Source organism: Chitinophaga costaii (assembly GCF_900094705.1).
Lineage (GTDB): Bacteria > Bacteroidota > Bacteroidia > Chitinophagales > Chitinophagaceae > Chitinophaga > Chitinophaga costaii.
The window spans coordinates 345,720-403,390 of record NZ_FMAR01000002.1 but is presented as its reverse complement, the minus strand read 5'-3'; the positions used below and the strand labels follow the sequence as shown (position 1 = coordinate 403,390).

Annotated in this window: 34 protein-coding genes (2 of these 34 cut by a window edge); 13 read left to right on the top strand and 21 right to left on the bottom strand. The window is 49.7% G+C overall.

Translation table 11 applies throughout. From position 1 onward, the window contains the following. Positions 1 to 8,169, bottom strand: partial view of a gliding motility-associated C-terminal domain-containing protein gene (locus tag GA0116948_RS04780; protein WP_089709464.1) — the 5' portion only. The gene continues 1,965 nt to the left of window position 1, outside the view; the window shows 8,169 of its 10,134 coding nt (coding positions 1-8,169); it begins with the start codon at positions 8,167 to 8,169; its stop codon lies beyond the left edge, outside the window. Positions 8,170 to 9,075: 906 nt separating this feature from the next. Between GA0116948_RS04780 and GA0116948_RS04775 the strand changes: the two genes are divergently transcribed. From GA0116948_RS04775 to GA0116948_RS04755, 5 genes are all read left to right on the top strand, one after another. Then, positions 9,076 to 11,643, top strand: a complete 2,568-nt coding sequence (locus GA0116948_RS04775; protein WP_089709463.1) for an NACHT domain-containing protein — start codon at positions 9,076 to 9,078, stop codon at positions 11,641 to 11,643. A gap of 64 nt (positions 11,644 to 11,707) precedes the next feature. Then, on the top strand, positions 11,708 to 12,628 hold the full coding sequence (locus GA0116948_RS04770; RefSeq protein WP_089709462.1) for a transglutaminase domain-containing protein: 921 nt from the start codon (positions 11,708 to 11,710) through the stop codon (positions 12,626 to 12,628). 455 nt (positions 12,629 to 13,083) lie between these two features. Further along, entirely contained in the window at positions 13,084 to 13,770 is a 687-nt protein-coding gene (locus GA0116948_RS04765) for a hypothetical protein (RefSeq protein ID WP_089709461.1), read from the top strand. 87 nt (positions 13,771 to 13,857) lie between these two features. Beyond that, positions 13,858 to 15,678 carry a chloride channel protein gene (locus GA0116948_RS04760; RefSeq protein ID WP_240619176.1) on the top strand — a complete coding sequence of 607 codons (1,821 nt, stop codon included), beginning with the start codon at positions 13,858 to 13,860 and terminating at the stop codon, positions 15,676 to 15,678. A 128-nt stretch (positions 15,679 to 15,806) separates the two neighbouring features. Further along, positions 15,807 to 16,280: a GAF domain-containing protein gene (locus GA0116948_RS04755; RefSeq protein WP_089709459.1), complete on the top strand. Its 474-nt coding sequence runs from the start codon at positions 15,807 to 15,809 to the stop codon at positions 16,278 to 16,280. Positions 16,281 to 16,290: 10 nt separating this feature from the next. Here the strand turns inward: GA0116948_RS04755 and GA0116948_RS04750 are convergent, their stop codons facing one another. After that, positions 16,291 to 17,241 (bottom strand): NADP-dependent oxidoreductase, encoded by a 951-nt coding sequence (locus tag GA0116948_RS04750; protein ID WP_089709458.1) that lies wholly within the window; start codon positions 17,239 to 17,241, stop codon positions 16,291 to 16,293. A gap of 59 nt (positions 17,242 to 17,300) precedes the next feature. Next, positions 17,301 to 17,981, bottom strand: coding sequence for a ribose-5-phosphate isomerase RpiA (rpiA, locus tag GA0116948_RS04745; RefSeq protein WP_089709457.1), 681 nt, complete (start codon positions 17,979 to 17,981; stop codon positions 17,301 to 17,303). A 117-nt stretch (positions 17,982 to 18,098) separates the two neighbouring features. Between rpiA and GA0116948_RS04740 the strand changes: the two genes are divergently transcribed. Together GA0116948_RS04740 and GA0116948_RS04730 are read left to right on the top strand one after the other, a co-directional pair. Next, the gene (locus GA0116948_RS04740) at positions 18,099 to 19,364 is read left to right on the top strand and encodes an alkaline phosphatase family protein (protein ID WP_089709456.1); all 1,266 of its coding nucleotides are present in this window, start codon (positions 18,099 to 18,101) and stop codon (positions 19,362 to 19,364) included. A gap of 465 nt (positions 19,365 to 19,829) precedes the next feature. After that, on the top strand, positions 19,830 to 21,758 hold the full coding sequence (locus GA0116948_RS04730) for an SPFH domain-containing protein (protein ID WP_089709454.1): 1,929 nt from the start codon (positions 19,830 to 19,832) through the stop codon (positions 21,756 to 21,758). Between the two features lie 149 nt (positions 21,759 to 21,907). On the opposite strand, the gene GA0116948_RS04725 is transcribed toward GA0116948_RS04730, so the two are convergent. The 11 genes from GA0116948_RS04725 to GA0116948_RS04675 form a co-directional block, all read right to left on the bottom strand. Then, a complete protein-coding gene (locus GA0116948_RS04725; RefSeq protein WP_089709453.1) occupies positions 21,908 to 23,044 on the bottom strand; it encodes a TlpA disulfide reductase family protein in 1,137 nt (378 codons plus the stop codon). A 24-nt stretch (positions 23,045 to 23,068) separates the two neighbouring features. Further along, positions 23,069 to 24,484 carry a PKD-like family lipoprotein gene (locus GA0116948_RS04720; protein WP_089709452.1) on the bottom strand — a complete coding sequence of 472 codons (1,416 nt, stop codon included), beginning with the start codon at positions 24,482 to 24,484 and terminating at the stop codon, positions 23,069 to 23,071. A gap of 19 nt (positions 24,485 to 24,503) precedes the next feature. Then, positions 24,504 to 25,340, bottom strand: a complete 837-nt coding sequence (locus tag GA0116948_RS04715) for a DUF4843 domain-containing protein (RefSeq protein ID WP_165798407.1) — start codon at positions 25,338 to 25,340, stop codon at positions 24,504 to 24,506. Positions 25,341 to 25,350: 10 nt separating this feature from the next. Beyond that, positions 25,351 to 26,817: a RagB/SusD family nutrient uptake outer membrane protein gene (locus GA0116948_RS04710; RefSeq protein ID WP_089709450.1), complete on the bottom strand. Its 1,467-nt coding sequence runs from the start codon at positions 26,815 to 26,817 to the stop codon at positions 25,351 to 25,353. A 12-nt stretch (positions 26,818 to 26,829) separates the two neighbouring features. Beyond that, positions 26,830 to 30,387, bottom strand: a complete 3,558-nt coding sequence (locus GA0116948_RS04705; RefSeq protein ID WP_089709449.1) for a SusC/RagA family TonB-linked outer membrane protein — start codon at positions 30,385 to 30,387, stop codon at positions 26,830 to 26,832. Positions 30,388 to 30,525: 138 nt separating this feature from the next. Further along, entirely contained in the window at positions 30,526 to 31,563 is a 1,038-nt protein-coding gene (locus GA0116948_RS04700; protein ID WP_089709448.1) for a FecR family protein, read from the bottom strand. A gap of 83 nt (positions 31,564 to 31,646) precedes the next feature. Then, positions 31,647 to 32,231, bottom strand: a complete 585-nt coding sequence (locus GA0116948_RS04695) for an RNA polymerase sigma factor (RefSeq protein ID WP_089709447.1) — start codon at positions 32,229 to 32,231, stop codon at positions 31,647 to 31,649. 183 nt (positions 32,232 to 32,414) lie between these two features. After that, positions 32,415 to 34,673: a peptidase domain-containing ABC transporter gene (locus GA0116948_RS04690; RefSeq protein WP_205686093.1), complete on the bottom strand. Its 2,259-nt coding sequence runs from the start codon at positions 34,671 to 34,673 to the stop codon at positions 32,415 to 32,417. Then, positions 34,651 to 35,817, bottom strand: a complete 1,167-nt coding sequence (locus GA0116948_RS04685; RefSeq protein ID WP_089709445.1) for an HlyD family secretion protein — start codon at positions 35,815 to 35,817, stop codon at positions 34,651 to 34,653. The genes GA0116948_RS04690 and GA0116948_RS04685 overlap by 23 nt, the downstream gene beginning before the upstream one ends. 75 nt (positions 35,818 to 35,892) lie before the next feature. Further along, complete coding sequence (locus GA0116948_RS04680) at positions 35,893 to 36,198, bottom strand: hypothetical protein (RefSeq protein WP_089709444.1); 306 nt, start codon at positions 36,196 to 36,198, stop codon at positions 35,893 to 35,895. A 102-nt stretch (positions 36,199 to 36,300) separates the two neighbouring features. Next, on the bottom strand, positions 36,301 to 36,543 hold the full coding sequence (locus GA0116948_RS04675; RefSeq protein ID WP_089709443.1) for a hypothetical protein: 243 nt from the start codon (positions 36,541 to 36,543) through the stop codon (positions 36,301 to 36,303). 447 nt (positions 36,544 to 36,990) lie between these two features. Between GA0116948_RS04675 and GA0116948_RS04670 the strand changes: the two genes are divergently transcribed. Genes GA0116948_RS04670 through GA0116948_RS04660 form a run of 3 tightly spaced genes read left to right on the top strand, consistent with a single transcriptional unit; the run spans position 36,991 to position 39,618 of the window. Continuing rightward, entirely contained in the window at positions 36,991 to 38,232 is a 1,242-nt protein-coding gene (locus GA0116948_RS04670) for a carbohydrate-binding family 9-like protein (protein WP_089709442.1), read from the top strand. Between the two features lie 35 nt (positions 38,233 to 38,267). Further along, positions 38,268 to 39,356 (top strand): family 10 glycosylhydrolase, encoded by a 1,089-nt coding sequence (locus GA0116948_RS04665; RefSeq protein WP_089709441.1) that lies wholly within the window; start codon positions 38,268 to 38,270, stop codon positions 39,354 to 39,356. Between the two features lie 34 nt (positions 39,357 to 39,390). Then, complete coding sequence (locus tag GA0116948_RS04660) at positions 39,391 to 39,618, top strand: DUF3820 family protein (RefSeq protein WP_089709440.1); 228 nt, start codon at positions 39,391 to 39,393, stop codon at positions 39,616 to 39,618. A 284-nt stretch (positions 39,619 to 39,902) separates the two neighbouring features. On the opposite strand, the gene GA0116948_RS04655 is transcribed toward GA0116948_RS04660, so the two are convergent. Beyond that, positions 39,903 to 41,366 carry a M28 family metallopeptidase gene (locus GA0116948_RS04655; RefSeq protein ID WP_089709439.1) on the bottom strand — a complete coding sequence of 488 codons (1,464 nt, stop codon included), beginning with the start codon at positions 41,364 to 41,366 and terminating at the stop codon, positions 39,903 to 39,905. Between the two features lie 54 nt (positions 41,367 to 41,420). Between GA0116948_RS04655 and GA0116948_RS21660 the strand changes: the two genes are divergently transcribed. From GA0116948_RS21660 to GA0116948_RS04640, 3 genes are all read left to right on the top strand, one after another. After that, positions 41,421 to 41,546, top strand: a complete 126-nt coding sequence (locus tag GA0116948_RS21660; protein WP_262487008.1) for a hypothetical protein — start codon at positions 41,421 to 41,423, stop codon at positions 41,544 to 41,546. Next, positions 41,547 to 41,768 carry a DUF4974 domain-containing protein gene (locus GA0116948_RS04645; RefSeq protein ID WP_089709437.1) on the top strand — a complete coding sequence of 74 codons (222 nt, stop codon included), beginning with the start codon at positions 41,547 to 41,549 and terminating at the stop codon, positions 41,766 to 41,768. It begins immediately after the preceding gene. Between the two features lie 565 nt (positions 41,769 to 42,333). Next, positions 42,334 to 43,953 carry a carboxylesterase/lipase family protein gene (locus GA0116948_RS04640; protein WP_089709436.1) on the top strand — a complete coding sequence of 540 codons (1,620 nt, stop codon included), beginning with the start codon at positions 42,334 to 42,336 and terminating at the stop codon, positions 43,951 to 43,953. Positions 43,954 to 44,435: 482 nt separating this feature from the next. Here the strand turns inward: GA0116948_RS04640 and GA0116948_RS04635 are convergent, their stop codons facing one another. The 6 genes in view from GA0116948_RS04635 to GA0116948_RS04610 are tightly spaced (at most 38 nt apart) and all read right to left on the bottom strand, a layout consistent with a single transcriptional unit that may run on beyond the window. Further along, positions 44,436 to 47,348, bottom strand: coding sequence for a galactose-binding domain-containing protein (locus GA0116948_RS04635; protein ID WP_089709435.1), 2,913 nt, complete (start codon positions 47,346 to 47,348; stop codon positions 44,436 to 44,438). Between the two features lie 11 nt (positions 47,349 to 47,359). Beyond that, positions 47,360 to 48,766 carry a DUF5005 domain-containing protein gene (locus tag GA0116948_RS04630; RefSeq protein WP_089709434.1) on the bottom strand — a complete coding sequence of 469 codons (1,407 nt, stop codon included), beginning with the start codon at positions 48,764 to 48,766 and terminating at the stop codon, positions 47,360 to 47,362. A gap of 6 nt (positions 48,767 to 48,772) precedes the next feature. Continuing rightward, a complete protein-coding gene (locus GA0116948_RS04625) occupies positions 48,773 to 51,835 on the bottom strand; it encodes a SusC/RagA family TonB-linked outer membrane protein (protein WP_089709433.1) in 3,063 nt (1,020 codons plus the stop codon). 38 nt (positions 51,836 to 51,873) lie between these two features. Continuing rightward, on the bottom strand, positions 51,874 to 53,580 hold the full coding sequence (locus GA0116948_RS04620) for a RagB/SusD family nutrient uptake outer membrane protein (RefSeq protein WP_089709432.1): 1,707 nt from the start codon (positions 53,578 to 53,580) through the stop codon (positions 51,874 to 51,876). Between the two features lie 19 nt (positions 53,581 to 53,599). Beyond that, positions 53,600 to 56,686, bottom strand: coding sequence for a SusC/RagA family TonB-linked outer membrane protein (locus GA0116948_RS04615; RefSeq protein WP_240619175.1), 3,087 nt, complete (start codon positions 56,684 to 56,686; stop codon positions 53,600 to 53,602). Between the two features lie 23 nt (positions 56,687 to 56,709). Then, positions 56,710 to 57,671, bottom strand: partial view of a DUF4961 domain-containing protein gene (locus tag GA0116948_RS04610; RefSeq protein ID WP_089709431.1) — the 3' portion only. Its footprint extends 4 nt past the window's final position; only the last 962 of its 966 coding nucleotides appear in the window; its start codon lies off the right edge, out of view; the stop codon is at positions 56,710 to 56,712.

Below are 57,671 nucleotides of genomic sequence, written 5' to 3'. Positions count from 1 at the left end.
AGTGAATACCGGTGTGCCGCCGGTAGCCGTGGTGTACCAGTTATACACCTGTCCTTTGATGGGCGATGCGATCGTGAAGGAGGCTTGCTGACCGCGACAGATGGTTACGTTATTGCTTACCAGCGTTGGTACAACCGGAGTTCCTACCGTTACCGTAGCTGCGGTACGGGCGGCGCTGGTGCAATTATCATTGTAAGCGGCTACATAATAAGTAGCAGCACTGGTAAGTGCCGGTGTAGTAAAGCTGGTGCCGGTGCCTAACTGATTACCACCGGTGGCTGCGTCGAACCAACGGTAGGTTACGCCGTCTGCCGGGTTGGTAATCGTGAAGGTAGCTGTTTGACCGGTACAGACATTAACGCTGGCTACCTGCAAGGTTGGTGCGGCCGGTGCAGTACGCAGCCTAACAGTTACGGATGCGCGGGTGGCACTGGTGCAACCTGTACCGTTGCCTGCCTGTACATAATACACAGCCGCGGAATCTACGGCAGCAATATTAAATTCAGGGCCGGTGAAAAGCAAAGTGCCTGCGGTGGCGCTGTTATACCATTGGTACGTAATTCCCGTTTGCGGGTTGGATACTGCCAGGGTAACGCCCTGACCTACACACACCGTATCAACGGTAACGGATGGTACTGGTACAGATGGCTGTGCACTAACCTGTACATTCGCTACAGTGCGTGCGCTCGGGTTGTTGCAGGTACCGTTAGTGCTTACTGCTTCTACATAATAGATCGCATTGGCCGTAAGGGCACCGGTATTGTAAGTGGACCCCGTGAAAACCGGCGTACCACCAATAGCAGTGGTGTACCAGCGCAGTGTAAGGCCGGCTGTATCGCCGCTCACCTGTAGGGTAGCAGACTGTCCACTGCAAATGCTCAGGTTATTACTTTTTAGTACGGGCGCATTAATAACGCTGCCTACAGTAACATGCACCGCAGTGCGTACGGTTGACCCACAGGTACCATTATACCCTTCTACATAGAACGTAGTGTCTTTGCTCAAGTTGGTAGTTACCAGCGGGTTGCCGGTGTATAACAACGTTCCGCCAGTGGCTGCGTTGTACCAGCGTACGGTAGCAGTGGCAGGATTTACCGTTGCACTGATCGATACCGGCTGACCGGCGCATATAGAAAGATCGCCGCCATCGATGGTTACCGCCGGTACGGGCAGCACGCTAACGGTTACGGGTACACGATTCGGATTTGCACATTCACTGGGTATTCTTACAGTCTGTACATAGAAAGTGGTGGCCGCAGTCAATGCCGGCGTAGTAAAATCTCCGCCGGTGTGCAGAAGGGTGCCACCTACAGGTGCGTCGTACCATTCTAGGCGAACCGTAGCCGGTGCGGTAGCATGCAGGGCGGCGGTACTGCCGGAGCAGATGGTCAGATTGGTAATATCTACACCAGGCGTTACCGGTTTGAGGCCGCCGTAGTACACGCGCAAATTTTGTGCTGCTGACAGGAAACCTGCATTCAGCCTTATTTCCACGCGATCAAACGAATTATTGGGTACTACATTCAGGTAGAATTTATTATCACTTGAAAGCAGGTTCAGGGTAATGGTTTGAAGATTTACATTATGCAGGTCATTATTGGAAGTAGCTCCGTTATAAGTAGCTACTTGCAGGCCTGCAATCAAACCAGCGCTTACCAGTTCTCCTGGGATTTCAAGGGTAAAGCGCGCGGTATCGCCGGCGGCTCCTCCCTGTGGCAGCGTGAGTATTTGCGATACGTACGCATTAGCCACGCCAACGGTCAGGTTAAGGGTGGAGTAAGAAGTAGTATCAGCATCCACGGCATTCCCGGGATCAGATACCGAGCAGCCTACGCAAAGACCATTGACTGTAGTGGTTTCTGCGATTGCCATATCGCAGGCAGGTGTCACATTATTTACCGTCACATTCACTGCAGTGCGGGCGCTCACACAGCCTGTTGAGGCTACGGATTCCACATAGTAAGTAGTGTTGGCAGTTAATGGAGGCGTGATATATTTATTGCCTATGAAAACAGGGCTACCACCAGTGGCTACGGTGTACCAGCGGTTCGTGATGCCGGTACGGCTGGAGTCTGCGGAGAAGGTTTCCGAAACGCCCACATTCACAACGGCAGATGCAGGTGTGATAACCGGCGCGGTTGGGATGGGGTTTATGACAACCTTTACTGCAACACGGGTGCTGCTGGCACAGGTGCCTGCTACCGTTTCCACATAATAGGTGGTGGTGGTATCGAGCAAAGGTGTGGTGAAGTTAGGGCCTGTAGAGATGGGGCTGCCACCAGTGGCGCTGCTGTACCAGTTAAAAATAACACCTGGTGTATTGGAAGTAGCGAGCAGCGTGGTATTGCTGTGTGCGCACAGGGTATCGGCGTCTGGTGTAACAACCGGTACAGGTGGGGTAGCCACCACATTGGCCAATACGGCCTTACGGGACACGTTAGCGCAACCGCCTGCGCTACTTGCTTCGAGGTAGTAAACTTTGGAAGCAGTAAGCGCCGGAGTGGTGAAGGTGGTGCCAGAATCCAGCGGGGTACCACCGGTTAAGGAAGCATACCATTTATAGGCAACACTGGTAGCGGCATTGGCCTTGAAGGTAGCTGTGCTGCCATTGCAGATGGTAACGGTGTCTGTTAATACCTGCGGTATATCCGGTACCGGTGATACGATAACGGTCATGGGTACACGTACATCAGCCGCACACCCGGTACTGGTTTTCACTGCTTCTAACCAGTAGATCGTATTATTGGTCAAAGCGGGCGTCACATAATTATTGCCTGTGAATATCGGTGTACCGCCTAGTCTTTGGGTATACCAGCGCACCGTATTGGTACTTACTGGTACCACAGAAAGACTGGCCTGCTGGCCTGCACAAATAACAGTGGTATCATTACCATTCACCACTGGTGCCGCCACCTTGCGGTAGGCATCGCGAATGGTTATCGCGTTCAGCGCTTGTGCCAAACCGGAATTCAGCCTTATTTCAATACGATCAAAGCTTGCAGAAGGTTTGAAAACGAAAGATGCCTGGGTATTGCTAAGCAGTCGCAGAGTAATTAAACCACCATTCACCGCTTGCAGGTCGTTATTAGAGGTAGTTCCATTATAAGTGCCTACCTGTAGATTGCTGAGCAGGCCTACATCCAGCAAACCGGAAGCAACGGTTAGGTCTACATATACACTGTCGCCTGGTTCGCTCACGCTGGGGAAGATCAATGTTTGTGACACATAACCGCCCAACAGTCCAAGGATGGTATGCAGAGTAGAACCAGTAGCAGCGCTGCTGTCTACAGAGAAGCCAGGACTATCGATATAGCAGCCTACGCAGATCCCGTTGGCAGTATTGGTCTGTGAAGTGGCTGCATCGCAGGGTACAATGCCATTGCTAGTGTCTGGCAGTACGGTTACGGCAAGCGGTATGCGGAAATTGGTTACACAACCGGCTGCGGTAGTGGCTTCTGCGTAATAGGTGGTATTATCCGTCAGTGATGGCGTAGTGAAGGTTTTACCCGTGAAGAGCGGTGTACCACCACTGGCCTGGCTATAGAAATTAAAGATAGCGGCCGTATCAGCAGCGGAGGCCGTGAAGGCTACGGAACTGCCATAAGCTACGGTGGCACTGGAAGGCGTTACCGTGAACGAGGCGGGTACGCGGCTCACGCTCACCTTAACAGGTACACGGTTACTAAGGCAACCGTTACTGTTAGACGCCACATAGAAGGTGGTATCGGCATTCAGCACACCTGTGGAGAAGCTATTGCCAGTGAAAATTACTGTAGTATCGGTGGCGTTGGCAAACCATTGGAAGTTTACATTGGCTGGGGCAGAAGCGGTAAGCGTAGCAGTGGTACCGGCGCAAATCTGTACATCGGCAACGGTAGGCGCTGCGGCAAGATTGCCCACGTTTACAGTGACAGCGGTACGTGCCGGGGAGTTACAGCCATAACGGCCAGCGGCTACATAATAAGTAGTGGTGGTGGTCAATGCGGGTGTAGTAAACGCATAACCTGTGCCCGCTGCCGTACCATCAACTGCCTGGGTATACCATGTAATCGTTGCATTGGCCGGTGCGGTTGCGGTAAGTGTGGCGGTAGATCCGCTGCAAATACCACTTACCGGTGTTACTACCGGGCTGGGGGTTACTGCTGCAGCATCATACACCAGCACACTGGTGATGGCGCTAACAGCACCACCTATACTGATGTTTACACCATTAAACGCCTTATTAACGGGAACGGTTACACGGAACCTGTTACCTGTAGATAACAGTGATATACGAATCAGGGAATCGGTGAGCAGTCGGTTATCGCCATTGGCAGTAGCGCCATTGTAGGTTTCTATCCGCACACCGCCCAGCACTTGCACATCGGCTATGCCGCCCGGTATTTCCAATTCTATGGACACGCTGTCGCCAGCGGGATAAGTGTTGGCGAAATGTAAAGTTTGACCATAATAGCCTAACAGGCCCACCGCAGCGGTGATCTTGCTGGCAGTGTTACGGTCACTGTCTACCGCCAGGAGTGAATCTGAAACACTGCACAGCGCGCAGATACCGCCAATATTTACCGGGCTGGTTTGGGTGGTGGCGTAGCTACATGGAGCCGGATCTACCGGGATATTAATATTTACAGTTGCCTGCGTGCGCGCAGTGCTGGTGCATCCACTGCCATTGCTCACCACCACGTAGTAGCTGGTGCTAGCCGTGAGGGCCGGGGTGGTGAAGGTAGTGCCGGTGTGCAGCGCGGTGCCACCGGACGATACATCGTACCAGGTATAAATATAAGCAGGATTGGGATCAACTATTGAGAAGGTGGTGGTTTCACCACTGTTTAAAGTTACGCTGGAAGGCGTAATAACAGCGGCGGGTAAGCCTGTAAACACGCTTACAGCGGCACGTGCCGGACTGGTACAACCATCAGCAGAAACGGCTTCCAGGTAATAAACGGTATTAGCCGTTACCGCTGGTGTTACAAAGTCGACACCGGTGAACAGTGGCACACCTCCCGTGGGCTGGCTGTACCAGCGGAAGGTAGCATTAGCCGGAGTGGTAGCATGCAGGGTAACTGGCTGGCCACCGCAGGCATACACACTATCCTCCTGCGGAGTAGGCGTACTCACAAAACGTTGTGCGTAAGCTATGTTTACAGCGGTCAGTGCTCCCACTGCGCCAGAGTTTAACCTCACCACAATACGATCGTAAGGGCCAGCGGGCAGGAAGTTCACCGTAGCCTGGCTGCCATTCAGCAAGCGCAAGGTGAGTAACTGGGGACTTAGGGTGGTTGCATCGTTATTGGCAGTGGCACCATTGTAAGATTGCACTTGTATACCACTGAGCAGGCCCACATCGGCCAGGCCGGTGGGGAAGCTCAACCCTATATGCACACTGTCGCCCTGGCTCACTCCACTAAACTGAAGTGTTTGTTGTACATAACCTCCCAGCAAGCCAAGTATTACGTGCAGCGTAGATACCGTAGTGCTGCTATTATCTACGGAGAGCGCAGGGTTTTCTACATAACATCCCACACATAGGCCGCTAGTAGCATTGGTTTGGCTGACTGCAGCGCCACAGGAAATATCTGGTACATCAGGATTGCTTACCGCTATGGCTACGGCTACACGCGAAGTGCTAACACAACCACTGGTTGCGTTGCTGGCTTCTACGTAATAAGTAGTATTAGCAAAAAGTAGTGGCGTTGTAAATGTAGCGCCGCTGGCAATACTGGCCCCGCCAGTAGCAGCAGTGAACCAGTTAAAATTAACAGTGCCGGAGCTGGCCGATGCAGTAAATGACACTGCCTGGCCCGCCTGAATGGAAGCGCCGGCTGGTGTAACGGTGATACCGGAAGGTGCAGTAGCTACCGTAACCTTTGCAGCAGTGCGGGTGTCGCTGGTACATCCACCATTGGTGGCGCTCACATAATAAGTAGTAGTAGCGCTCAATGCCGGTGTGGTAAAATTAGTGCCGGTGGCCAATGGTGTGCTAGCAGTATCGCTTGCATACCAGTTAAAGGTAACCCCTGTTACCGGCGTTACGGCCAGGGTTGTTGTCTGGCCTTCGCAAATACTATCGGTTGCCGTAGCCAGTACTGGTGAAGCTGGTTTTGCATTTACCTGCACAGTTACCGGGGTGCGTACAGGGTTGGCGCAATTATAACGGCTGGATTCTACATAATACGTAGTATTGGCAGTTAGTGCCGGCGTGGTGAAAGTAGTGCCGGTACCAAGGGCCGTACCGCCTACAGGGGCGGCAAACCAGGCAATGTCTGTAGTGGGCGAGGTTACTGCAAATGATGCAGTGCTGCCCGAGCAAATATTTTCGGAAGCAGGCGTTATCACCGGCCTTGGTACAATTACGGACGCCCCGTATATATTAAGGGTAGTAAGCACGGTGCTTAAGCCGCCAATACTAACCAATACAGCATTGAAAGGCTTAGTGGCCGCTACTGTGGCATTAAAGCGCTCACCACCAAGGATGTTCAGGGTAAGGAGGGGATTATTCAGGAACACTGCATCGCCATTAGCCACACCATTATTATAGGTTTCCACACGAACGCTTCCCAATACCTGGAGATCGGCCAGGCCGCCGGGAAGGCTCAGGAGCAGCCGCACACTGTCGCCCACTGCATAACTTTGAGGATAGGTGAGCAGCTGGCCGGTGTAACCTGCCAAGGATAAGGGAATATGGATACTGGAAGCAGTGGTGGTATCTGTATCAATGGCATTGCCAGGATTGCTCACAGAACACAATGCGCAGACGCCGCCTGTATACACCGGACTTTGTTGGGTGGTGGCAAAACTACAGGATACATTGTTATTGATTGTCACCGTAACGGTGGCCAGTGTACGGCTGCTATTTACACAGCCTGCAGCTGAGGTGATCTCCGCGTAATAATTTTCATTGGTGTATAATGCTGGCGAAGTAAAAGAAGTACCTGTGCCTACCGGCGTACCACCGCTGGGAGAGGTATACCAGTTGTAGGTGGCACCGGCTACCGGGTTGCTAATACTTACCGTAGCAGTGGAGCCGCCTGCAATGGCTTGGGTAGCAGGCGTTACTACTGGGGCGGCAGGTAATGCATTGACCTTTGACGTTACGGGTGTGCGGGCGGGACTTATACAACCGGTGGCCAATGAAGCTTCTGCATAATAAGTGGTGGTGGCAGACAATGTGGGCGTTATAAATACAGTACCTGTGCCCACTGCAGTACCCCCTGCATTGGCATCGTACCAGGTGTAGGTGACCCCGGCTTGTGGTGAACTAATGCTGAAGGTGGCCGTTTGCCCGCTACAAATAGTATCAGAGTTGGCTGCCACCGTAGGGGTGGATGGGGTGGCATTTACATTTACGGTAATGGCCTTGCGCGTAGTGCTGGTACAATTACCTAACACTGCGCCGGCATAGAGTGTAGTCGTAGCCGTTGGCGTGAATGTATAATTATTGGTAGCTGCTACCGGAGCACCACCACTAGGGTCGGTAAACCATTGTATGGTAGCGCCGTCTGCTGGCACAGAAGCCGACAGGGTAACGGGTTGTCCACTGCAAACAGTAGTGGATGCCCCGTTATCAATACTAATATTATTGAGGTTTACAGGTGCGTAATAGGCGTAATACAGACGCAGAGAAGACAGTGCTGCAATGAAAGCAGACTCCCGGATTTCCACGCGGTCGAAAGTGGCGGTGGGGCGTAATACAACGACTGCAGAAGTAGAGTCGGACAATAGCCGAAGCAGATCGGGCGTTATCGTGGTAGCATCATCATTGGATGTACTACCATTGTAAGTGGTGATGGTGATGTTACTGATAAGATTTGCTGAAAGCAGGGATTGAGACGTACCTATCTTGATAACCAGGGAATCGCATCCGGGATTGGGGTTTGTCGTTGGGAACTTCAGGTTCTCATATACCGAAACGCCTACTGCCACCCCATTCATATTAAAGGTGGCATAGTCGGTGAGACTGGTATTGTTTACTGCATTCTCGGGGTTAGTTACCGGGTCCCATGAACATAACAAGCACAAACCAGAACGACCATTGGTCTGAGAAGTAGCATACACCTGCTGGGCATAAGTTTGGGAGAAGGGACAACCTATTAACCATAACATGGACAACAGGAAAGTAATAGCAGTCACCTTGCGCTGGAGCGTAGCATTCACCTGCATAGTGGTTTTCATTTGGGTCTATAATTTTTTAGTCCATCATTGAGGACTGCACGGAGGATTGCGTACAGTAAGCGGCAAGGGTTATGACGCGCAGAAAGATCGCTGTCAAATATTCCAGGATATTAAGTAGGATACTAATAAGAGGATTTTGATAGTAAAATTTCTCCGGTAGTTTTTTATTTAATTAAAAAAATAAGGAATTCGAATATTGTTTTTGAAGGGAACCATTCACTAATTATTCACTCAATATGACGTATGCGTGCTTATTCTCATGCTCGTGTTAAACCAAAAGTAAACGACTCAATTCGTTTAGTTGCATCCCTTTTCATTCATTCAGCAAGTAACTTATTCATAATTGTTCAGTGCGTTTTTAAATTATTCATTCTTGTTCATTCAATGGCAAAACAAGCAGCATCAAGGGCAGCAATATAGGGGAGGAATAGATGGTTGACATATAACCGAAATTATTAACAAACTGTTTTTCAAGTAGTTATAAATTTATCTTGTGCAGCCCAATAGCGTACCGAACCGCTTCCGCAAATAATCTGCTACGTTTGTCTTAATTGTTGGGATATGTTACTACTTGGTTTATAAAGGATCTTGAAGCCTATTACCGCGACCATACAGCATTTTAGTTAGTCTTTTGCCCTCAAAAAAATTTATTATAAAATAAAAACTTGTCGTAGTTTTATTACATCCTGTAAGTGCTCCCGAAAACCCAGCTTACAAAAGAGATTGTTACAAATATATTATAATCAACATATGTATTGTTGGTGCTAAAGTGCATGCCTATATCCTGGGGTGTATTTAGCTATAAAAAACCCTTGTTCATTTCATTCATTCCGAACAATAAAAAATCCAGATTGTCAAGCATACACGTAACTAACTCAATCACTAAAACTCCTTGCACTGTACCCTATGATAGATCTATCCTATGACTTTATCATAACGCTCCAGAAGGAGGTGTTGCGCAAATTTGGTTCGGAAGTGATCCTTCCGGCAGATTGTAAACACCTATCTCAATCGATCTTGGATGCGACGACTAAATTAGTCAGTGAAACCACGTTAAAGCGCGTTTTCGGATTTGCCGTAGCCCAACACAGCTTCTCCCGTTATACGCTCAACACCCTTTCCCAATATTGTTGCTACAAAGACTGGGAAGATTTTCAACATCAACATATCCAGCAAGTGCATGGGGCACCTATAGCGGAAAGTACCAAATGGGCCACCCTGAAAGCCAAGGCAGATGCAGTATCCCACTACACCCTGCTTACGCTGAAGAACCGCTCAGGTGTGCCATTCCAGCAAACAGCAGCCCGGCAATATTGTTTTGCACATGTAGAGCGTTTCCTGGAAAGTGACTACACCGCTACGGCCCTTATTGCCCCCTCCGGTTGGGGCAAATCCATTGCGCTGGTGCATGTAGCGGAACATTTCTGGTTTGGCCGCGACGCCCGCTATAAACAAGACATCTGCTGGTTCATCCACGCCCATGCAGCGGGCAGTCTTTTACTTAAGGGCTTTTCTCTTTCTACCTGGCTGGACAACCAACTTAACCTGGGGGCCGGCGAAAACCTCCGCGAATATTTTTCCGAGCATTTTAAAGATAAAGGTGGCCGCCTATTATTGATCATCGATGGTTTCGACGAGATCTCGGTGGCTGGCGATAAACTTCGCGTATTATATTCCAAACTGGAAGACTTTGTATACTCAAACGATTGCTATCCCTGGGTGAAAGTGATTCTTTCCATCCGTTCCAGCACCTGGTCCGACATTTTCCAACATTCTCAACAATATCCCGCCTTTCGGCGCTATTGGTATCTCGGACAGGAAATGGAGGAAGAGACCAGCATCAACTTACCGCCCCTTACCGAACAGGAAGTGAAGACAGTATTATATAATTACCAGTTTGATCCCGCTACGGTACGTACTTTCAGTGAGCAGTTCCTGCAACGTTTACGCCATCCTTATTATCTACAGATATTTTGCCAACTGAATGTCGATGCCGAAAAGAATTTTGTGGACGAAAATCTCAGCTTGTTTGAGATCATTTCTAAATTTGTGCAACAAAGGCTGTTCAATAGTCCCAGTAATAATTTCAAGATCCGTATTATCGATAAAATGTTGTCACTGCTAGACATGGGCCGCCATGGATTGTATACCGACAAAAGTCTTTTGCTGAACCAACACCTGGACCTTTTCCCTGCTTACAAAGAATTATTGGCCGATAATATCCTGGTGGAAGAAAATCTTAGCCAGGAGGTTATGTTTAATGTAAAGGTGCGGTTTGCCCACAATTTTTTACTGGAGTATTTCACGGCCATGAAATACCTGCAGGACAATAACCAACAAATTACGGAAGCGCTGGTAATAGAGGTATTGCAGCATTTCCCCCACTCTACTTTCCGCGTAGAGGTGTTTAAATGGCTGCTACGCTTTGCCATTAACCAGCAGCAGATCCAGAGCATTCAATACATTTTTCAGGTGCCGCTAATGCCGGTAGAAAAATCGTTGTTGCTGGAATACCTGGCCCTGCATTATCAGCACGAAAGCAAGGGCCATCACGAATTGAAAGCCATTTTTCCAACCGGCTATTTCAAAAAACACCCAATCAGCGATTATATCAGTGAAGATATTTTCCAGTTTCGCAAACGCAAGGTGCTGAATGCCCTGCTTACCCTGGTAGAATCGCCGGAAGATAAACTGCGCATCCGTTTCATCCTGTTCATAACTTCCCTGGTGCAACTGGATGCAGAGCAGTGTGAATTAGAATTGAGCCAGCTCAAAAAGATTTGCAATCAGGAAATTACACTGGAGCATCTCTGGATTAATCCGTATGAAATTGCGTTATTTATATATGAATACATGAAATTTGGCATTTCCGATGAAACGGTTTTGACCAAAATATACCAGTTCCCTTACTACTGGGAAGACCTGCAACGGCCTATGACCTGTAGCCAGGAAATTGTGTACCGCTGTCTGAGTACTGTATTCCTTATACTGGGTGATAACGAAACCCAGCAGCAATTTGGGCAACAGTTATTCCAGCACGTGCCTCACCTGCTTTTAAAAAAAACCGATCCTTTCCGGCTGTCAGTCATCTGCCGGCTGGCGGAGGCTTACCTTAACATGGGTGATGTCTTAAAAGCCGAACGGCTTAGCCGGCATGTGGGCCTGGTGTTAAAGCAATACCAAAGCCAGTATTTCATTGGCCGTTATACGGAGGTATTGCAAAAGGTAATACAGGCCTCTATTTTCTTTCATAAAAAAGAATACAACAAAGCCGTAAGACTGGCCGAACATGCCATGGAATGCCTGCATAAACTGGACTTTAAAATACTATCGCTGCTAAATTATCAGTTGCTCAGCAAATTGTATAAACAACTGCAAATGGAAAAGCAGTATAAAGAAATACAGCAGCAAATAGAACTGGTGCGGAAAAGCACTTCTTTTAAACAAGACCACATAAAGCTCCTGAATTATTAAGCCGTTTTTTTTTAACGTTTCCGCCAAAAAACATTGGCATACTTTTATAGCTGTATGAGGCAGCATGGGATTAGATCAAAGTAAATACACCTGGGCGCAGCAGTTCCTGCTCAATTTGTTGAGCCTTCTCACGATATTGCCGCTGGCACCCTACCTGAACCGCTTTCTGCCCCCACTTACTGCCGGCGGGTTCCACTGGGACCTCCTGCTGTCTGTTTTCATTGCCTTTTTATTTACCCGCCTGTTATTATGGATTTTTAAGCCGCTCATTATCCCGGCATTTGTACTGATGTGCGGGGTGCTGGTGTTTAATTCCTTCACCCACAATTATTCTTTCACCAACGTGGTAAACGACTACCAGGGCATGGTGCAGGGCAATTGGGGTACCAACGACAAAAAACAGTACGACATTCTCAGTTACTACCCCCGCCGGGTGTTAAATTACCGCGACCTCACCGTGGTGGGCATCCGGGAGAAGATCAATTTTAAAGATTCCCTGGTACGTAATTTCTCCGTGCAGCACTCCCTGGAAAATTTCGATGCGTATTTCGGCAAATATGGCAATATAGTGCGCTACCTCTCCCTCTTTAAATACATTAACGGTCATTTTAAATATGTAAAAGATACTTACCGGGACGATTACTTTGCCACCCCGATGGAAACCATCCACAATGGGCTGGGGGGCGACTGCGACGATCATTCCATCCTCATGGCCAGTTGCTTGCAAAGCATTGGGGCACGCTGCCGCATTGTGCTTATCAAGGGACATGCTTATCCTGAAATGTATTGTGGTAATAAAGAAAACTTTGAAGTGCTGAAACAGGCCATTGTACTGCTTTTTAACCACCCACCGGTAAAAGAGCTGACCTACCACGAAATGAAAGGGGAATATTGGATTAACCTGGATTATACCGCCAATCATCCCGGCGGGCGATACCTGAACGATCAGGTATATGCATTCATTCCACTTGTAGAAGAAGAATAAAAAAGCAGCATACAGGACAAGCAATACCCTGCTGCTGCCGATAGCAATGCATATATTAAGCAAAAAGAAAAGCTGTAGGAATCACTATAAAGAATGGTTGGTCCTTGATGTATAAAATACGTTTGGGAGATTGTGCCAGGAGCGTGCGGGGTGATACAGGACTAAAAAATTTACCACCAATAAATTAATACCGTGCACCAACACCCACAGCCTGGCTATTCTTGGCGTAAGTGCTGCCTGGATAGGCGGCAGCAGCATACGAACATAATAGTGATGAAAGAACTTGATAACTACCGTTTGCCGATAGTCTATCGAATTGGTAGACAAATATACGAGCAAAAATATTCTTTCCAAATAAATTTTTAAGCGGGCCGGAAATTGTTATTATCTTAACGATCACTCCGCAGCTCAACCTGCTTTTTCCCGCATTTTACGACCCATTCTTTATAGTGCATATGAATGAAAGAAGATCTTTGGTGATTTACCTGATCCTGCTGGGGTGGTGTCTGGTGGCCTTTGTGGCTGGCAGGCTGCTGCCCACCGGCCACCAGGCCCTGCGCCTGTTTGAAGGGGAGGCGTTGGCTGTGGTTTTCCTAGGCTTTTTTGCCGTGCCCTACCAGCACCTGGCCGGGCTGCCCACGCTACTGGACATACGGGTGAGCCAGCAACATCGTTTCCTGGCGCCCTTTGTAGTGGGAATAGCATTTGCCCTGGCAGACCTTTTGGCGCTCCATTTCATACGGCTGCCTGCAACGGGCCAGCTCCTGCCTTCGTTTTTACAACCCTTTCCATATTCCTTCCTTTATTTTGTAGCAGATGCTATTTACCTGGAGGTAATTTACCGGCTACTGCCATTTACCATCCTGCTATCACTCCTGGGACACCGGCAACTTACGGCAGGCCGTACCCCACTCGCCTTTTGGATAGTGGCGGCGCTATGTGCTGTGGCGGCCCCCTACCAGCTGATAGTAAAGGCCCCGCCCGCCCTGATGGTAACTATGTATGTGCTGCACTTTGTTTTTAATATGATACAGGCCCTGTTTTATAAAAATGCCGGCTTGCTGGCCTCTCTTTCCATGCGCCTGGGAAATTATTTGTTGTGGTATATCCTACTGGGCATGTGGTTACAATGGCACCTATAGCTATAGACATCCCTGCTTCTTTTTTTTCATTGTCTTATCTTTGCCCGCATGAGCCATTTTAGCCGCCTTCGGAAATTCCATGCTTTTTTGAAGTACAAACGCGACTTTCAACGATACAGCCTGCGCAAAGTAAAAGGCTATGAGATCGTTATGCACTGGCTGCATAATAAACTAACCCGTACCCAATTCCTTATTTTTTCAGGTATTCTGGTAGGTTGCACCGCAGGAATGGCGGGGGTAGTGCTTAAAATGCTCGTGCATTATATCCACTATTTTATTACCTACAAGGTACATTTTAGCACACAGGTGGTCTTTTATCTGGTATTTCCATTTCTGGGTATTGTACTAACCACGTTAATTGTGAAATGGTTTTTCCAGGGGCAGGCGCGCAAAGGGATACCAGCTATTTTGTACGAGATTGCGCAGAACAGCAGTTTTATTCCTCCGGTAAAAATGTATTCGCAGATCATCCAGAGCGCCGTAACGGTGGGCCTGGGCGGATCGGCGGGGTTGGAAAGCCCGATTGCGGTGACGGGGGCTGCCATTGGGTCTAACTACGCGCGCACGTATCACCTGGGTTATAAAGAACGCACTTTGTTGCTGGCGGCGGGCGCTACGGCCGGCATTGCATCGGCCTTTAATGCACCCATTGCGGGCATGATGTTCGCTTTCGAGATCCTGCTGACCGGGGTGGTATTTTCCGACTTTATCCCCCTCATTGTGTCGGCGGTGTGCGGAAGCCTGTTGTCGAAGGTGATCTTGCAGGAAGAAGTGCTTTTTCACTTTGAATCGCGGCAGCCGTTCAATTATCACAACATTATTTTTTACCTGGGGCTGGGCATCCTGTGTGGGTTATATGCGCGTTATTACGTGCTGATGGCCGGGATGACAGAGCGGTTTTTCCATAAATTGAAACTCACGCCGGTGCGAAAAGCGGCCCTGGGAGGCATTTTTTTATCGGTAGCCTGCGTGCTGATGCCACCGCTCTTTGGCGAAGGTTATACCACCGTAAAAGAACTGGCTGCTGGCAATGCGCAGAATATGATTGAACATAGTTTTCTCCGCTACCTGCCCCTGGAAAGCTGGATGGTATTGCTTTTTACCGGCTGTGTATGTTTGTTGAAAGCCTTCTCTGCAGCGGTTACCATACAGAGTGGAGGCAATGGGGGCAACTTTGCACCTTCGCTGTTTTCGGGTGCTTTTCTCGGCTACTTTTTTGCGGTGATCTGCCACACGCTAGGCGTACAAACCATCCCGGTAACTAACCTGGTATTGGTGGGCATGGCGGGTGTGATGAGCGGCGTAATGTATGCCCCGCTCACGGCAATATTCCTGATTGCGGAAGCCAGTTCCGGTTATGATCTTTTTATCCCGCTGATGATGGTAACGGTGATCGCTTTCCTGGTGGTAAAATGGTTTTCGCCTATTTCCCCGGAAATGCAGGACCTGGCCATGCAGGGCAAAATCTTCACCCGCGAGCATGATAAAAATATTTTGTCGCTGCTGAAACTGGAATCGATGATAGAAACCGATGTGCAGACGATCACTTCTTCTGCCCGCCTGCGGGAAGTGATAGAATTGCTGAAAAAGGGACACCGCAATATCATTGCAGTAGTAACACCTGGCGGCCAACTGGAAGGCCTGGTAACCCTGGACGAGCTGCGCCCCATCATGTTTAACCCCGACCTGTATGATAAACTTATTGTAAAGCAGATCATGAAACCCACACAGGCCGTTGTGCTGGCAGACGACAGCATAGTAACGGCGGTAGATAAATTAGAGAAAGCCCAGGTATGGGACCTTCCGGTGATAAAAGACCGGCAACTAGTAGGGTTTATATCGAAATCTGCGATCTTAAATCAATACCGCAGCATGTTGCAGGAACATTCCGATTCGGCGGAAGCGTGATCAGCGGGGAACTTGCTATACGTTACTAGAAGCACTATATCTTTACTTTACCTCCAACTCCGGGAGATAGGGAGAGAAATTTTGAACCCATTATTAATCTTATTTTTGCCAAGCAATATTACTATAACATGGCGGAAGACTTACAGATTGCCACCGGCAGTAAGGTGGCGCAATACGAAGCGCTATTGCCCCAGATTAAGGCCTTGATCACGGGTGAGCCAGACCTGGTGGCCAATCTGGCCAATATAGCAGGGGCGCTCCGGGAGCAGTTTGGATGGTTCTGGGTGGGTTTTTATCTTGTAAAATCTGAAGAGCTGGTGTTGGGACCTTTCCAGGGACCGGTGGCCTGCACCCGCATTCGCAAGGGCCGGGGCGTATGTGGCAGTAGCTGGGCCGAGCAGCATACATTGATTGTACCGGATGTGGAAAAATTTCCAGGGCACATTGCCTGCAGCAGCCTTTCCCGCTCCGAGATCGTAGTACCCATTATCCGCCATGGGGAAGTGCGTGGCGTACTGGATGTAGACAGTGCTGCGCTGGATGCATTTGATACAACTGACCAACGCTTTTTAGAAGAAGTAGTAAGCTGGATTGAAATATAGTATCCCGTATTTATTCCCCTATTGTTATGACCAATTTCCCCTTCGTTTTCCCGGAGCGGCTCTGTGCCAGGGCTTCCGGGGCTTTTTCCAATGGTACTTTCTGAATGGGTGGCAGTTTGAGGGCACCGGATTCCACCAATTGGGTAATCACCTGCAAGGCATTGGCATTGGCCTGTAGTTCAAAATTTTCACCGGTAATACCTTGTTTCTCTAACGCTTTTTCATCGGCCACAAATACAGTGGTGAGGGCATAACCGCCGGGTTTCACCTGGGTGGCTAGTGCTGCAAAGGTTTCTTTATCGCTTACCATATCGATCAGGGCATCTATGCCTTGCGGATACTTTTCTTTTAGCTGGTCTACAATATTGCCCTGGGTATGGTCTATGATCACGGTGGCGCCCAGCTGCTTTATATTTTCTGCCGCTGCAGGGCTGGCGGTGGCAATCACCTGCAAGCCCTTACCGGCGGCTATCTGTACAGCAAAGCTGCCTACCCCGCCTGTAGCGCCTACTATAAATACGATGGGGCCATCTTCCAGGCCGGTGCGTACCACCAGGGCGTTGGCCGTCATGGCAGCGGTGGGCAGTGCAGCAGCATCTTCCAGGGAAATATTCTGGGGCACCGTATCCAAGGCGCCCTCCTGTGGCACCACCACATATTCGGCATAACTGCCGTGGCCCAGGGGGGTGGTAAAGAATTGTCCATAAATCTTATCGCCAACCTGGTGGCCGCTTACGCATTCGCCCAGGGCTTCTATAGTACCTGCGCCATCGGAGCCGGGAATGAAGGGGAAGTCGTGCTGGACATGCCCTTTTAAAAGGCCGTCTATCACTTTCCAATCGTAGGGGTTTACGCTGGCAGCGGCTAGTTTTACTAGCAGTTGTCCCTGGCCTGCGGTGGGTTTAGGCATGTCCGACAATATGGGCTGCATGCCGAAATCGGCTACGGTAATTGCTTTCATTGCACCTAGTATTTTGAGTAAAACGTTTGCACGATACGTGCCACGATTGGAGGCTGGTTTTATTTAGACAATATTTTCGTGGTTCCATCCTCAAAACCCAGCACCAGGATATTGGTACGATCTACGAACAAGCCATTTTCTACCACGCCGGGAATGGCATTCAGCAGGGTTTCCAGCGATTTTGGATTTTTAATGATGCCAAAATTACAATCGGCAATGTAGTTTCCGTTGTCGGTGATGAATGTTTTGCCATCTTTCTGGCGCAGTTTAGGCCGGCCACTCATGGCGGTTAGCTGGCGAAAAGTGTACTCCCAGCCGAAAGGCGTAACCTCAACCGGGAGGGGAAAGGCACCCAGGTGTGGCACAAATTTATGTTCGTCTGCCACCACGATAAGTTTGCGGCTGGCGCTGGCAATAATTTTCTCCCGCAGCAAGGCCCCACCCCCGCCTTTGGTAAGCTGGAGGTTTTCATCCACCTCGTCGGCCCCATCGATGTCTATATCCAGGTAGTCAAATGCTGTGAAAGTAAGAAGGGGTATCTGCTGCTCCCGGGCCAGTTCTTCCGACTGCACGGAGGTGGCAATGGCGCTGATCTGGAGGCCCTGCCGCACCCGGTTGCCAATTTCCATAATGGCCCAGTAGGCCGTAGAGCCAGTACCCAAGCCTACTTTCATCCCGTTCTCAATAAAATCCACCGCCCTGATACCGGCGGCTTTCTTAGCTGCGTCTGCGTTAGCCATAAGGGGAATTTTTGTGGTGCAAAGTAAATAAAAAGTAGGCTACCGGTATTAACCTACTTATAATATGACGGAAAGATCAATGCATGTACCTTTACGACTGGAAAATATTACTGCTTTATGTGGAAGAAACATTGCATAACGTTGCTGCTAACTAACCTTATTGCCATTTCCACCGTATACGCCCAGGACACCACCCAACACATAGTGGCGGGCAGGCACAATAGTCCTGCGCAACAACGGAAGCCTTATGTGATCATGATATCGATCGATGGCTGGCGTTATGATTACTTCCAAAAATATGGGGCCGTGAATCTGCAACGCCTCTCCGCTACAGGGGTGCGCGCCGCCAGCATGCAACCCAGCTTTCCATCGCTTACCTTTTCTAACCATTATACCCTGGTAACTGGCCTATACCCGGCACATCATGGGTTGGTAGACAACAATTTCTATGACCGCCAGCGCAACCAGGTGTACAAAATGAACGACTACAACACGGTGAACGATAGCAGTTGGTACCACGGTAACCCGCTGTGGGTACTGGCCGAAAAGCAACATATGGTGAGCGCCAGCTATTTCTGGGTAGGCTCCGAAAGTAATATTCAACATACGCCACCCACCTACTTTTTTAAGTACAACGAAAAAGTGTCTACAGAACGGCGTATACAGCAGGTAGTGGAGTGGCTGCGCCTTCCGGAAGCAGTGCGTCCCCACCTCATTACTTTTTATTTCCCGCAAGTGGATCATGCCGGCCATTACGCCGGCCCGGATGCAGACAGTACCCGGGAGATGGTACAGTATGTAGACGAAAGCATTGGTAAAATGGTGGCTGCGGTAGCACAGCTGCACCTGCCGGTAAATTACCTGGTGGTATCTGACCACGGCATGAAGACCGTAGACACGCTGCACAAGATAGCAGTAAATTTTTACCAGGGCGACAGCATTCAGTTACAGTCCGGCAATGAAAAGCTGCTGTTTTACAGCCAAAGCAAGTCACAACTGGATAGCCTGTATGCATCGCTGAAAAAACAGGCTACTCACTACACTGTGTACCGCAAAAAAGAAACGCCCCTTCGCTGGCACTATGGCCAGGAAGACCGCTATCACCGTATTGGCGACGTGATTGCCCTGGCAGATCCCGGTTATATTTTTGATGACCACCGCACCCATATCCATACTTCCATTGGCCATCATGGCTACGATAATAACACACCGGAAATGCAGGCCATTTTCCTGGCCTGGGGGCCTGCCTTTAAACAGGGCCTGCGCATTGCCAGCTTCGCCAACGTGCATGTGTATCCGCTGGTGGCGTATATGTTAGGACTGAAAATACCCGAACCGATAGATGGCAGGCTGCCAGTGCTGCGCGGCATTTTAAAAAAATAATAAGGGTAGCCTTTTGCGCAACCATGGTAACCGTTTTATTGCAGGTGTGGAAATCCTGCTTGTAACTACGTTGCAAAAATATTTTCGGCGGTTTTCACACCGGTTTTGCACCCCTGGAATTAATTGATTGATAAGCCATTGATGACCCGAAACACCCACCCATAAAGCGTTTCAAACAAACGTTTGCATTACAGAATTATTTGCGTGGAATAAAAAAAGATATAAACTTTGTGTGGTAATTTTATTACGATGAAATCTGACAGTAAGCGTGCTACTTTTTCCCTCGCTTTGGTAGCAACATCATTTGAAAAAGCACCGCCCCGTTTTCCCTGCACAACGTAAAAGTCCCGACAAAACTTTCTACCGTTCCTTTTGCAATGCACTGGCATAATCTGCCATGGCAATATAATGGCTGTGGCCAACTTTATATACCTATTTCCTTTCATCATCAATTAAAAACACACTATGCATACATCCGCTGTTTTGCAGTGGAGCCTTATGGGCTGCGCACTGCTTTTATGCCTGGTACTTTACAAATTAATTCTTCGTATATGCTTTGGCGTTATCATTGTACCGGAAGACCAGATCGGCCTGGTGAAGAAAAAGTTTAAGCTGGTTGGTAAGCAGGCATTGCCCGAAGGGCGTATCATTGCTACTGGCGGTGAGGCTGGTTTCCAGGCCCAGACGCTGGCTCCCGGCGTGTATTTCAAGAAATGGATATGGCAGTACACCGTTACTTTCCAGCCCTTTACCGTAATTCCTACCGGCATGATTGGCCTGGTGCTGGCTAAAGACGGTGCCGAGTTGGAAACGGGGGCTATCCTGGCCCGCAAAGTACCTTGCGACTCCTTCCAGGACGCCCTGGCCTTCCTGCAAAACGGTGGCCGCAAAGGCCGGCAAACGGCCATTATGACGCCCGGCTCTTATCGTATCAACACCTACCTGTTTGACGTGGAGATTGTAGGCATGACCTCCATTCCAGACAATGCGGTGGGTATTGTAACCACCCTGGAAGGGCAATCGCTGGACCAGGGCATGATAGCTGGTAAGATCGTAGCGCAGCACACCAACTACCAGGATGTGGACGCCTTCCTGGACAATGGTGGCTATAAGGGCCTACAGGAGCAGGTGATCCTCTCCGGCTCTTACTTCCTAAACCCCTGGTTTGCCACCGTGGAAATGGTGCGGATGACGGAGATCGTTATTGGTCATGCAGGCGTGGTAATTTCTTTCGTGGGTGATGAAGGTGTAGACCTGAGCGGCAAGGAATTTAAACATGGTAACATTGTGGCCAAGAGTTTCAAAGGCGTATGGGCCGAACCGCTGGGGCCAGGTAAGTACCCCATTAATCCATACATCATGAAAGTGGAAATGGTGCCTACTACTAACCTGGTGCTGAACTGGGCCTCTGCCCGCAGTGAAGCGCACCAACTGGACAAAAACCTGTCTACCATTACGGTGCGTTCTAAAGACGGGTTTACGTTTACGCTGGATGTGTCGCAGATCATTCACATTCCCAGCCCGGAAGCGCCGAAAGTAATTGCCCGCTTCGGGAACATGAGCAACCTGGTAACGCAGGTGCTGGAGCCTACTATTGGCAACTACTTCCGTAACTCGGCGCAGGATGCAGACGCCATCGACTTCCTGAAAAGCCGTAAGGAACGCCAGGAGTCTGCCCGCCTCCACATAGGCCGCGTACTGGAACAATATAACGTACATGGGGTAGACACTCTGATCGGCGACATTGTACCACCGGAAAGCCTGATGAAAACCCTCACAGACCGTAAGCTAGCCGAAGAACAAAAGGTAACCTACGACACGCAGAAAATGGCGCAGGAAACTCGCCAGTTGTTGGAAAAAGAAACGGCCATTGCCGAAATACAGAAAGAGATTGTGAAGGCAGACCAGGGTGTATTAATTGCAGAAAGAATAGCTGATGCCTCTGTTAAAAAGGCCACAGGTGATGCCAACTCTGTGCGTTTACAGGCCACGGCGGAAGCAGACCGCCTGCGTTTACTGGCCAGCGGCGAGGCCGAAAAAGTAAGGTTGCTGGCCCGCGCGGAAGCCGACCGTACCGAATGGCAGGCCAAGGCGGAAGCAGAACGTATATCCGCCACCGGTAATGCGGAAGCAGAGAAGATACTGGCCATCGGTAAGAGCAGTGCTACCTCTTATAAACTGGCTGTGGATGCCATGGGTGGGCAAAACTTCACACAACTGAAAGTAATGGAAGCCATCGGCGCCCAGCAGATCAAAATTATGCCGGATGTACTGATTGGCGGTGGAGGCGATGGGGCCAATGGCCCGATCAGCGGTTTGCTGGGGCTACGTTTGCTGGAGGAAGTGCAGGCCAGAAGCGGCGCGCAGGAAACACCACCGGCTACACAAGCGTAGAATTTTAAAGCACGCTTACCATTGCAAAAGGCCCGGCATTGCGCCGGGCCTTTGCTGTATTAACACAGGTGATGATACCAAACAAAAACGGCTGCCCGATCTTTTATCGAAGCCACCGCCGTTTTTCTTAGCAAACAATGGATAATCTTCTATTTGATCAGCGTAGTAAGTTGTTTTTCCAAATTTTCACCCCGCAGGTTGCGGGCAATGATTTTGCCTTCCGGGTTAATCAGAAAATTGGAGGGCACCGCACTAATACCGTATTGACGGGCGGCTGCATTGTCCCAGTACTTAAGATCAGACACATGGGTGAAAGCCTGAACACCATCTTTTTGGATAGCATCCAGCCACGCATCTTTCTGGCCCTGCTTGTCTAGCGAAACACTTAACACGCTAAAGTTTTTTTGTTTAAAATGCTCATAAGCCGCCAGCACATAGGGGCTTTCTGCGCGGCAGGGACCACACCAGGAGGCCCAGAAATCCAGCAGCACATATTTGCCCCGGAAGTCGGAAAGTTTTACCGGCTTGCCATTCACGTCGTTCTGTGTAAAGTCTGGTGCAGGAGAACCGATGGCCAAGCGTTTTTCGTTATCCATCGTCGCTTTAAATTCTTTACCGAATGAGCTGTTGCGCACTTTTTCGGATAAGGCATTGTACATGGGTTCCAGTACGGGAAGGTTCATGTTATTGCGTACAGATAGCTCTTTCAGCGCAATCACACTGAAGTAGGAATCGGGGTTGCCGGTGATAAAAGTTTTCTGCAATACTTCCCTTACCATCACGGCTTGGCGGAAACGGGCATCTAACGTTTTCATGAAGAAGGTATCTTTTAACTGCTCCTGGGTGGCGGCGCCATAGTCGCGGTTAATATACTTCATGCAGGAATCGTAGGCAGAGATATACAAGTTATAACGGTCGTACTCCTTATTGAGCGTTGAGCCGGAAATGCTGGCCGTGGCCACACTGTCTGCACCGGTAATGGTAATAACGCCAGGCTCCAGGTACAGTAGCCGGTGATCGTTGTCGCCGCCGGGTACCAGGTCACCCTTTCCCTCGTGGTCCATCATCAGCATGGCCAGGTAAGGCACGTCTATCGGTGCAGTCAGGGTAAATTCACCGTTTTTCACCTCCGCAGCATCCAGCCAGTTTTCGCCGTTATGACGGCGATCCAGGTATACCTTTGCCGGTGCATTGGCCGTACCGATCTTTCCTTTTAACACAAATTTCTGTTGGGCCAAAGCGGCCAACGGCATAACCATGCAGGCCAGCAAAATCCTTTTTCTCATTGTAGTTTTTACTTATCTGTTTAATCAATTGTTTAACACCAAAATATCTGTAGGCGAGCCTACAATATTGGTAATGGTTTTGGATACATCTCCATTATGGCCGGTAGATAGGTTCAGGTAACTGAGCTTGCCCGGGGTGCCTACTACCAGGGTAGCACCACTGTCCATTATTTTCAGCAGGGAGATGGGCTGACCATCAAAGTCGGTAGCCAGTTTGGTGAGAAATTTATTGTCCAGGTTAAAGCTGTACACCGCACCGTTAGAGGAAAAGTACACGATGTTTAGTGGAGAAGATGTCCACAGCGTGGTGGTAGTTACCAGGCTATCTCCTTTAAACCTGGTGGAAGATTCCGGTGCCAGGTTAGGGTTAGCGTCATTAAAACCTATACCGAAACGCAGCTCTTTTTTCTTGCCGGCGCTATCTACGATGGCATAACACTTATCATCGCTGAAGCGGGTGAGGTACACCATGTCCATTTTCAAGTTTTTAGGATTAAAGGAGGTATCGCCTATGGGAATGGTGTAAGTGGTATCCAGGTAGGTAATGCCGCCGGCAAAGCGTACAAAACGTTTTTTATCTACATCGAAACCAAGCTGGTAACTGTCTGTTTGGATAAAATGTGCAGATATATTGTACCCTGCACCCACCGGTGTGCCCCAGGTACCGTATGCCGGGAACTGCGGTGCAGTGTACAAATAGGCCCAGTAAACCTTACCACTGAAAATGCCGGTTACGGTGCCGGAATTGGTTTCATACAGGCCTTGTACATTAAGTGCAGGCGGAGGCCCAAAGAAGTTTTGGGCAAAGGTGCGGATTAGCCCCATGGTGGAGGAGCTGATTTGCAATGCGCCGGAACCATCTCCAGTGTAACGTATATAAAATTTATCAACGGTGGCGTTGAGATAATTGTGGTTGAGCGGCCCGGCCAGTTGTGCACCGCCTGCTGGCAGCGGTGTAGGATTGAACTTCGTATAGATGTCCGACTCCAGCGAATCTTTGGGTGTGAGGAAGGATAATACAGAGTGGTCTGTAACAGTACTCAGGATTAAAGTGCCTTTGCTGAATTGCGTGACGCCCTTAATAGAGAAGGTTTGAAAATATTCCTGGCCATTGTTATTATCGGTAATGGTAAGCCGGGCATTATACGTACTGGCACCCAGTCCAAACAGCATCCGCAATGCGTTGCCATCGAAGTTCAGGCTTTTCAATTGTTCCGGCACATCTATTCGCCAGTGCAGGGAATAGTTATTGGGGCCGGTATTGACAGTAATTGAAGGATTTATAATCAGGCTATCTCCTAGCACCACGGTATAGGTAGTATCCAGCCCGGTAACTGTGGGCGAGGGAATGTCCTTGTAATTATAATTGCTTTTGTCTTTTGCGCAGGCGGCCAGCAGTAGCAGTCCGCTTACTAAAATATATAATGGCTTTTTTTTCATGTTCGCTGATTAGGGATGACTAAATCGGGTTGCCATTCTCATCGTGGAAGTGATACCCAATTCCACTGGCATCTGGCGAGAGCAGGTATTTCTTTTCCGGTGAATATGTTTTATAGAAATTGTAAGCGCCCCCGTCTGTAACTTCCAGTGTAAAGTCCAGTGCCGGATGATCTCTTACAAAAGAGAATGGATCTTGCAGGAAGGAAGTGAAGGTGCTGAGTGCATACATCATAGCGGGTTGGTTATTGAAATCCGCCGGTGGTGTCATCACCGTAACCCCCGTGGTGAGGATAAACAGTTCATACTTTACGCGGGAATACTCGCCCAATTGCCCCCACATATCCCACCATGTGGGTTTGGTGAGCATATTGGAGAAGATAATTTTGGCCACGTTATAGGAAGAATCTGTTACGGTGAAATCGCTGGTGGGTACCAACTGAATTCTTATGCGTACCTGTTTGCTATGTAGTGCCGTATCATTGGCATAGAGATATACAGGAACATGTACCATGCCGGAATCTGCGGGCATGGTGTACTGGGTTTCCAGGGCCTTGAAATGCAGCCCGGATATGGCGGTGGTAGCGGTATCTACCAGCGCTAGTTTAAAGTAGCGGTCCTTGCTCATACGATCGCCGGAAATGCGCACCGGCAATAAGGCTGTATCCGTGAGTCTATCAGGGGTAAGGGCAAAGGAAAACACCAGGCTATCTACCCTCGAAGCATCTGTGCCGGTAGAGTCACTCCAATCGAAATACACGCCAGGGGTAGACGTATAAAGCGATTTGATCGTATCTTTTTTGCAAGCGCTCATAACAGCCGCTGCACAGATCATTCCGCATATTAATAGTTTCTTCATCAGGTGAGTTTTATCTGTTAGCGTAAGTGAGTTCATCATCCGGGAAAGGCCATGTCATGATAGCAGGGGTAGCCGCAATGGGCGTACCTGCCACGCTGATGATGGGCATATTTAACCGCTTGTACATGTAAAATATCTGACCTTCACCGATAAATTCCTTACGGGCTTCTTTAGTGAGTGCCTGGAGAAATTCGTCTTTGTTGGTAGTTTGCAGCGAGTCGCCGATATTACGGTTAAAGCGAACTGTATTGTAATAGTTGCAGGCGTCTGAAGGGCTTTGATCGAAAGTAGCTTCTGCGGCGATGTAGTACATTTCGCTGAGGCGGATGGCCGGTACCATCTGGTCGTACAAGTTGGACGTTCCATCCCGGTAGTACTTCATGAGTTTATAGAAAGGGGTAGCACCTGCCTGCACCTGCACCCAGGTTTTGTAACGCAGGTCATTACCTCCCGCCGACGTGCTGGCTTCGAAGAGATTATCGCCACCCGCTATCGGCAGGTAAAGGCCTGTTGTATTCTGTCCCAGCAATTGGTCCAGCGAGTAGCTGGCATTGGGCGCATAGATGCCGAAGATAATTTCCTTGTACATGATCCAGTCGCGCAGTTGGGTATTGGCGTTTACCACATCGCTTTGTGCGGACCAGGGGAATTTATTTGCATTGATTACTTCCAGTGCGTTGCTCAAAGCATTGGCATAGTCGCCGGCATAGAGGTATACACGGGCCAGCTCACCGCATACTGCGTAATAATTGATGTGGGTGCGGCGAAACTGGTGAAAAAGTTCCGGATCGGTATTTTCCGTGGCGGTATCCACTTTGCCATACCCTACCTTATAAGATTTGTCCACGATGGGGTCTATGCCTGCCAGCAGGTTTTTGGCATCTGTAAGGTCTTTGGTGACCATGGTCAGTACTTCACTGATCTTGTACAGGGGTGAGGCATCGCGGGTAAATTTGGTGGAGTAAGGAACACCCTGCCCGTCTGTTTTGTTGTAATAAGTATTGGCAAATAGCCGAAGCACATCGAAATGGCAGAAGCCGCGCAAGGCCAGTGCCTCGCCTTTGATCAGGTTATAGTTAACCCCCTTAAACAAATTCTTCTGCACATCTATATGTTCCAGCAGGTTATTGGCATTGGCGATTACAGCATAGTAACCTTTCCATATGCTATCTTTCCGGTTGATGAATGATTGGTTCTTGTAATTATACAACTGGCTTTGACGGTATCCGTTATTGTCTGTCAGCGGGTCGGCGTAGAGGCTTTGTCCTACAGCTTCCAACTGGCCGGCGGATAATTCGCGGCCAAACATATCTGTGGTGGCCATTTTGCTGTACATACCGTTGATCGCTTCCTTAAAACCATCTTCGGTATTAAAGAGTTCGTCTGCGGATATCTGTGTCTGGGGTTTTACATCCAGCCATTTTTTGCAAGAGGCCAGTGACCCGATCAGGAGTATTGCTATGAATATTTTCTTCATCACATTTGCTATTTAAAACCGGGTGGATAATGAGCATGTAAAGCTGCGTGCAAATGGGTATTCTATACCTCTCATTTGCTGAACATTAGACCAGTAAGACAAGTCGTTCATGTTAAAGGAAAAGCGCAGGGACTTCATTTTCAGGCGGCTATATACTTTGGTCGGGGCGTCCCAGGAAGCATAGAGGGAGGACCACTGTATTTTGTTTTCCCGCTGTACAAAGCGCGAGGTAGTCTGTGTCTGCGACAGGTCGGCGATGTCTTTGAAGAAAGTGTGATCGCCGGGTTGTTTCCAGCGGCTGGTCAATGCGCGAATGTCTACGTTCTGCCGGGGATCGGCATTTTCCACCATGCGTTCCAGGGTTTCATTGTACACGTCTGCACCAAAGCTGGCGGAGAAACGGGCTTCCACCATGAAGTTTTTGTACACCGCACTGATGCCGAAGTTACCACTCACTTTAGGCAGGTTATCGCCTACGGGTACGGTTTGAGTTACGTCGTACACATACGTGGTGGTTTTACCGTCCTTATTGAGGTAAATTTCTTTACCCATTTCCGGATCAATCCCTAAAGATTTCACTGCATAAATGGTACTCATAGAGCGGCCTTCCTGGTAGCGCTGCAACGGCACGGAGCGCAGGGCAGAGTCACTGGAATGTTTGTTCACCAGGTCGTTGTAGCTTTTCAGGGAATTGGAAAGCTTAGTGAGGACGTTGGTGTTATGAGCCAGGTTGGCAGACAGGTTCACCGACCAGGTGCGGGCCCGTAGAATATTGGCGCGCAGGTACAGTTCATAGCCTTTATTTACCACGTTACCAATGTTCTCTTTATAACTTGTAAAGCCGGTAGAAGGGGCCACATTCATATCATTAATCAGGTCTTTAGTGAGCTTGTAGTAGTAGTGTGGCGATACATACAAGCGGTCGTGAAAGGCGCTCAGTTCCACGGTACCTTCGTAGTTGGTTGTACGGGACCATTTCAGATTTTGATTGCCATAGGTGGTAAATACGGCCCCTACACCGGTAGCATACCAGTCATTCACATAATAGTCGTACGTGGTGTTAGACAGGTAAGCGGGAAATTCATCGGAGCCGGTAACCCCCATGGTGCCTTTGATCCGGAGTTGGTTAATGGCGGAATTGCGCAGGAACTTTTCATTATGCAGATTCCAGCCCAGGCCTACTGCACCGAAGGGCGCAAAGCGGGCGTTGGCTCCAAACTTAGAAGAGCCGTCTACCCGCATCGTTGCGTCCATCAGGAAGCGGTTTTGGTAGGAATAGTTACTAGAAGCGAGGAAGCCAATAAGGCGGGTTTCTTCCACATATCCTGCGGGCGCTTTTTCCCCATCGTCTGTGCTATATTCCCGTGCAAAGGTAAGGCCGGTGAAACGGTCGTTGGAGAAGCCCTGTGCTACGATATTACGCTGGTCGTATTTAGTAGTCTGTATATTGGTACCGAGCGAGAAGTTCAGGGCATGTGAGCCATTTATCAGCTTGTTGTACATGGCGGTCAGCGACCCGTCTACATTTGTTTCTCCTGTTGTGGTATAGTAATATTTACCCCGGTCTTTAATCCTGTCCGAACCGTAGTAGTAAAACTCATTTGCCAGCGGAGACACAAACTTGTCGTTCGAGGAATTGCGTTTGGTTACGGAGATATTGCCAGATATTTTCAGGTTGGGGGATGGATTGTATTCACCGCCAAAGTTCTCGATAAATTCCAGGTACTGGCTTTTGTTAAAGCTGCTGGTGTGTGCATCCCACAGTGGGTTCAGGATGGTACTGGAATTGGGTGCGTTGCCAATATTGGGGTCGCGGAAATTCCATTTGTCCACGTTCTGCAGTAAGCGGCCCAGGCTATCTGTTTTAGGATAGTAAGGGTTCATCAATACATAGTCGCTAAAGCGTACATAAGGCCCAAAGCTGCTGCCATACGCATCGGCGCTGGAGCCATAGGGCGATTCCTGACTCTTCATCTGGGTGAGCATGAAGTTATTGCGAAACAGGATTTTGTTGTTCTTAATGCTATAAGAAAGGGTATTGCCAATGTTGGCCCGGTTGCGGCCAGAGTTTTTCATTACGCCGGCATCTGTTTGGTAGCGGCCATCCATGCTGTAGCGCAGGTCATGGGTACCACCGGATAGGCTTAGGGAGTTGTTATGACTGTAAGCGGTGGCTACCGGTTGGGCTATCCAGTCGGTATACACGCCTGCCAGCACGTTACGGCGTTTGTTGTAATAGTCCTGTTCAAGGGCATCCGGATCATCAACGTTGTTGGATTTATAAAGGCCGGCCTCTTTTTCATATTCCAGCTTCTGGGCAGCATTCAGCAGGTGATAAGCCGTAAGGTCTGGAGTAGTAACGCCCAGCATATAATTATAAGTAACTTCCAATTGCCCTTCTTTAGGTACGCGGGTTCGGATCACCACCACCCCATTTGACGCGCGGGAACCGTAGATAGCCGTTGCCGCTGCATCTTTCAGCAGGGTAATGGTTTCGATACGGCTAATGTCGAGATCAAAAATAGTTTCGATGCCTACCTGGTAGTTGTCCAGGATAAACAAAGGCAGGTTCGTAACATTATTAAGTTGTGCGCGGGAAAGCGCGCTGGCAGTACCGGAAGATACAGCCGAAGTGGTACCCCGCACGTTTACGGAAGGCAGAGCATTGGGGTTAGACCCGCCTACATTATTATCCACGAGCTTAAAAGAAGGATCGTAGGAGGCAATGCTGCTTAGCAGGTTAGTTGGATTAAAACGTTTTATTTCTTCTGCGGAAATTACGATGGCAGAACCAGTATAACTGTCTTTATTGAGCTTCTGATAGCCATTCACCACTACATCTTTTAAAGATTGGGCGTCGGTAAGTAGTTTAACGTCTATTTCGCTATGGCTGCCTGCTTTAATTTCCTGGGATTTATAGCCGATGTAGCTAAACACCAGTACCGCATTGACGGGTACATTGTTAAGGATAAATTTACCCTTTTCATTACTCTTCGCGCCATTAAAGGTGCCTCTCACCACCACGGTTACGCCGGGCAGGGGAAGGCCGGATTCCTCTGTAACCTGGCCGGTAATGGTTCGCCCATCTTGCTGGATTTTTTCCAGTTGTATAGGCACCGTATTACCAGCTACAGTTGCGGTGGGTACTTCCTCCGTAGTGCTATTAATGGTTGGTTTTTGGGTAGGTTTCTGTTTATCCCTGATTTTATAAATAATGAAGTCGCCCGCATTAGCTTCTTCTGCTTCCAGGCCCAGTGGGAACAGGAAGCTGTTCAAATAATCCACGAGCCGCTGGCCATGGTGTATTCCTGCGGGTGCCCGCAACTTCACGCCATGAATGGTATTACCGGTGTAATTGATACGCACTTTATACTGTTGCTCCAGGGCAGCCAGCACTTTTTTCAACGGTAATTGCTGCCCATTTTCCTGCGTATTATTCCGCATGCCCCAGGTTGCGTTGGGATTTTGTAGAAGCCGGCTGCTGGCCGACACCCGCGTTGGTCCGGATAATTGGATCAACAATGCCAGCGCCAGGCTACTGCCTAATCTTCTGGCGTAGAAATCTACCATAGCTATTGATTTTGGTTGGTGGTGTTATAAGAATAATTCAAACGATGATTATTAGGCATAGTAAGCCAGCCCCCGTTGGAGGAATGTTTTTTGGTTGACATGACAAAACCGACTTTGCTTTAGTTGTTCCTGGTGATGTTAATTACTACTGATCCTGTAAGTGTTTGTTGAAGTTTGCGCTATCTTAACATCGAAAGAGCGGGAAAGCGTTTTAAAAAATACGTCTACATTATCCAGAGGAATACTTCCCGTGAATGTTTGATTGATAAGACCTGTGTCTGATGATTCTATGGTAATGCCTATATTTTCCTGTAGCACACGGATTACTTCTGGTATAGGTGTATCATTGAAATGCAACACCCTGCTTTGCCAGGAAGAATAATCGCCCGGGTTTACTTTTTTACTGGCCAGTTCCGCGGTGGCGGCAGAATACGTTACCATATCACCTGGCTTCATAGTAATAGGCGCTTCGTGCGTGGCTGCTTCTCCATTTAATAATAATTGAACAATCCCTTTATTTAACACTACCTGGGTCTTTATCCGGCGGGTGTTTACATTGAATTCGGTACCTACTACACGAATATCTACATCATTGGTATGTACAATGAATGACTGATTATTTTCCTGGTGGGTAACGGAGAAATAAGCTTCCCCGTTTACCCACACTTCGCGTGCTTTGCTGCTGCGCCAGCGGCTGGCATAGCGCACGGATGAATTTACGTTGAGGCGTACCATGGAGTGGTCTGGTAGTTCAATGGTTTTGAGTTCGCCCATGGCAGTGTGGTATTCTTTTTCGCGCACGCCCAACAGTTGCCAACCAATCATTACAGCAATGGCTACACCGGCAACTACGGCGGCATAAGACAACCAGCGGCGGCTTAACCCGGGGCTACGCATGGTTACCACACGAGCCGGAAAACGGCCCGTAAGTTCGGCCTCCTGAATAGTATCGGTAATCCGTGCCCAGGTTTCTGATTCGGCATGGTCTGGCACCTGGCTGTGGGCATGGATGGCGCGCAGCACTTCCGCTGCTTCCAGCAATTCTGCTTCCTGTTCCGGGTGCTGCTGCCGCCAGCTGGCCCAGAAGGCTTCAGCGGATGCGTCATTTTCCAGCACCCACTTGCGGAAAGCGGGAAGTTGTAAGAATTGGTTGGTTGCGTTTTTGTTGGATGCCATTATAGATACTTAACAGATAAAGCAAAAAGTGATCAAAATCTTAGCGTCTTTTCCCTCATTTTTTCAGAAAAGATTGATTTTTCTTATATAAGCCCTATTAGCAGTAGGAAAAAGCTGATAATGAGCAATTGATCGCTATGTTTTTTTAGATAATTCAGTGCTTTGGAGAGTAAAACATAGGTAGAATTTAAACTGAGGCCCATAATATTAGCCGTTTGCTGGGGGTCCAAGCCTTCGTAAAAGCGCAGGTAAAGGATCTCCTGTTGGCGACGGGGTAGTTGGTCCAACACACGGTTTAGTTTTTGGCGTAGTTCCTGGTTAGCCTCCTCTCCAATGAGTACCTCTTCGGGGGAGTGTGCTTGCAACAGATCGGTATTGGCGTTCCGCAACCGGTCCGACAGCCGTTGTTGCTCGCCAGTAATCTTTCTTTTCAGGCTAGCTAGCAGGTAGTATTTAATATTGTCTGTGGGGGAAAGGCGCTCCCGGCTTAGCCAGAGCGTAACGAAGATATCGTGAATGCAGTCTTGCACCAGGTTTTCATCTGGTGAGATCTTCATTCCAAAGCGGAAAAGGGAACCGAAACAGGTTTTATAAATGAAAGCCAATGCATCCCGATCGCCTTCCATCAACTTGCTCCAAAGTACTTTATCAGGCAGGCTGGCGTACAAATTCTCCGGATTTTAGTGTGGCCAATGTGTCTATTATCGTTAAAGATAATTACCGGGAAGATAGTAAACAAGGGAATCTGTTGCACAAAAGGGTGTAAATACTGCCCCTATTATGACGCGCCCATAAAGCACCAGGATACGTCACAAAATCGTTATAGCTGGCCTTTCCGCATATTATCATTCCTACACCTTATCTATGTTTTCCTCACTTTCAGGTAGTTCCCGTTTTATCCTGGGTTTTTTCAGCATTTTACTGATCATGGGAAACTGGGCTTCCCACATTTGGTAGTAGGCACCCTGCCGTTGCAACAACGCATCGTGGCCGCCTTCCTCCAGCACTTTGCCCTGCGACATCACCACAATTTTGTCTGCATGAATAACCGTGCTAAGGCGGTGAGCAATGAGTACAATGGTTTTGTCGGCAGCCCTCAACTGCTGTATGGCGTGTTGGATATGCAGCTCGGATTGAGAGTCCAGGGCTGCTGTGGCTTCATCCAGGATCAGCACCTCTGGTTCCTTATACAGGGCGCGGGCAATGGCAATGCGCTGGCGCTGGCCGCCAGAAAGGGTGGCCCCGTGCTCACCAAGGGGTGTATTAAATCCCTGGGGCAGGCGCTCAATAAAATCCAATATCTGGATATCGTGGCAAATGCGTACAATCTTTTTTACGTCTGGCTCAAAATCGCCCAGGGCAATATTTTCTATCACATTGCCGGCAAAGAGGTCTACCTGCTGGGGTACCACGCTTACATAACGGCGTAGAGAATCGGTGGTGAGGTAGCGGATGTCGAACTCACCGATCATTACGTTACCAGCCTGTAAAGGATAAATATTTTGTAGCAGGGAAAGCAGGGTAGTTTTGCCGGAGCCGCTTTCGCCCACCAGCGCGGTAATGCGGCCCCGGGGTATGTGAAGGTTAAAGCCTTCAAACACGTTAACCCGGCTGCCATAACGGAAAAACACATCTTTAAAACGGATATCGCCGATCATATCCGGTGTAAGGGCAGTTTTATTTTCCATAGATTCGCGCTCCAGATCCATGATCTCAAACAGGCGGTCTGCGGCAATGAGGGCGTCCTGCATGGTTTTATTCATGCCGATAAGGCCCGCCACCGGCCCGGTAAAGTAACCGATGAGGGAATAAAACGACAGCAGTTCACCCGGTGTAAGCAGATTTTGAATAACGAAGCCTGCGCCTACCCAGAGTAATAAAATGGTGAAGGCACCGGTTACAAAACTGCTGGAATTGCCGATCCACAGACCATTCTGGCTGGTGCGGTAAATGGTTTTGAGTACCCGGATAAAACGGGTTTCTGTTTTCAGGTTGGCATATTCTTCCACGCCAAAACGCTTGATAGTACCTACCGATTGCACCGATTCTACAAATTGCGCCTGCAGGTCGGCGCTTTCTTCCATGAGCTTGCGCTGGGTGTGTTTATTCACCTTGTTAGAAAAATAGTAGATCAGCCCATATAACGGTACAATGGCAATGAGCATCAGCGCCAGCTTCCAGTAGTAGGTAAACATCAGCGCAAAGGAGAAAAACAGGATGAAAATATTCACCGCAAAACTCACCATCACTTCGTTCAGGAACACGCGAATTTTCACCGCATCATTCATCCGCGAGATGATCTCACCCACCCGCATGTTGTCGAAAAACTGCTGGGGCAATCGCAACAGGTGTTTGTAATAACCGAGGATAAGGCGAGCGTCTATTTGCTGGCCAGTTTTAATGGTGAGTACCGTACGCATATGGTTAATGCAAAGTCCCACCACCAGCAGGGCAACCATGATAATGCCCATCAGGTTTAGCAGGTTGCCGTTGCGATCGGGCAGTACATGGTCGATGATCTTCTGTAAAAAAATTGAGGTGGACAAGCCCAGCGCGGTGTATACAATGGCGCCAAACATTACCTGTAGCAAGGTACTGCCATGTGGGCGCAGGAGGTACCAGAAGCGGGCGGCTACCGGTACTTTTTCATTTCCTTCGGTGAAGGCCTCGCCGGGGGTGAGCAGCAGCAGTACGCCCGTCCATATTTTCTGGAAGGCTTCTGGTGTGTAGGTATGCATTTGTCCGTCTGCCGGGTCCATCACCTGTACCCCGTTAACCTTTACGGCATACAGCACTACGTAGTGATGCAGGGTTTGGTTTATAATGACATGGGCTACGGCGGGCAGGGGAATTTCCTTTAAACATTCATAGGGTCCGCGAATGGCCTTTCCCTTAAACCCCAGCCGGTTAGCAGCGTCCAGGAGGCCCAGCAGGCTGGTACCCTTCTTGTCTGTACCTGCATACTGGCGGATGCGGGCCAGTGGCATTTGCAGGTGGTAATAGGCCGCTATAGAAGACAGGCAGGCGGCCCCGCAATCGGTAAGGTCATGCTGGCGGGCCAGCAGGCGGCGGGAAGATTTCCAACGGCTAGTTAAGGGCAGTTTCATCATGTTGCAGGTTAGGATTCAGCCAATCATCGGTTTTATCGTAGAGCAGTTGATAGAGGGTACGTTTGGTAACATGAAAGCGCACCTGTGCCGTCATGCCTTTTTTCACCACGCCTTTGTAACCACTGTGTAGTTGCAGGAAATCGTGTTCCAGGGCGCAGCGTACTTTAAAATAGGGCTGGCGGTTGTCCATAAACACATCGTTGGAAATGGCCACCACCCTGCCGCCCAGCAGGCCCCATTCGTTATAGTTATAGGCGTCTATCTGCACATTCACCGGCGTGCCTTTGCGCAGCAGGCCAATGTCTTTGGGCATTACATATACTTCGGCAATAAGGCCGGAATCTGGCGATATTTCGCCCAGTTCTTCATTTACGGCTACATAACTGCCGGCCTGTATGCCCTTGAGTTGCTGCACCGATCCGCTGGTCACAGCGCGTACGGTGTAGTACTCTTTCTCATGGGTATACATACTTTGTTTGGCCTCAATTTGCTGGTATTGCTGACGGATGCTGGCCAGTTCGCCCTGCCATTCGCTGAACTGCTGTTCGCGCGATAGTTGCAATTCGCCGGCGGTATTCTGTAGATCGGCCTCGTACTTTTCATATTCGGCGGCAGCTACTACCTTCTGGTCGAAGAGGGTTTTATAGCGGGTATAGCTGCGCTTTACTTGTGCATACCGCTGCTGCAGCTCCGCCATTTTTTGCTGGTAGGTTTGGTATTGCTGTCGGTACAGGGTACTTTGCAAGGCGCCGCCATGGCCATTTACCAGCTGCTCCAGGTCGTGGAGCTGGGCTTGCAGATCCTGGCTTTGGGCGTTTACCAGCATGGTTTGTTCATCTACGGCGTGAGAGCGGATCTTAAAAAGTACCTGCCCTTCCTGCACGTGCATATTTTCTGTTACAAACAACGAATCGATGCGGCCTTCCACGGGTACGCGGATCACGCTGCGCTCGTTGCCGGCGCGCAAAATGCCGCTACTATGTACACTTACCTCCACGCGGATAATACACATGGCGATAAAAGCTGCTACCAGTAAGGCTAAGATTGTTAAGTACACGGCACGAGACCGGGTGTGGTATTGTTTAAAATGATGTTCAGCGGTGAAGCGCACAATTTCATGCGGAAAGATCTGGCGGGTAGACATATGGCATCGATATGGGAAAGACCAAAAGGGATAACCGTAGCAGTTATCCCTTTTACTTGAGTAAGCACCGTGTTATTAAGCTTGTGTGCCGGAGGTACTGATAGAAAGCGACAGACCTAGGGTACCCAGGAGGCCGCCCAGCAGGCCACTGCTAGTGCTAGTACCGCCGGTGCCCAGCGTGAGGGAAATGGTAGTAGCTCCACCTGAAGTGCCGCCGCCCAGCAAGCCACCGAGCAAACCGCCCAGCAGGCCATTGGAGCTGGTAAGGCCGCCCAGCAGGTTACCACCCAGCAAACCGCCCAGCAAGTCGCTGCCGCCCAGCAGGCTAATACCGCCATTAATGTCTTGTAATTCTTCTCCGGTAAGTTCCAGGATTTCCATGAGGATCAATTTTAAATGGTTTAAAAAAAATGAGGTTGCCTACTCTTTTTAGGGTTTTCAGCTCATCCCTGCCAATCACAGGGTGATTTAAGGCCAATACGCTTAGAGGGAAGGGGTACTAAGCACCAGGTTCAACCCCAGGCCACCTTTACTTACAGCAGCAGACAGGCCAACACCAATGCCCAACAGGGTGAGGATGCCAGTAAGACCTAAATTGGATGACGCCGGGTTGCTCGTATTGAGGCTTCCGGTTAGGTTAAGTAGCAGGTTTGCACCGAGGCTGCTCAACAGGCCGCCGCCATTAATGTCTTGCATTTCTGCCAGAGAGAGTTCTTGTGTTTTCATAAGGATACTGTGATTAAGGATGAAGACAAATAAGGCTTAATTGATAAATGGTTTTTTACATTGCATTTGAAATGTACGACACAATACTAATATTTATACCACTTTAACAAATGCAGTACTGGCAAGGCTTTCCGGGGACCAGGGCGCTACAAAAAGAAAAACTTTTTATTTGAAAATAATATTATATATGTTAATATTTATATGCAACCAGTTGCAACAAACCATGCGCATAACCGGTGGAGCAATACTGCTAGGATAGTTTATGGGCGCGGGTGGGTAAATAGGGTACCGAACAATGGAAGGAAAATTTTTTAATAAATTTTTTGTTAATGAAGTTGTCGAATGGGGTTTAATGATCATATAGCGAAAAAATTTACTATATATAGCCGCTTATTTGCATGAAGTCCCCTGTAAGGCCAAGAAATAGGATGTTAAGCATAGCCTACCATGCGCCTGGGTAAAAGCGTACCAACGACTACCTTCGCTTACCATTTATTCACAAATGCCCGGGATAATTTCCCTGTATTTGCCTACATCAGCCTGCCCTATTATCTTTATTATATGTTTAGAGAAACCAGCTTCACGCTCCGCTCCGGGCTTTTTGCCTTGCTGCTACTGCTCCGTGGCACAGGTGCCGCCGCCCAATCCCTGTTCGACGCTTACGCTCCCTTATTCACTACGCCGCGTCATTATGTATGTCAGCATACCACCGTACCCATTAACATAGACGGGCAGGCCATGGAGTCCGACTGGCAGAAAGTTGCCTGGACACAGGACTTCACTGATATCGAGGGCGACAAACAACCCACACCCGCCCTGCGCACCCGCGTGAAAATGTTGTGGGATGCCAACACCCTCTATATTTATGCTGAATTGCAGGAACCGCACATCTGGGCCAACCTGCAAAAACGCGATACCATTGTGTACTACGATAACGATTTTGAAGTGTTTATAGACCCAGATGGGGATGCCCAACAGTATTTCGAATATGAGGTAAATGCCCGCAATACCCTGTTCGATCTATTTTTGCCCATTGCCTACCGTAATGGCGGCAAGGCCCTTATTAGTTGGGACGCCAAAGGCATTCGCACGGCGGTACACCACCAGGGTACCCTCAACAATGCCCGCGACAAAGACGTGCAATGGAGCGTGGAAATGGCCATTCCTTTTGAAGCCATGCGCTTCTATTCGCAGGCCCTCCCGCACGACAGCACCTGGTGGCGCATTAATTTCTCGCGGGTAGAATGGGATACGGAGGTGAAGGACGGTAAGTACGTGAAGAAAATAAATCCGGATACCCACCGCCTCCAGAAGGAGCACAACTGGGTGTGGTCGCCCCAGGGTATTATAGACATGCATGCGCCGGAACGCTGGGGCTACCTGCTGTTTGCTGCCGCCAAGGCCGGTGCCAAACAAAAAGATTTTCAACTGCCCTTTGCCGAAGAGATGAAGAAATATCTTTGGCTGGTGTACTACAAACAACGGGATTATAAAAAACTACATGGCGCTTACGCTACCACGCTAAAAGATCTGGCCCTGCCTGAAAAAGTAGCCGATACTAACGGTAATGAATACACGCTTTTACTTCAGGCCATGGCATCCCAATACAGCGTCCGCTTGCAATTCCGTAACCGCTACTGGACAATTACCCAGGACGGACGGCCTTTCTTTACCGACGATTACGAATAAAATACCCCGTTTCTTTTTACTAACAAACAGCGCCCATGAACAAAAGACATTTCTTAAAATCCGTAGGGCTGGGCAGCCTAGCGCTGCTCCACGCCCAATTGCCGGCCCTGGGCCGTAACCCGCAGCCAACGCCAGCACCGCCACCAGGAGGCAAACCACAGCACCGCATATGGATAAATCCAAACCCGCAAGACAGCGATGCAGACCTTGCCTTGCACTATACTGCTTATGCACAGGCCGGCATTGCGGATATATATTTTGAGGCAGATAGCGAAAGGCATTTCCGCGCTGCCAAAATTCAGGGCATACGTGCCCACCGCTGGATATGGACGATGAACCGGGGGGAAAAGGAACTGCTGGCCGCCCATCCGGAATGGTATGCACAAAACCGCCAGGGTGAATCCTGCGCTACACACCCACCTTACGTGGATTATTACCGCTGGTTATGCCCCAATAAACCGGAGGTGTTGGAGTATTTGAAGACGGTTGTACACACGGAGCTTTCCAAAGATTATGTGGATGGCATTCACCTGGATTATGTGCGCTATTGCGATGTGATTCTGCCTGTACACCTCTGGGCGCATTACGGCATAGACCAATCTAAAGAACTACCCGCATACGATTTCTGCTACTGCAATACCTGCCGCGATGACTACAAGGCGCTTAAAGGCAAAGACCCGCTGGAGATGGAACACCCCGACCAAAGCCCATCCTGGCGTAAATACCGCTACGACCGTATTACGAACGTTGTGACCCAACTGGCCGATGTAGCGCATAAACATAAAAAGCCTATTTCCGCAGCGGTGTTCCCCACGCCAGAAATTGCCAAGCGCATTGTGCGCCAGGACTGGACCAACTGGCCGCTGAATGCTGTGAGTCCGATGATTTACCATGGCTTTTATGATGAAGACGTTGCCTGGATAGGCGACGCCGTAGCGGAAGGGGTGAAGGCCCTGCACGGCAAATTCCCGCTGTATGCCGGCCTGTACCTGCCCGACTTCCATGGCAATATGAACGATTTGGGCAAGGGCATTCAACTGGCCATGGACAATGGCGCTGCCGGCGTTTCGTTTTTTGGCGAGGTAACGCCGGATGTCCTGAAGACCTTAATCGCTGCCGGCTAAAAGCTTATCTTCGCTGGCTTTAATTTTTGAACACATGGAAGTACCACAACCCGATGGCGCGCTATTACAGGAACTGGTGAAGATGAAAATGCCCTTTGGTAAATACAAAGGCACCACGCTGTGCGACCTGCCGGTGTCTTACCTGGAGTGGTTCCCGCGGAAAGGTGGTTTTCCTCCGGGTAAGCTGGGCATGTTGCTGGAAACGCTGCTCGTAATTAAGAGTAATGGATTGATGCATTTGCTGACGCCGTTGCGGAAATGATTTTATATACGGAAGTAGGCCTCCAAAAGAAGTAAAATATTTGTATGCTCTATATTGAATGCAAGCGCGGCTTCTTCAATATTCCGTACCCAGCGTAACAGGCATATTCTGCTCCTTTAGTGCCACGGCGGCTCTCAGTTGGCCCAGTTAAGACTACTATTCGGGCCGGGTGGAAAATAGTTTTATGTTAACCCCCACCTGCAAGCAGTGCAAACATTCATTTGTTTGCACCGCTTTGTATTTTTAAAAGTGCACCTTTGCTGCGAAAACAATGCGTTTTATCGCTACAGCCTAAATCCTGCATCCACGGCGGGCCTAGCGTCCTGGTCGGCGAGGGTGCGGGCAGTGAGGTACAGCCATTGGGTCATTTTCGTGAGCTTCTGATAATTTATACGACTGGCATCATCCCGTACTGTGTGATAGTCGGGATGTAATAATGTAGTGAAGAAGATGGATGGTATACCGGCCCTGGCATAAGGCAGGTGGTCGCTGCGGAAATACCATCCTTCTATTTGTTGAGGATTGTCCCAGGTAGTATCCAGTTTAAAATGGGGGCCCGCCGCATTGGCTGCCAGGGCCACGCTTACGAGGTCTTTAGAATTGCGGTGGGGCGGGTTCACGCCCAGCAGGGCAGCACTGTCTATATTGTTACGCCCTATCATATCTCCATTCAACACACTTACTATCGCCGCTTTGGGCACCGTGGGGTGTGCTGCAAACCAGGTAGATCCGTAAAGCCCCCGTTCTTCTGCCCCATGAAAAACAAATAATACAGAACGGCGGCCCGGTTGTTTTTTAAATGCGCGCCCGGCGGCCAGCAAGGCCACGTCCACAGTGGCGTTGTCGTCTGCGCCATTATAAATAGAGTCTGCCCCGGGTGCCAGGTGGCGTACGCCATCATGGTCAATATGGCCACTAAACAATACGTATTCCGATTTCAATGTAGCATCGCTACCCTCTTGTTTAGCCACCACATTCACCGAGGGATAAATGAAATGGTCGGTAACGATATTCGCTACCAGCGTTTGGTTATTGCTGTCTTGGGTGATCAGGGAAGGGTCGTTGATCCATAGCAGCGGTATGTCTTTTACGATGATGGAATTGAAATAACCGCCATCCATGTGATAGGTGCCACGGTCTGCATATTCCAGCGAGCGCGCCCAGTCCTGGCTGGCGGTACTGTCGGACACAAATACAATGGCGGCGGGGCCTTTGCCGGCCAGGCGTTTCACGCGGTCGCGGATGATCAGTGTGGCATAGCGGCGCAGGCTTTTGATCATGGGATTGGTAATGCCTTCCGGTGAAAAGCGGAGTATTACTGCTTTGCCCTTCACATCGGCTGTGTCGATGTCCTGGAGGCCGTTAAGGAATATTAGAGGGGCATTTACCTGGGCGTGTACGGGTTCAAACACGATCACATCTTTCCATAATTCCAGGGGTTTATGATGGAGGATAATCTGGCTCTCCGAACTTACCCGGTCCCGGATCAGGGGGAAATACTGGAAGTAAGTGCCATTGTCGCCGGCGGGCTGCAAGCCTATTTGGCGGGCTTGTTCTGCCAGCCAGGCGGCTGCATCCAGTTCATCCTGGGTACCGGCTTCCCGGCCCCGGAAATGATCGTCTGCCAGGGCATAAAGGTCGCGCTGTAAGTCGGCTATTTTGATGGCAGACAGGCCGACGTTTTTAGCCTGTTGGGCTGTAACAGAAAGGGTACACAATAAAGTGGCGGCGGTGAGTAATTGTTTCATGCGCAGGGTTTATACTTTAAATATAGCATAGTCGTTATTACCGGCAAGGTGAAAGTGGCTACATATAAGGGCGACCAGGAACCCAACCGAAAGGTAATTTACACCAAAACTACCGACCAATCCAGCTTTAGCGTAGTGAATGCCACGACCGCCATCACCTGGGCTACGCAGGATGTATAACTGAACGACATTACTTTTGACGCCATTTGCCGGCAATTGGAACAACGCTATCATGTAAATATTGAGATTCAAGACGGGGAACTGAAAGAAAAGAAATTCACTATTATCCTTACGTCCAACGATGACCTGAAAGGCATCCTGGCCATGGTATGCGATTTTAACGGGGTCGCTTATTATTTCAATGCCACCAACGAAACATATATGATCAGCGCAGCACATTAACCTGTGCGCGTAAAAATATCAGGGAATCACTACCGCTATTCCTTCATCCCCCAAACCAAAATCACTGCTTCGTCATGACGCCTATCAAACCTCCGTAAGAAAAAAACAGCTGCAACCTTCAGATTGCACGTATGAAAGCTTCAGCTGCTTTTAAATGATCTCAGGGACTTCACCTGTTTTCATGTTGCTCAAACAGTAACATATTATCCTCTTCAATCGACTAAAATTATGATTTTTTTCGCATCCCCTTCGAAATGCAGGGCACCTATTGCCGAAGGCGTGTTAACTAATGGATTCAAGGGTACAAACGTTCTACTTGCCGCTGGTGATAAACTGACGGTAGAAGCTGGAAAGGCACACCGTTTTTCAAACGCGTCTTCCCAGACCGTTGTTTTTACCGTGTAATTGTTTCCGGCTCGGAAGGGTTTGAATAAGCACCTGACGGCTGCGGAAAATGCTTTGCATAGGACCTGCTTGCCTACAAAGTTTATTTCCTGCCCGCAGGGCTGGCAGGGCACAAAAAATTTATTATCTTAACGCACTACAATTCCACAAACCAAGCGATATGAAAAAACTCCTGCTGTCATTTGCCGTGCTCCTACAAACCATCCCCACTTTTTCCCAAAAACAAGTAACCGTGGAAAGCGGTATTGTGGAAGGAGTGCAGGCCCCTGGGTCGTCCGTCATTGCTTTTAAGGGCATTCCTTTTGCGCAGCCTCCGGTGGGCGATTTGCGTTGGAAAGCACCACAGGCCGCCCATCACTGGGAGGGAGTGTTAAAGGCAGACCATTTTGGGCCAAACCCCATGCAAAAAAACACTTATAGCGATATGATATTCCGCTCATCCGGAATGAGCGAAGACTGCCTCTACCTGAATGTGTGGGCCCCGGCCCACACCGGCAATGGCAAGCTTCCCGTGCTGGTGTATTTCTACGGTGGCGGCCTCACTTCTGGCGATGGCTCTGAAGCCCGCTACGATGGAGAAAGCATGGCCAAACGGGGCATCATTGCCCTTACGGTAAATTACCGCCTGGGCATCTTCGGCTTTTTCTCCCACCCCGAACTCACGCAGGAATCGCCCAATCATGCATCGGGCAATTATGGTTATCTCGATCAGCTAGCCGCCCTGCAATGGGTACAAAAAAATATCGCTGCTTTTGGCGGAGATCCAGGTCATGTAACCATTGCCGGCGAATCGGCGGGTAGTATTTCCGTATCCGTGATGATGGCATCCCCATTATCCAAACACCTGATAGTTGGAGCTATTGGGGAAAGCGGTGCCGCCATTAAGCCTACTTTGTATCCCATTCCACTGGCAGCTGCAGAACAAAAAGGAGTAGCTTTAGCCACCCAGTTGCACGCCACCACACTGGCTGCACTTCGTGCAATGCCCGCTGCCCAGCTGCAAGATTCGGTGTATAAGCTCGGCGCAGGGCAAGCCATTACTACCATAGACGGATATTTACTACCTAACTCCCTGCCCGAAATCTATGCCGCCGGAAAGCAGGCTGCAATACCCCTCTTGCTAGGCTGGAATTCTGCTGAAGTGTCTTACCATTCTATCATGCATTCCGCCGCCCCTACACCAGAAAATTATAAGCAGGAAATACAACAATTGTATGGCGACCAGGCCCAGGAAGCGCTCCGGCTGTATCCAGGCAATACCAATGAAGAAGTGATCCGCTCAGCTACAGCATTGGGCAGCGACCGTTTTATCGTGTACAGCACCTGGAAATGGGCCGACTTACATGCGCAAAGCGGCGGACACCCCGTATATCGCTATCTATTTTCCCGCATCCCTCCGCCCATGGTCAATGAAATCGGCAACACCACCCCAGGACTAGCCGTCAAAGGTATAAAAGGTGATGCTGCTAAATCCACTCCTTCCAAGCCCATTGGCGCACCACACGCTTGGGAGATAGCCTACGCCATGGGAAACCTGGCCAGCAATAAAGCGTATGCCTGGACGCCAGCAGATTACACCGTATCCAATACCATGGAAAGCTACTTTGCCAATTTTATTAAAACCGGCAATCCAAACGGTGCTGGACTACCCAAGTGGGAGTCATGGACAACCCAACAAAATGCCCCGTATATAGATATCAATGTGCGCACTATTTTACGCCAGGAAACCACCAGGGACCGGTATTTATTCCTGGATAAAATATATAGTAAGCCGGAATAGCAGGAATTCTTTTTTGTTGACTGCACCACAGTTGCCTGCTTAAACTTCTGCTGCCTACTTAAAACCTCACCCCTCGGCATAAAAGTAACGGTGGTAGAACCCTGTACTTTCCATACCGATTGGGCGGGCCTTGCCGATTATGAATCCACTGTTGGTGTGCGGATTCGTTCGCGCATTTACACCTACCTGTAAAAATTACTTTTACAGAATTTGCTTTTTATATTATGCTCGTTACCAAACTAGCAGCCTATGCTTCGGCCAGTAATGCCAAATTTGTTATTTCAGTAACAGCCTGCCGCCTTGCTGCACGGGAAATTAACCTGGCCGCAAGGCGGTTTTTTTGCGGATCTTACTGAGGGTTCTGACAGCCATAGCCCGGCTGATACAGACCCGCCATCCAGGTATAGCAAAAAAAAGAACAGGCCATTTGCAGCACCTGTTCTTTGTATGGTATACTAACTATCTGCGAAGCAGTTGTGCGTTTATTTGTTATTATAAGGGATGGCGGTTAAGGAATATTTACCCCCTGGTAATAACTTCCGTTCAAAGTCGATCGAGATCGTTTTTTGTTCCCCGCCCAGTAAGGTGAAGTAATTATCGTTCATCATTGCGGGCAATATTTGTTCGTGGTTATCCGACCTTACCAGATTTACACGCACGGCGAAAGCCGGTGTGGCAGCGGGGTTTTTAATTACAGCAATCACCCTTATACTATCTCCGTGAGCTTCCGTACGGGTACTTACTTTTAATTGCACCGGGGCTAGTTTGTTCAACGCTGTGTAGTCTGTCATACGGCTGCTTCTCCAGTAAAAGTTTTCCGATACCGTTTGCTGATCCTTGTCTTTCAGCAGCAGGCGGATGAACTGAACGTCCGAAATACTGCGCTTGTTGCGCTGGCCATACACTTCAAAATCATACAGCGAAAAGCCCCATTCCGTAGCACGTTTACTGCCTTCCATTCTTACATAGCGGGCTTTTACCGGTGTAAAGTCTATGGTTTCCATGCCACCTTGCCCGTTGGTGGTATGGTACACTTCCTTCCAGGTTTGGGCATCAGCAGACACCTGTACGCTGTAAGCCTTTGCATAGGCCGTTTCCCAGTTCAGCACTACCGTGCTAATAGGCTGGTCCTGGCCCAGATCTACATACACCCATTCATGATCCGTGTATTGGCTGCTCCAGCGCGAGCCGGTACTGCCATCGGCCACCGCGCTGGCGCTATCTCCATCGTGGGCGGTAGACGATGCCACCGCCGGCTTGTGAAACGCCAGGTTGTCTATGTTAAAATTCAGGTCGAAACAAGGGGTGGCATTATTGGCAGGGGCGTCCAGCACTGTGGTTTTGGCAAATTCTTTGGCTGGCTTACCATCCAGGTTGTATACGGCGGCTTGCGCCGTGAGGCCTTGAGCATGGTGGCCGGTAGTATTTACCACCTTCACCGAATTATCGGCAGCGCTCCATTGTATGTGCAGCGGTTCGCAGGCGGCTTTCACGCCCCAGTAAGCACCGGTAAGGTCGTAGTAGTAATCATAGGTTTGCCATACCAGGCTGGGGTAGGCCGACTGGCTCATCCAGGTCATGATGCCGGATGCATCGTTGCCGATGTGGTGCAACCAACCTTCATACATCGCTTTGTTGGATTCCATATTTTGCAACTGCGCTTTGCGGCAGTAGTCTTCTATGCTGGTGGGTGCGCCATAATTTGTGCGGATGGCCTTGTCGTAACGGTCCGGGCCAGCATTGGCGGCGGAGGGGCCAAAGAAATGCAGGTCCCACATTTTATTACGCGGCCACCAACTGGTATCCGGCATAAAGCGTTTAAAACTTTCTACGTTGGTGAATACTGCCGTACCGATTTCCGAGCGCATACCCCAACCCAGCGTGCCGCCAAAGCCACCGGGGAAACGGGTAAAATACCATGCTGGCGGAAAGCTGGTCCAGGGACCACTGCCGGAAAGACCGTCTGCATGAGAATTAGCCTGGTACAAGCGGTCGTTGCCATCGTAGGTGGCCACATCTTCCCGCAGCCAGCCATTGAGCGGTGGCAAAGGATAGCCTTCATTCTCCCCGCACCACAGGGCTATTGAAGGATGGTTGCGCAGGCGTTTTATTTTTTCTACTGCATTTTTATTGAACGCATATACGTCGCTGGGCAGGTTAGGATGAGAGTTCAGCCAGAAATCGTCCCACACCATCATACCGTATTTATCACAGGCTTCGTAAAATTCGTCGTCGGTAATACTTCCTATCCAGTTGCGGATCATGTTAAGGTGCATGTCGTGATGGAGTTTCACCTTTGTTTCATACTCCCCGCCCCGGCAGCGCAGCATGTATTCCGACATGCCCCAGTTGCCGCCTTTAATAAATACAGGCTGGCCATTTACCAGCACATGCAGTACGCCACCCAGCGTATCGTACCGGTATTGTTTTATCCCGAAGCTCACCTTCTTTTCATCCGACACCTGGTTTGCCGCCGTGTATTGCAGCGTGCAGGCATACAGTGGCTGGCTGCCATAACCATTGGGCCACCACAATTGCGGGTGGTCTATATCTGCCTGAAAGGATACATTTTCCGTTTGACCGGCACCTATTTTTACGGTGCGGGAAAAGCGGATATTACCGGGCGTAATCAGGCCAGACACGGTACCATCCTGCTGCTGGCCGGAATTATTATTCAACTCCATACTGATATGCAGTTTTGCATGCGCCGTATCGGGCAGTTGGGTGCGCACCCATGGGTCGGTGATCGTTACGGCGCCAGTGCTACCCAGGTACACATCGTCGGTGATGCCCATATTCAGGCCAGGCACATAGGGCATCCAGTCCCAGCTGGCGCTGGAAATGTAGGTGGGGCTTGCATAGTTTACGATGGGCGTGCCGGGCCATTGTACCCGTACGGCCAGTACGTTAGGCTGTCCTGCGCGCAATAGCTTGCTAACATCAAACTTACCCCGTTCCATAAAGCCATCCAGCAGGCCAAGGCGTTGTCCATTCAGGAATACTTCTCCTTTGCGGTTTACGCCTTCAAATATCAGCCATTGCATTTCGGCATGCGGGCTGGCCGCCGGGGTAAATACCGCGCGATACCAGTAATCACGATCGTATTTTGCTTTGTTTACTTTGTAAATGTTATCCCCAAAGTTGGGATCTTTCTCCAGCTTTGCCTCCACGAAAGCGCCAAACACGGTGCCAGGCACGGAAGCTGGTACCCACTCTTTGTCGTTGTACGCGGTTGCGAAGATAGCCGCCGAATCAGGCACTGCCGCTGCTGCTTTTACTTTCCATTGCACAGCGGCACTGCCGCTGTTTAATCGCATATAGGGTTGCTGTGCCGCTGCTTGCAGACTAGCCAGGATAAGCAAGCTTGCCCACCATTTTCCATTCTTTCCGAACATATTTGCAGATATTATTTCCAGTTGAACACGCGCACAAAATAGGGCCGGTACCTGTCTGCACAACCCGGCTTATTAAAATTAGTAGTGAAGTCTGAAGGATTGATGTTATACGAAATTACCAGCTCCCCGTTGCGGCTCAGGGCATGGTGTACAAAAGCATTGTAGCTGATAAAGTCTACACTGTACTGATCAGGAATGTGGTACAGGGTGCGTTTGTTCGTCCACGGTCCTACGGGTGTCGAAGCTTCCTGTATATAGATGTCCAGGCCAAACAGGTTTTGCTGCGACACCAGGTAGTATTTACCATCGCGGTAAAACACATTGGGTTGGGTAATGTTATTGCACACATTATACTTTTGCGGTGTCGCACTCCAGCCGCTGCCGGTGTAATATTCCCAGTTGCCGGTCAGATCATGGTCTGCTACCCGCGCCACGTACATGTAGGAGGTAAGGTAACCATTTTCCGTAGCATACATGTAAGTATAGCCATCTGGCGCATCCATAGCGCCGGAGTTGTAACTATCGCTGGTATCTTTGTTTTGTACAAGTCGATTAAGCTGCATAGAAGGCAGATCGAACAAAGCAATGTCTGTACTTACATCCGCAATATCCCAAGTACCACTGCCGGTTTTTCTGATATGGCCAAGCAACATTTGTAACTGATTGCCATGTACCTGGCTGGCGCCGGGCCAGTACCATTCCTGGTCATCGGCAGCGCCGGGATATTTTATCCAGGTTTGGCTTTTATTGCCAACGCCGGGATTAAGCTGGATAAAGCTTTTCAGGGAAGTATCAATTTGCAGGTGGGCGGCGTTACGGGCAAAAGCATTGTCGCCACCGCGATTACGATCTGCACTGACATTGCCAAAGAAACTGTCTTGAAACGACCATAACAAACGGCCATCGGGCAGCAAAACAGTATAACAGCCATCTGCACCATTCCATCCCTGGTAGCGGGTCAGGTAATCATTATAATCCAGGTCGCTGTATACGGTTACACGTGGGTCCCATTTGCCCAGGTTGGGCAGCAGTTGCAGCCGTGGGCCAGTGGGCGCTTCCGGCTTCTTCACCTGCACATACCAATGCCGTATGGAACCTGCCTGGCTGGTAACGGTATATGTATACCGGTTGCCTTGGGAGGCAAAATCTACTTTAACTCCGGGCGCTGGCAGCACGGTGGCGCCTTTAGAAATTTTTACGATGGGGCTTATCGATGACAGATCAAGGTCTTCGTTTGCCATTACTGTAACGGTAGCTGAGTCGGTACTGTTTACGATCTCGGCATCCCCCGTTTGCCCGGAAGGCAGTTTAAAAGAAATGATGGCGCATTCCTGGCTTTTATAATCATCCAGCGGGCTACGCATACAGGATGAAAGCAATACGGCAGTGACCAGCAGCAGATTTATTTTGTTCATCATGCTTAATTATTTAAACCCAATTTGCAAACCGACGTTTATCACGCGCTGGTTAATGTAGGCATCGCCCGCACTATTGCTGGATACTTCCGGGTCTTGTTGGTATTTCTTATAATTCGTCCAGGTAAACAAGTTATAAGCGCTCACATATAGCCTCGCATTATTCAGTTGTTTGGGCAATGCCTTGCTGGATAACTGGTAACCAAAATCCAGTGTTTTGAGGCGTATATAGCGGGCGTCTATCAGCCAGAAGTCCGACATATAAGTACGGGCACTATTGATCGTGGTAGGGTTGCTGGTAAGCCGGGGAAACGCTGCATGATCGGCAGTTTCCGGTGTCCATCTTTCCTGGTGTATGGGCTGAAACTGGCTTTGGAAAGTTTCTATCCCGGTGCCTACCACGCTAAAGCTGTAGCCGAAGGAACCCTGGAACAGCAGGCTTACGCTAAAGCCTTTGTACTGGGCGCCCAGGGTAAGTCCCAGCACAGTGTTGGCCAGGTTTGGCTTGCCAATGGCGCGCTGGTCGTTATTATCGATCACGCCATCGCCATTCATATCCTGGTATTTCAGGTCACCGGCCTGTATGGGATATTCGCTGAGCGGCGTAGCGGGTTTGTCCTTGGCGTCGCTCTGAATTTTGGCAATATCCTCCTGCGAATAAAAACCAATGTAGTGATAGCCGAACGGCTGATCAATGGGCAGGCCTGTCTGTCGCAGCCAGGGATAGGCCGGTGCAGCTTCGTCTTTATACAGTACTTTGTTTTTAAAATATTGGAATACCAGGCTGCTGTTAAAATTCCATTGCCTTACGGTGGCACGGTAGTTAATCTGCCCATCGAAGCCCTGGTTGCTGGTTTTCGCCACATTGGTAGGACCAAAGCCTACGCCCAGGATAGTAGGTACAGAGCCTTTCTGCACCAACTGGTCGAAACGGATATCATGAAAATAATCTACCGTAATGGACAAGCGGTCTTTAAACAAGTTCATATCCAGCCCCACGTCTGCCTTCCTGGCTTTTTCCCAGGTTACATTCGGGCTGCCAAGGTCGCCTTCGTAAATGGTACCTGCCTGTGTATCGTTTTCTCCGAAAGAGTATCCGCCACCGGCCACATATTCCTGGCGGTACAGGTAGCGGTTGCCCGTAGTTACATCGGATCCTACTACGCCGTAAGAACCTCTTAATTTAAGCAGGCTTATCGCGTTGCTCCAGGGGGCAAAAAACTTTTCCTGTGATAAGTTCCAGCCTACTCCCAATGCCGGGAAAAAGCCATTGCGCTTAGCCGCCTGGAAGCGGTCGGACCCATTTAGTGCCCCGTTAAAATCTATCAGGTATTTTTCTTTGTAGTTATACCCGGCTTTAAAAGAAAAGCCCCGGAAGTTGGCTGGAATATCGGCCATGGAGGTGGTACTCTGGCGGTTGTACAGCGCCAGGCCATTAAAGTTATGATCGCCAAAGGAGCGGTTATAGGTCAGGAACACCTGGGTGTTTACATTCCGGCTGTACAAGTCTGTATTGCCAGTCACCGCATAGGGTTGCAGGCGGTAAAATCCGCGCGGGTCCAGCGTATAAGAGCCATCTACTGGATTGTAATAATATGATGGTGGTTGAGCACCTCTGAAGAGGTTGCGGGAATATTGTTCAATGCCTGCATAAGCTACCCGGCCCGTGAGCGACAACCCTTTGGTGAGGAAGCCCAGTTGCTGGGTGGCGCCAAATAAGGCGTTAAAGTCGGTGCGTTTGCTGCGGCTGTAACCACCGTTGGCCAGTCTTGCATTCAGGGTGGGCAGCGCATCCTTGGTATCTGCTGCGTAAGCGTAAGAACCGTTTGGATTTATCAAGGGAGCGGAATACGGATGTATCTTTTCGAAATTATACACTTCCGATACCACGTTGGCATCATGCGGTTGGTTGATATCACCGAAGCGGGTGGTAAGGTCCAGCCGGAGATTGAGGGTTTTGGTAGCCTGCATATCCAGGTTAGAGCGGAAGTTGTAACGGCGGAAGAAATAGTTCGTGTTCACCTCATTGCGCGGATCGGAGAAGTCGCGTACCAAACCATTCTGCGTAAGAAAACCGCCGGAGATAAAATATTTCACAGCTTCCGTACCGCCAGAAACATCGATGTTGCTATTTGTTTGGTAAGAATGTTTTTTAAATATGGCATTATACCAGTTGATGTTGGGATGGCCGTAAGGGTCTTTGCCGTTCTTGAATAATTTCAGGTCCTGGTCAGTAAATTTAGGCAACAGGCCATCGTTTTTGTAGGCTTCATTTACCAGCACAGCGGTATTATAGGAGTCCAGGAACACGGGTGTTTTCACCGGCGATTGCTGACCAGATTCCACGCGCACATTCACCTGGGGCTGGCCAGCCTTACCACGGCGGGTAGTTACTACCAGCACACCATTGGCACCTTTGATCCCATAAATGGCGGTGGTGGAAGCGTCTTTAAGGATAGAGATGCTTTCGATTTCGTTTACATTAATCTGCTGCAACTGGTCGTAGGAATATTCTATATCGTCTACAATGATGAGAGGTTTGTTGCCATCACTGTTCAGCGAGCTTACACCCCGGATAAAGAAATCGGAGGCGTCTTTACCTGGCTGGCCGGAGCGCTGCTGCGATACAAAACCCGGCAGTTTTCCCATCAGGGCATTCTGCACATTGGCTGTAGGAACGTTGCGGATTTCAGAACCGCTGATGGCGCTCACGGCGCCGGTATTGGTAATACGCTTCACCTGGTTGAACCCTACTACTACTACTTCATCCAGCCCCTGGTTTGAAGGCTGTAACACTACATCCACGCTGCTGCGGCCGGCTACAGACACCTGCTGCTGGGTGAAGCCGATGAGTTTTACGATCAGGGTATTGGAACTGCCTTTCAGCGTAAGTCTAAAACGGCCGTCGGCATCTACGATGGCACCATTGGTAGGCAGGCCTTTTTCCGTAACGGCTGCGCCGGGCAATACGCCGTTCAGGTCTTTTACCGTGCCGGTCACCACCTTTTGCTGCCCTTGCAGGGTCAGTGGGATCGTTATTGCCAGCAGGACCAGGAAAAATATATGTTTCATAACGTGTCAGTTAAAATATCATGTGAACAAGAAAGGGATCACCAGCCCGGATTCTGGCGCATGTTGTCGTTTTTCACAACTTCATCATACGGAATGGGATAGAGGTACATTTTAGGAGAGCTGAATGCCGGTGTAAAAACGGGAATTATGTTATAGCTGAGTGATCCGCCATCATTGATGATCTGCATACCGTGCAGCGGATTTTTGTAAACCTGCTCTGCAATTTTCCAGCGGCGGATATCCCAGAAGCGATGCTCTTCAAATGCAAGTTCCAAACGGCGTTCATTGTGAATGATCTGCCGCATAACATCCTGGCTGGCGCTGGCCGTGAGGCCATACATGCCATCGTCTCCGGCGGCAATGCCCGCCCGCTGGCGCAGGTCTTTGAGTACCTGGTATACTTCTTCCGTAGGGCCGTTATATTCATTTTCTGCTTCAGCAAAATTGAGCAGCACCTCGGTATAGCGCAGAATGATCCAGTCATGGCTGGTATTGCTGTATTGGGTAGCATTCTCAAAATTGCCCATGAACTTGCGCATGTAATACGAGGTTTTGCTGCCAGGTTCTGTACCGCCGGGTTTATTGGCCCCACCATCGAAGGTTTGCAATTGGGTATTGAGCCATTGCGCACCATTGTACAAAATGCTAGAAGCAAGCCGGGGATCACGATTGGTGTAAGGATCATCCGATCTATACCCGGAGTTAGGATCGGTAATGGGCAGGCCATTCGCCATCGGGAAGGCATCTACCAGCTCCTGCGTAGGATTGGTACGCCCATGCGCTACCTGTGCAAAACCTACCGGCCCGTTAGTGGTTTCTATAGTAGTAGTGTTACTTCCCTGGCGGAAGAAGATGACCTCACTGTTGTTTTGCGTAATAAAGATATCCTTGGTGTTGGGCAGCAAGGAAAAAGTATGTTCGTTGATCATGTCGCGGGCTGCATCGGCGGCTAGTTTCCAGCGCTCTTTGTCGTAATCCGTATACCCGGTGAGCGGATTTTTAGGATCTATATTTTGCCCGTTAAATAAAGGACTGGCTGCATACAGCAATATCCTGGCTTTCAGGGCCAGTGCTGCGCCCCGGGTAGCACGGTGACTGTTCACCTCCGGTACTTGCACCGGGTTAGGCCGCAGGCTGTCTTTAATAGCATCGCACTCGTGTACCAGGTATTGCACGCAATCTGCAAATGAGCTGCGGGGTATCTGCACATCGTCACCCAGTTGTCGCGCCGTATCACCCATCAGCGGAATGCCGCCGTAACGTTTCAGTAATTCAAAGTAAAACAAGGCGCGCAGGAAACGCGCTTCCCCTTTCCATGCATACCGTACGGAGGTACCATTGGGCAGCTTGTCCTTCACCGGCGACACGTCAATGTTAGACACAAAAATGCTGGCCGTGCGGATGCCTGCATAACAACTGGTCCAGGGTGTTTCGTCCGCAATAGGAGCGAAGGAGGAATAGGCGCCGGTAGCCAACTGCGATACGTTGGCAGTACCTACCAAACCGGAAATAGCATCGTCAGACGCGGCGTCCAGGATGTCGCCGCCCACCCGGTTGTAACCACTGGGCAAATCGGAGTACACGGTATTTAAAAACTTTTCGGCATAAGTACCCAGTGAGTCGTCCTTGTCAAATACATATTCGATCGTCACTTTTTCAAGGGGTACCGCCTCGTAATCCTTTTTGCAGGCGGCCAGTAGCAGCACACAACCTGCTATGCATATAAGGATGCGGAATTGCTTCATCGTATTTTATTTAGCGACACTAAAATTTAATATTGATACCGGTGTTAAACACCCGCTGAATAGGATAGGCCCCTACACCCACTTCAGGGTCTACAAAATCGTAGGCCGCGTGGGTGAGCAGGTTTTCTCCATTGGCAAACACTTTTATACTGCCCAGCTTCAGGCGGCTCACCCAGGCCAGGGGCAGGTTGTAAGCGATGCTAAGATTTTTGAGGCGGAAATAGCTGCCATTGCGTATCCAGTAGGAGGAGGTATACTTGTTATTATTAAAATTGGCATCTGCCGTGAGCCTTGGATAAGTAGCCTTGGCGGCCGTTTCTGGCGTCCAGCGGCCGGTAACCTGCTGGTAGGCCTGGCCATAACTGAAGTTCAGGAACTGGAAGCCGGCTTCCGTCTGGAAGTTGGCCACATAGTTACTCCGGTTGGCCACCCCTTGCAGTATTGCGCTCACATCAAAACCTTTCCAGGAGAACCCAGCGGTAAGGCCGTAATATATGCGGGGCTTGTAGGTACCAATGGGGGCTTCGTCAAACTGGTTGATGACCCCATCTCCATTCAGGTCTTTGTATTTAATATCGCCGGGCTGGGGCTTGTCGCCAGTTACCTTGGCGCTGCCGGTAGCTTCTTCTGCAGATTGGAACAGCCCATCGGCAACGTAGCCGAACATCATGCCGATCGGCTGTCCGGTACGTTTGTTCCAGTTATAGTCACGGCGCTGTTCATCCATGAAAATCACCTTTGTTTGCATCAGGTTACCATTGGCGGTGATGAAGTAATTAAAGGCGTTAACGCGGCCTTTATAGGTGATGGATAATTCACCACCTTGGTAAAGATCAATACCAATATTTTCCGGTGGGTAATCAATGCCGGTGAGGGCAAGGTTTTTACCCCTTATCTGCAAGAGGTTTTCATAACGGTCGTGGTAGTAATCGCCCGTTATCTGCAATTTGTTGTGGAAGAGGGAAATATCTATACCGGCATCCATCTTCTTCGCCGTTTCCCAGGATATATTCACGTTGGCCAAACCATCTTCATAATACCCGGAAGCGGCAGAGCGCACTGTACCTTGCGAGTAGATGCCGCCGCCAATGCCGTTGTTTTCAGCAAAATCCTGGCGCCAGATGTAGTAGCCGGAATTGTCCGTACCATTACCGGTGTGGCCGTAGGTGGCCCGTATTTTTAACTGGTCCAGCCAGGAGGATGCATCTTCCAGGAATTTTTCCCGGGCAATGTCCCAGCCAATGCCGGCGGCGTAGAAGGTGCCATACTGGTGGCCGGGTTTGTAGCGGTTGAATCCACTACGGTTAATGGCACCGTCTATGAAATATTTATCTGCATATTGATAGCCTGCTTTTGCGGAAAGGTTAGTCGCTACACCTGGCAGGTCGTAGTTATAGATCGTTTGCCGGCGATCGGCGAAGAGGGCTGCATGAACACCATGCTGGCCAAAACTGCGATCGTACAGTAGTGATGCCTGCCCGAAAAAAGCCTGCCCGTTAAACACCGGTATAAAACTATTTTGCTGTGCCACGGCGCTACCAGCTTTGGTAAACAGGGTATCGCCCTGGCTTACCGTCATGCGGTACACGAGGTCTTGTTTGCTGCGGTTGATGGCATTATCTGACTGGATAGACAGGTTGCCTTTTACGGCCACGGAAAGCCCGGCGAGTACGGAACCCAGGTCATACTTTACATCTACGTTGGCCATCACGTCTTTGGTATTGTCCTGTATATAACCACTGTTCACCGTTTGGGCGAGCAGGTTGGTTGTCAGGTTGGGGGTGCCACCCCAGGTGCCATTAGTGTTATGCACGGGATAGGCATTGCTGGGCAGGGCCAGCAGGGTCCCCAGCAGGCTGCTGGTAGTAGCGCCCGGCTGGGTGCCTTCCTGAATGCGGCCAAAGATTTGCAGGCCCACATTCAGGTTGCGGGTTACGTTGATGTTTACATCAGTGTTAATCAGGTAACGTTTCAGGCGGGCGTTGGTACCATAATTTTCGCTGCCCGACTCGCGGAACATGCCTTGCTGGTCCGTATAATTGAGCGAAACGGCATAACGCGCCACCGCGCCGCCTCCGTTAATACCCAGGTTGTAACGCGACATGGGCGCGTTGTTGCGCAGGATGGTGTTGTACCAGTTTACATCCGGATGTCCATAAGGATCGGTATGATGGCGGTAGGCATCAAAATCTGCGGCGGTGTATAAAGGATTGCTCCCATCGTTTTGCAGGGCTTCATTGAGCAGGTAAGCGTATTGCCAGGCTGGCAAAGGCTTGGGCAGGCTCAGGGATTCCTGTATGCCGGTTTGCGCGGTAAAGGATAACCGGGGTTTACCGGGCTGTGCACGTTTGGTAGTGACCAGTAATATGCCGCGCGAACTGCGCTGGCCCAGCAAAATGGTGGAAAGCGCGTCTTTCAGCACCGAAATAGATTCGATGTTTTCCGGGTCTATAGAATACACTTCCCGCTGTACCCCATCAACGATGGTTACCGGCGATTGTCCTCTCAGGGAAAGACCAATTTCTGTATTATCACTCACTTCTCCCGCACCGGGCTTGGGCCGGTTGCCTACGAAGATGTCTACGCTATAGTTCGCAGCGGCAGAAGGGTTGCGAAAGCCGCTGTTCTGTTGTGTATAAAGCCCTGCCAACTGGCCTGGCAGCGCGTAGGCATATAGCGTAGCTGGCGTGGTATTAAGCTGGTTAGTATATACCGTAGACACCGCGCCCACCATACTGCGGGGAGAGGCCTCACCATATAACACGGGTATGCGCGATGGCGATTGCAGGAAACTTTCTTCCATGCGCAGGTATAATGTATCATACCCTTTTACTTTATAGGCGATGGTATTGTAGCCGCTGTGTTGCAGCAACAGGGTTTGCTGCGGGTGGGCGCGCAGGGTAAAGTGGCCTGTTTCGTCGGTGGTGGTGGTGTCGGAGTTACCTCTTACCACTACCTTAGCCCCCGCCAAGGGATGGCCATAAGGATCGTACAGCAGCCCGGCCACTCCGGCGCTGTCCTGCGCCAGCAATCGTCCCGGCATGGCAAAAGCCAGGAAACAAAGCAGCAAAACAGGAAAATATTGTTGCGTATAGCGTTGAGCCATTGTATCTGTTTTTATAACGGGAATTATTGGCATTTAAAGGTGTAGACAAAAGGACTGGCGGTATTGCCATATCCCACCTTGATGCTGCCGGTGGCGTCTGTGAAATAGTATTCGATCTTAGTCAGTGTCTGACCATCGGCAACATGAAAGAATCCTCTTGGCCATAAGGTAATGGCCGACTTATTCCCCGTGTAGGCCAATAGTTGCGTGGCAGCGGTGGAGGCACAGGCGTCCAGCACCTGGCCATCACTGGTATAGGCTTTGGCACATAGATAAATGCTGCCTACGGTACTGAGCGCAGTGGACACCACATCGGGGTCGAAACTGATGGTAAGCATATCATTATCTGTGGCCTGTCCCGGCGTAACGGCGGCAATCTGCGGGTTGCAGAAATCTATCAGGTCGCCCTCCCCATCTGTTACCTGGAAGCAGTCTTTGAAGAGCGATTTGTACACATTATTGGTACCAAAGAGATCGCTCAGGCCTTCGCTGCTGGTACCCAGGAAATAACCAGTTTTAAACTGGGTGTTTTCTGGTCCTGCCGTGGTAACGATGGTCACGTCTATTTTATCTTTCACCCCCTGTGGTACATTGTAGGTTTGCTCCGTCCAGAAAACTACCCATTCCAGGTCGTCTACCATGTAGTTGCCACCCATACCGAAACGGGTTTTGAGAGCAGCCGGCCAGTTCAGGCCAGTGTTGGCCAACACCGTAGCGGGTACAGGCACCATTTTGCCATTGCCATAGGTGGTGGTGGTGAAGGTGACGCTGGTATGAGCAGCGGCGGCCCAGCTTTTAGGTGCCAGGAAGGCAATGATGAGGCGCTCGTTGGAACGTCCGCCATCGGCCACATCCAGCCGGTTGTGCATCACTATGGTAAAGTCTTCTCCGGCCTTAACGGAGGCAGGTTGGTCTACCCCATCGAGGAACACGCAACCTGCAATTGCCAATACGGCCAGCAGTAGCAAACAGTAGCTATATCTTT

Excerpts from the sequence above, each read along its gene's own strand:
- GA0116948_RS04765 (WP_089709461.1), top strand. The coding sequence starts at position 13,084 with ATGAATGAAAGAAGATCTTTGGTGATTTACCTGATCCTGCTGGGGTGG.
- GA0116948_RS04775 (WP_089709463.1), top strand. The coding sequence starts at position 9,076 with ATGATAGATCTATCCTATGACTTTATCATAACGCTCCAGAAGGAGGTG.
- GA0116948_RS04755 (WP_089709459.1), top strand. The coding sequence starts at position 15,807 with ATGGCGGAAGACTTACAGATTGCCACCGGCAGTAAGGTGGCGCAATAC.
- GA0116948_RS04740 (WP_089709456.1), top strand. The coding sequence starts at position 18,099 with ATGTGGAAGAAACATTGCATAACGTTGCTGCTAACTAACCTTATTGCC.
- GA0116948_RS04665 (WP_089709441.1), top strand. The coding sequence starts at position 38,268 with ATGAACAAAAGACATTTCTTAAAATCCGTAGGGCTGGGCAGCCTAGCG.
- GA0116948_RS04670 (WP_089709442.1), top strand. The coding sequence starts at position 36,991 with ATGCGCCTGGGTAAAAGCGTACCAACGACTACCTTCGCTTACCATTTA.
- GA0116948_RS04635 (WP_089709435.1), bottom strand. The coding sequence starts at position 47,348 with ATGTTCGGAAAGAATGGAAAATGGTGGGCAAGCTTGCTTATCCTGGCT.
- GA0116948_RS04720 (WP_089709452.1), bottom strand. The coding sequence starts at position 24,484 with ATGAAAAAAAAGCCATTATATATTTTAGTAAGCGGACTGCTACTGCTG.
- GA0116948_RS04685 (WP_089709445.1), bottom strand. The coding sequence starts at position 35,817 with ATGTCTACCCGCCAGATCTTTCCGCATGAAATTGTGCGCTTCACCGCT.
- GA0116948_RS04675 (WP_089709443.1), bottom strand. The coding sequence starts at position 36,543 with ATGAAAACACAAGAACTCTCTCTGGCAGAAATGCAAGACATTAATGGC.
- GA0116948_RS04615 (WP_240619175.1), bottom strand. The coding sequence starts at position 56,686 with ATGGCTCAACGCTATACGCAACAATATTTTCCTGTTTTGCTGCTTTGT.
- GA0116948_RS04725 (WP_089709453.1), bottom strand. The coding sequence starts at position 23,044 with ATGAGAAAAAGGATTTTGCTGGCCTGCATGGTTATGCCGTTGGCCGCT.
- rpiA (WP_089709457.1), bottom strand. The coding sequence starts at position 17,981 with ATGGCTAACGCAGACGCAGCTAAGAAAGCCGCCGGTATCAGGGCGGTG.
- GA0116948_RS04750 (WP_089709458.1), bottom strand. The coding sequence starts at position 17,241 with ATGAAAGCAATTACCGTAGCCGATTTCGGCATGCAGCCCATATTGTCG.
- GA0116948_RS04730 (WP_089709454.1), top strand. The coding sequence starts at position 19,830 with ATGCATACATCCGCTGTTTTGCAGTGGAGCCTTATGGGCTGCGCACTG.
- GA0116948_RS04710 (WP_089709450.1), bottom strand. The coding sequence starts at position 26,817 with ATGAAGAAAATATTCATAGCAATACTCCTGATCGGGTCACTGGCCTCT.
- GA0116948_RS04640 (WP_089709436.1), top strand. The coding sequence starts at position 42,334 with ATGAAAAAACTCCTGCTGTCATTTGCCGTGCTCCTACAAACCATCCCC.
- GA0116948_RS04700 (WP_089709448.1), bottom strand. The coding sequence starts at position 31,563 with ATGGCATCCAACAAAAACGCAACCAACCAATTCTTACAACTTCCCGCT.
- GA0116948_RS04770 (WP_089709462.1), top strand. The coding sequence starts at position 11,708 with ATGGGATTAGATCAAAGTAAATACACCTGGGCGCAGCAGTTCCTGCTC.
- GA0116948_RS04715 (WP_165798407.1), bottom strand. The coding sequence starts at position 25,340 with ATGAAGAAACTATTAATATGCGGAATGATCTGTGCAGCGGCTGTTATG.
- GA0116948_RS04705 (WP_089709449.1), bottom strand. The coding sequence starts at position 30,387 with ATGGTAGATTTCTACGCCAGAAGATTAGGCAGTAGCCTGGCGCTGGCA.
- GA0116948_RS04690 (WP_205686093.1), bottom strand. The coding sequence starts at position 34,673 with ATGATGAAACTGCCCTTAACTAGCCGTTGGAAATCTTCCCGCCGCCTG.
- GA0116948_RS04680 (WP_089709444.1), bottom strand. The coding sequence starts at position 36,198 with ATGGAAATCCTGGAACTTACCGGAGAAGAATTACAAGACATTAATGGC.
- GA0116948_RS04630 (WP_089709434.1), bottom strand. The coding sequence starts at position 48,766 with ATGATGAACAAAATAAATCTGCTGCTGGTCACTGCCGTATTGCTTTCA.
- GA0116948_RS04660 (WP_089709440.1), top strand. The coding sequence starts at position 39,391 with ATGGAAGTACCACAACCCGATGGCGCGCTATTACAGGAACTGGTGAAG.
- GA0116948_RS04620 (WP_089709432.1), bottom strand. The coding sequence starts at position 53,580 with ATGAAGCAATTCCGCATCCTTATATGCATAGCAGGTTGTGTGCTGCTA.
- GA0116948_RS04655 (WP_089709439.1), bottom strand. The coding sequence starts at position 41,366 with ATGAAACAATTACTCACCGCCGCCACTTTATTGTGTACCCTTTCTGTT.
- GA0116948_RS04625 (WP_089709433.1), bottom strand. The coding sequence starts at position 51,835 with ATGAAACATATATTTTTCCTGGTCCTGCTGGCAATAACGATCCCACTG.